Source organism: Candidatus Hydrogenedentota bacterium, from assembly GCA_016791475.1.
Classification (GTDB): Bacteria; Hydrogenedentota; Hydrogenedentia; order Hydrogenedentales; family JAEUWI01; genus JAEUWI01.
This window is the reverse complement of the sequence record JAEUWI010000016.1, coordinates 57,672-115,342: the sequence shown is the minus strand read 5'-3', so window position 1 is coordinate 115,342 and position 57,671 is coordinate 57,672. Positions and strand designations below refer to the sequence as shown.

Genomic DNA, 57,671 nt, shown 5'->3' with positions numbered 1-57,671 from the left:
GGTCACCGTCACATCGAAGTGAAGGCAGTGATCGGCCACATGACGCACGGGCAGATCGCCCATGGTGCCTTTGCCGCTCCGGCTGCACACGCCCATCCAGAGTTCGAAACGCTCGCGATCAGCGGTCTCCAGGGCCTCCGAAAAGACCCGCCCCACCAGCTCCTTCTTGTCCACGCCCAGCAATGTGCAGTAGGCTTCGTTGACGTCTTCGATAAGCAGGCGATCCATGTTGAGCAGGAGCTTCCCGTCCATGCTCAAATCGAAAAGACTGCGATATTTCTTATGTGCGACGACCAAGTCATGGCGCAGGTGGCGCTCCCGCAGCACCCGAATCAGTTTGGCCTCCAGCTCGGCGGGCAGGAAAGGTTTGTTCAGGAAATCCTTTGCGCCCCGCTGAATGACCTCCACATAGGGGAAGTCGCCGGGATAACCCGTCATGACAAGGATATCCACCTCGGGGCAGGCTAAGATCGCCTTCTCAATCAATTCAAGGCCGTGGGTGCCGGGCATCTTCATATCGGTCACGAATACATCGTAGGGCGCGGCCTGAAGCAAGGTCAGCGCTTCGTCCCCCGTATGGGTGGTATCGATGTGGCAGCCGAACGCGTCGCGCACGACACGCTCAATCAAGGTTACGACGCTCTCCTGGTCGTCCGTTATGAGTATGCGGGCCTCCCGAAACCGCTCTGTCTCTGTCGCCAAGTTTCCAATGCTCCGATGCCCGCGCTAGGGGGCGTTCTACGCTGCCGACGGGTTCCCAACGTCGGCTACGTCCAAATCGGGGGTGGGTCAGGGAACCCGAATCACGGTGATATCCGGGGAGGCATCGCCCCGGACGTAACGTACCAATATCGACTTGCCCGAACCCGCCCGCTCCCCGGCGAGGCGCCGGAACGCTTCCACGGACGAAACGGGCATCTGGGCAACTTCCGTTATCCGGTCGCCCGCGGCGAGGCCTGCCTCTTCCGCCGGACTGCCGGCTTTGACCTCGGTCACCAGCAGTCCCCCTTCGGTCTCGGGCAGGTTCAACTGCTTTCGGATTTCCGGCCCAATTTCCTGGAGCTGCATGCCCAGCACGGGAGCTTCCTGTTGCGGCGACTCCGCAGCGCTCTTCCATTCTTCGAGCACGGTCTGTATCTCGATGCTCTCTTCCTTGCGCCAGATTTCGATCATCACGGTGTCGCCCGGGGGAATCGCGGAAATCTTTCGGATCAGCTCCGCGGCGTCCAGGATGGGCTCCCCATTCACCTTGCGGATGACGTCATACACCTGGATACCATCCCGAAAAGCGGGTGTGTCCGGTTGGACCTCCTCCACCACCGCGCCGAACTCGTCGGGTAGTCCGAGCACCTCGGACACACTGCCCTTCGCGTCGTCGATGTGCACCCCCAGGAATCCACGGGTCACTTTGCCGTCCGCAATCAGATCGGGGACGATATTCTTCACCTCGTTGACGGGGATGGCGAATCCAATGGAGTTTGCACCCCAGATGATGGCCATGTTGATGCCGATTACTTCGCCGTCGATATTGCACAGCGGGCCGCCGCTGTTGCCCAGATTGATCGCCGCATCGGTCTGGATCAGGTTCTGGAAGCGGATTCCCTGGGCTTGCAGCCCCCAGAGATTGTTCCGGCCCAGCGCACTGATGTGGCCGAATGAGAGGGAGCCTTCGAAGCCGCGGGGACTCCCCATGGCGATGGCAAATTGTCCCACCTTCAGCGCGCTGGAATCGCCCAGCCGCGCGAGCGTCAGCACTTCGTCGGTTTCAATCTTGATAACCGCCAGATCCGTGTCGGGATCGGTCCCCACCACTTTCGCTTCATAGCGCTTGCCGCTGGACAGGAGCACCTCGATCTTCGCGGCATCGGCTATGACGTGATTGTTGGTGACGATATGCCCTTCCGAATCGTAGATGAAGCCGCTTCCCGTTGCGCGGGGCGTCTCCTCCGGCTGGCCTTCGTCCTGCTCGGGCACCGGCAATCCAAAGAACTGGTGCAGTTCATCCAGACCCTGGTTGCCCGCTTCCACCACCGCGCCCTGCACCTCTATCGAGACGACACAGGGCCGGACCTCCTCATGCAAGCGCACGAAGCTGTCCTCAATCTCGCGCAGGATCGGGCTGCGCGCGCCGGCGGGCATGAGCGCAATGGCAATCACCACCACCCACGAGAGGGGCCGGGCCAATCGGAACATCAGTCGTTCTCCTCAAACATCGGATACGGCCAGGGGCCGGATGACCGCTTCCAGTTCGGAACGGACGACCGCCTGCACCGCGGAATCTTCTATTTTTGCCTCGCCCAGCCGCACGTAAAACGAGTCCCGCACTTGCCGGGCGTCCGTCACCACGTGGGAAGAGACGAAGTCCACTCCGTTCGCGGCGAACACACGGGCGATGTCGTAGAGTAAGCCGGTTCGGTCGCCGGTTTCAATATCGACCACGGTATCGCTGCGCGAGGCGGCGTTGTCGAAACGGATCCGGGTCTTCACCGGCACCCGGGACTGGTGCAGCGCAAAAAGGCGGTTGCGCGACTTTGCGACAAAGTCCTGGACGGAAACGCCATCCAGCAGGACCGACTTGAGCACCTCCCGAAAAGCCTGGATCTGCCGCTCCGTAAGGGGACGCCGGTTCGTAGCGTCGATCACGGTGAAACTGTCCACAACGTAGCCATCGGGCCCGGTAAATACCAGGGCACGCTGCACGTCGATCAATTGGGACGCAAAACATCCCGCGATATTGGCGAAGAGTCCGTGGCAATTCTGCGTGCAGACGACCACTTCGCTGGTGCCCGTTTCCTCATGGGTGAACCAGCGCACGGCCAGGCCGGCGCTTCGGGCCTCTTCGATGCACAACATGTGCTCGACAATTTGCTCTGGAGAAAAGGCGATGAAATAGCGCTCCCCGAGTTGCCGCAGGTGGGAGGTGACCGCGCCCTTCATGGCCTCCGGCGCACCGGCCTCCACCGCCCGCGCCTTGGGCATGGTCCAGTAGTCGTCCCCGACCTGGGCCCGGCCCAGCAGAATCTGCTCGGTCTTCAAATACAGCTTGGCCAGCAGCGCCCCCTTCCATTCGGTCCAGACGTTCGGGCCGACGGCGCTCAAGTCCGCGTAGGAAAGCACAAAAAGTGCGCGCATCCGGTCCGCGGTGCGCATGGTCTGGGCGAAGCTGCTGATGATATCCAGGTCGTCTATGTCGCGGTACATGGCAATGTGGTTCATGACCATGTGATGCTCCACGAGAAATACAATGCGCTCCGTGTCCTCCTCGGACAGCCCCATGCGCGCGCAAATGCTCCGCGCGATCCGCGCGCCTTCCTCCACGTGCTCCTCGCCACCCGCCTTGCCCAGATCGTGAAACAACACGGCAAGCACGAGGACATGGGGCTCGCGCATATGCTCAAGGGTAACCTGGAGCAGCCGCCCCACGGGGCCGGTCATCTCCGGAATCGCCGCGAGGGCCTCGACCGCCCGCAGGGTGTGCTCGTCCACGGGGTAGCTGTGGAAATCCTCATAGCGAATGACGCCGTCCACATCCTTAAACTCGGGGATGTAAGCCCCAAGCAGCCCCGTCTCCGAGGCCTGCCGAAGCGCCATGCCCGCCTGAATCGGGCGGCTGCAGAGCGCGACAAAGAATCGGCGCACGAGGTCGCTCTCGCGAAAGGCGTCGCCGACAAGGTGGAGGTTCTTCTTGACCATCTCGCGGGTGGCGTGGGCCAGAGGCACGCGATGGCGCCCGCACTCCCAGATCGCCTCCATCAGCCGGGGAGGATTCTCCGCAAACCACCGATGATCTTTTCCGCGCATGACCAGTTCGTCGCCCACCACATCCAGGTGGCCCCGCTCGGAGGATGCCTTGCCGCTTTCGGGGGGGGCGACAACGGTTATGCCCACGACGATCTGAAGAAGCTGGCGCAGAGAGCGCGCGGCGGTGTAGTAGTCCTGCATGAATCGGTCGATCGCCTGGCGGGACTCGCCGTAGCCAAAGGCCTTGGCCACATGCTTCTGGAGGTCAAAGTTGAGTTTGTTGTCGGCCTTGCCACTGTGGAAGTGCAGCTCGTTCCGGATGCGCCAGATGAAATCGAGCCCCTCCTGGAAATGGAGGTTGTCTTCCGGCATCAATTCACCCAGCTTCTCCAGATCATCCAGCGTGAGGGCGCCCCGATCAAGCCGGATGATCCAGGTCGCCACGTGAAAATCGCGCAGGCCGCCCACGTTGTCTTTGATGTCCGGCTCGGGATCGTACAGATCGGGCGCGCCCGTGCCGCGACCGGCACGCCGCACCCGCTTGCGGAGGTGCGCAAGAAGTTCAGACTTCTGCCGCTCCTGCACCTTAAGCACGCCCTTCTCCAGCTTGGCGAATAGCCCCGGATCGCCAAAGAGCAAGCGCGCGTGCATGTAGCTCGTGAGCACCTCCAGATCGGATCCCGCCAGGTTGACCGCGTCGCCCACTTCCTGCATCACGTAGCCCATCTTGAAGCCAACATCCCAGAACATGGGCACGAGATACTCGTTTAACTGCTGCACCGACTTATCCAGACGCCCCGCGTAAATCAGGCACAGGTCAATATCGGAACGGGGATTCAACTCGCCCCGGCCATAACCGCCCAGCGCGCACACGGCGATGCGACCCCGAAGCTTGTCCCCCCCCTTCACTTCGCTCAGGCCAAAGCGCACGATACCGCGCACCAGAAAGTCGGCCAGCGCCGTCAACTGGGTGATGATGTTCCGGCCGGAGGCCCCCTCGCGATGCTGCCCGCGGATTCGCTCGAACTCGTCCCGGTAATGGGTCTGAATCGTACGCAGACGCGCGCGCTTGTCGACGGCGTGATAGGCGGCGGGATCGTGCTCGGCCGCGCGGACGAGCTCGGAAAATGATAATGCCGATGTAAAATTCACTGAGGTGGTTGCTCTCTCTCCGTTTCCGACCTGGAAAAGGGCGGACCGGCCAGGGCCAGCGCGCCCCGGTCCAGCCAGCCGCGTTCGCCCGAGGCGATTTCTACCCGCGCCCAGGAGCCATACACTTGATCGATCAGCACCCGGTCCCCCGCCGCCAGTGTGGCGCGTACCGCGTCGGACGCATCGGGACCATAGCGCATGGGGGCTTCCTCCGAGACGACCACGGCGGACTGGATCGGTGGGCCAGGAATGGCCCAACCCGCCACGCAGAGGGTGGTAACAATCCAGAACGCGGCGGACGCGGTGCGGGATGTGGATGATTTTCGAGTTCTAACGATAAGTATACTCCACATCAACCACCAGATTGCCAGAAGACCCTTGCGCAGCGCGGCCTGCGACAGACCCGGCAGACGCGAAGGGCCAAGCCCCGCCAGTGAAAAGCCGTCGGGGCGCGAACGCTTGTTTGCCGTCTCCTGTATGACCCGCTCGAGATTTCGGCGGGCGGGCGAAAACTCGGGGCCGAGGCTCGCTGCCCGCTCGTAATTCAGCACGGCCCTGCCAAGATCGCCCCCATGGTAATAGGCATTGCCCAGATTGAAATAGAGCTCCGGGTTGCCGACGCCCGAATCGGCCAGGGTCTCGTAGGCCGAGATCGCGGTGGCGAAATCTCCCCCCATGTAGGCCGCGTCGCCCCGCGCCCGAAAATCTTCGTAGGCGTCGGCGCCAAAGGATAGCAGCACCACACACAGCATCGTCATGGCTTTGCCCCCGTTTCACGCGACGCGTCCTGCAGGGCCTCCAGTGCTTCCGCCAATCCCTCGATCACCCGTTCAAGATCCTCAAGCGCCAGGGCTTCTTTGCCATAGCGATGGTCACGGCAGGCCTCGATCGCCCGGACGATGGTGGTGACGTCCCCCGGCGCAAGCAGGTCCTCCAGGTCGCTGCGGACTTCCCCGAGGGCCCGCCCCGCGTGTCCGGCCGCCAGCCCCCGATGTAGCGCGCCGTTCAAGAGCCCATTCAGCGCCTCCACCGGCTCCGGATGGGCCGCCAGGGCCTGGAACTGGGCGGAAAGATGCCCCCGGCGGTGGCGGGACCAGCGCCACACCCTGGCCCGCCTCCACCGCCCTTCTTTCAGCATCAGGCACAGCCACACGATGGGAGGCAGAGAAACCAGCACGATCCAGAGCCCTGGGGAGTCTTGTATGATCGTCAAATCAAAGGCTTCGTCCGCCAGGGCGAAGCGACCGTTTTCCATCAACGCCGGTGCGCCGGTTCCGTCGGCACGGCCGCCGACAACCACGAGCGACTCCGCGGGACCTGATGCCTTCACGCTCACCGAAACGGGTGCCGTGCGGATGCTCTTGTACTGCCGGGTCGCCGGTGAGAAGTACGTGAGTGATACAGCGGGCACATTGAAACTGCCGGCCTTGAGAGGCATCAGGGAATAGCTGAATTGCTTGGAAAACTGCCCGGTGGGCGACTCGGGCGTGGGTGCGCGTTCTTCCCTTTGGTCCTCGACGGAGAACCACGGGGCCTCGGGGACCACGGGCGCCTCAAGGGTTCCCGGGTTGCCCGAACCCGCCACAGTCAGCACCAGCGTCACTGGTACACCCTGGATCAATTCGGATACGGGCAGGGCCTGCGCGATGGTGAACTCGCCCACCGCCCCGCGAAACGTCGAGGGAGGAGCCGGCAGTGGCTGCACACGAACCGTGATCGCGGGCGTATGCAGGTCGAGCTCCATGGAAGGATTGCCCGTCGCCGTATGACCCCGTACCGTCCCCTGCCACCGCCAAGGCCCGATCTGAAGTTCGCCGGCGACCGCGGGATAGATTCGCTGGCGGTGACGCGTCACGGCGTAGAGCGCGCCATCGATCACGATATTGTCTTTCTCGGTCACAAGTGAGCCGGCATAAAAGCCCTCCATGGAGGGCAGCTCGATGTTGCCGCTGCGGTACAATTGCTGAACCCTGAGACCGCGCACGCTCAGTTCCCGGTATTCAAGGGTCAGGTTGAGGGCTTCGCCAAGGTAGACCTCGCCCCGATCAATGCTACTGGTAATCTGAACCGCCTGTTCCAGGGTCGCGGGAGTCGACCGGGCGGCCTGCGGGGTATCCGCCGGTGCCGGAAAAGCAACGAACCAAAGTGCGGTGATGCCTATCCATCGGACCAGATTCACCACCAGTCTCCTCTCATCTTTACTTCAAAGCGCCGACCGCGGGCGTTCTTCTGCTCCGCCATGTCCTGCTCTTCCAGCGCACGCAGAATCCCTTCGATCGCGGCCATATCCGGCGGCGGGGCGGCGTCGCCAACACCAACGGTCCCACCCCGCTCCGTGGTCTCCTCCAAAGGCTCCGCTTCAACCTGAAGCTGCCGCGACGGCAATTCGGGGAGCGGGGAAGGCCGCTCTTCCGGCGCTTTCGTATCCCCATCGCCCGCTCCCTCTTCACCCGGCGAACCGGCGCCGCCCCCCTCGGCCCCGCCACGCTCCTGTCCGCTGCCGCCGCTGCCGCCACGCCCGGGCGGATCGTCCGCCCGCGCGATGCTCATAACCACCACCAATTCCCCTTGAGGCAAGGTCAAACCGCGAAACACCGCCCCCTGACCGCGCACGGCCTTCCCCGTGACACGGAGCGCCTCCACCGTGCGGTCGCCCTCCGTCAGGTCGATGTGGCACGCAAATTCAATCTCGCCCAGTTCCGTCACGTCGGACGCGGTAAACCCAAACGCATAACCTCCGCCCAGGTCCGCCACGGTCTCCTGTCCGAAGTGGGCCTCCAGTTCAATGTAGCTCTTCTCGGTGAACTGATTGCCCGGCACCTTCTCCAGCAGTTCTCCAAGTCCCGACAGCGACGCATCCAGATGCCGGGGCGCCCCATCCACCTGGCGCGCCTCAATGGCAAGCACGCGGACCGTTTCCGGCGACGCCGTCTCTGTGGTATCGTCCTGACCAAGGAGGGTCAGCATCGCCAGAAGCAAGTGCATACCTCTCATGGCGCGTCCTGCCCTCGTTCCACGCGCAATACGACCATTGCACCGTCCACCACGTCTACGGTGGCCCCGGGGATCTGCGTCGTCGCGCCCGCCACCTCACTGACCGGCTCGTTGCCATCCTCCGGACCTTCCTTGTCTTCCTCCTCGGGAGACGGCGGGGTCTGAAGCAGAAGTGCAAGCCGGTACCGCGCATAGTCGAGGCTCTTTGCGGCCCGCGCGTTGTCCGGCCAGGCCTCGGTCACGGCGGAGAGCGCCTCCACGGCGCGCTTCAAGTTCTCCACGCGCCCGTCGTAGTCTCTTTTCTCCTCCAGCACTCGGTCCACGTAAAGCAAACATGTCGCCGCGTTGTATGCGGCGCTCTCGGCGAGCCGTTCATCGGCGCCGCATCGCCCGAAGGTCCGGGCGGCGGATTCAAATCGCTCCGTCGCCTCGTCGAGCGCCCGAGACGCCAGAACCTGCTCACCCAGCGCGGCTTCAGCCCCGGCCATGGCGAAAATGAGGTCCACGGCTTCCGGATGCTCCACCCGGGCTTCACGGAAGCTGCGCAAGGCCTCGGCCGGTTGCCCGGTACGCTGGAGCGACGCGCCCCGCGAGAGCGATTCGTCCAACGCCCCCGAGCAGGCCGTCAACAGGCAGAGGGCCGGAAGTATTACGCTACACCAGCGCATGCACGGTCTCCCCGCTGGATTTCGCCTTCGCGGCGCGTCGGACTGCGCGCGGCATCCAGACAAGCCAGAAACCCTCGGCGGCGAAAAAGAACAACGCAAACGCCAGGGGCCAGCGATAGCGGTTCACTTCCCGGGGACGCCCAGCCTCCGACCCCACAATGCCCTCGAGGGCGGCCATCTCCCCCAGTATCACGTCCAGATCATCGCCGCTCAGCGTGCTGCGCACATAGAACCCGCCGCCCGCCAGCGCGATGGAACTCAGCGCGTCTTCGTTTAACGCGGACCAGTGGGTAACTTCGCGCACCGGCGCCGACTGGGCCCGCGCCATCCATTGGGGCAGCACCACTTCCGCACCGCCGGGATCGCCGATCCCCAATACGGCGATCCGGCTGAAGGACGCCAGGCGCCCCGCCACCGCGACGGCCTCGTTCTGCGACGACTCGCCATCGCTGATGAGAAGTATCATGCGATCATCCCGCGCCGCGCCGCTGCCCCGGCCCCGCTCGTCGTTGAAAAGGTCTTCGGCCTCCTCCAGTGCGGAGGCGATATCGGTACCTTCCTCCGTGAGCGTATCGGTGTTCACCGACTGGAGAACGGTCTTGAAATAGGCGTGGTCGCGCGTAAAGGGGCACTGGAGCACGGCCGCACCGGAAAATGCGATCAGTCCGAATCGATCGCCGGAACAGGCCTCCAGGAGCGCGGTGATCTTGGACTGGGCCCGGGCCAGACGGCTCGGTGCGGGATTTACCGCGTTCATGCTCTCGGACGTGTCCAGCAGCACCAGGATCTCCCGGCTGCCCCGTCGCGTTCCAGCATCACTTCCGCCCCAGCGCGGCTGAGCGATGGCAAGCAACAGGCAGGCGGCGCCGGCGATCACCAACAGATTCAGCGGCCTGCGCAATCCTGGGACATGGCCCGTTGCGAGACGCTCCAGCAGCGCATGCTCCGCGAATTGGGCCAGCCGGTCGCCGCGGCGATTCTCGAGCCAGGCCAGGGTCCACCAGAGCGCGGCGAGAAGAGCCATGCCCAAGGCAATTACCAGCGCAAGCGCACCGGGGCTAAGGGTGGTTGCGTTCATGGCAGCACCTCAAACCAGATCCGCCGCGAGAAGACCGCCGTTCCCAGCAGACACGCGCCAAGGAGAACCCAGGGCATGTGCGCTTCCTCGTACTCGTACAGGTCGCCCGCTTCGATCTCGGTCGGTTCGAGTTGATTGATCTCCTTGTAAGCCTGCTCCAACGAAACAAGGTCCGTCGCGCGAAAGTACGCGCCGCCGGTGGCCGAGGCGATGTTGCGCAAGGTCGCTTCATCCACCAGATTTCCCTGACTCCGGGCCTGCGCGGTCACGTTGCCCATGCGCTGCGCGTCCTCCACCGGACCAACCCCGAGCGTATAGATCTTGATCTTGTACTGGCCGGCAATCTGCGCCGCCGTCATGGGGTCCAGTTGAAATCGGTTGTTCACCCCGTCCGTCAGCAGCACAATCACCTTGGACTTGGCCTCGCTCTGACTGAGACGACGCGCCGCCAGGCCAATCGCCGATCCGATGGCGGTGCCGCTCTTGCTCGCATCGCGATCCGAAGCGGGTTCCACCCGGGCAACCTCGTGGGTCAGGATATCGTAGTCCAGGGTCAGGGGACACGCGGTCCAGGCGATACCCGCATAAAGAATAAGTCCCAAACGGTCCACGCCAAAGCGGTCTGACGGGGCGAGGCGTCGGCTTTCGATGAAATTGGCTACCGCGATCCTGGTGATATCGAGGCGGTTGGCCGGGGTCGTGCCGATCATGAAGTCGGAACTGGCCATACTGCTGGACACGTCCACGCAGAGCATGATATCGATCACGTCCGCGTGCTCGGAACGCTGCCGGAAACCGTTCAGGGGACCCGCCAGCGCCACCAGAAGCACGCACAACCCGCCACATCGAAGCAGGGGCGGAAGGAAACGCAGAAGCGAACGGCGCTCCTTGACCATCCAAGCCAGCCGTGCGCCGGTGGACATGCGCAGCGATGACGGGGCCTTCGCGCCCCACTCCGCCACCAGCAACGCCAGCGCCAGGGGAGCCAGCCAGAGCCAGTCGGGTTGCCGCAAGGTGTGAAAGGAAAACCAGTCCGCCATGGCCCTACGCCGCCCCCCGCAGGGCCTGCTCGGCACGCCTGGACGCCTCGTTTTCCAATGCCGCTATCAGGTTTCGAACCGCCCGAAGTTCCCTGGCCTGCCCTTCACGATCAGGAGAATACTGCGCGAACTTGACACGATCAAAGGCCCCGAGCATGTCGCGAATGCTCCCCGAATGGGCCGGGTCGAGCGGAAGCCCCGGCAGCGTCTCCGCCAGAAACTCCGGCGTCGACTGCCCGGCCACGGCCGGATCGAAACTCGTGCCGAGGTAGATGCGAAGCAGTTGGGACAGCGCGACATAAAACGCATCGCAGGAAATCACACCTGACTGAAGCGCCTGCTCCAGAGCGGCGAGTTCGGCTTCCGCCACTTCAACGGGCGTGGGCACAGGACGTGCATTCCAGCGGCGTAAACCGCGTGTTGCGAAGACCACCAGCAGCGCCGCAACGAGAACTATGATCGCTCCCAGGCCGACAGCACGACCCCGACCGCTGGAGCCCAAATGCTCCAAATCGGCCAACGTGTACAACGCCGCCGGCGCGGACACCTCGGCTTTCTCTTCAGGCGTGAGCGTACGGACCACCAACGCAAGAGGCTCCACCACGGCCACTTCGGCACCGTTGGCCATCACGCGGGTCGCGGGCAAGGTGTAACTCATCACGATGCTCGGCGTGAGCGTAAAGGCCTGCACAAGCTGTTTCCGCCCGTCGGGGAGGGATATTTCCGAAGACTCGCCCGTGGTCACCCGCAATCCCGGCAAGGACTCCCCCCACGGCTCCACTGCCAGCACCGCATCGGCCGGCGCGTCCACAATCACGCGATAATGCGCCACGCGGTGAAAGGGAATCTCCGCCGCGTCAAGCTCCGCACGGGCCGACACCGGAACATCCGCCCCGGCGACGAGTAATGCGGCTATGAGAAGGCAGGTGGAGATCATGGGTGCTGTTTCATATTCACTTTCTGTCATTCAGAGACTTGGAAGGTCCAGAAGAGGTCATTCATCACAGAGAACCCTCCGTGAAGTTCCGTGTACTTCCGTGGTCAATCTTCTTTTATTGACCACGGAAGGGCACGGAATTCCACGGAAACAAACATGTTCAATACGCTGCAGGAAGACCCATTCGTGTACATCAAAGGTAACTGGATATTCGCGTGCATTCGCGTTCATTCGCGGTTCAAATCTCCTCCACCTTCTCCATCAAAAAATTTGCGCTAATTTGCGTAAATTTGCGGTTCAGAACTTTCTGGGTTGTGGCCAGCGGCTGCTCCAGGTAATCCATGGTCAACTAAGTCCTCTTCAAAACGTCTTTCACGCCAGCAGCCGCCGCTCGCGCATCCTGAAAAAGCGGTGCAGTGCGTCGATATAGCCCGTGTCCGTCCGCACCTCGATCAAATCCACACGGGTACGTTTGAGCACCGAAGCCCGGTGACCTCTCCGCCGTTCGCCGTCCTCCTCATAGGCCTCCCGAAGATTGCGGCTGCCCGTATCCACCACCGCCTCCACGCCGGTCTCGCAATCCCGTACCGAAATCACGCCCACATTCGGAAGAATAAACTCCCGAGGATCGTCCACCGCCACGGCAATGGTGTCATGCTTGCGCCGGGTGATACGCAGCGCGGGCTCGTACTGCGCCGCCATGAAATCGGACACGATAAACACGATCGCATGGCGCGCCACCACCTGATTGAGGTGGTCCAGCGCCCCGGCCAGATTGGTGCCCGTCCCCCGGGGCTCGAAACACAGCAACTCGCGAATAACGCGAAGCACATGCTTGCGGCCCTTGGCCGGGCGCACGAATAGCTCCACCTCTTCCGTGAATATCAACAGGCCCACCTTGTCGTTGTTCTTAATCGCCGAATAGGCCAGGACCGCGCACAGCTCCGCGCACAACTCGCTCTTGAGGCGCGAACGGCTGCCAAAGCGCCCCGACGCGCTGCCGTCCACCACCAGCATCACCGTCTGCTCCCGCTCTTCCGTCATCACCTTGATATGGGGTTGCCCCGTGCGCGCCGTCACGTTCCAGTCGATGGACCGCACATCGTCGCCGGGGACATACTCGCGGACTTCCTTAAAGACCATCCCCTGCCCCTTGAAGACGCTTTCATACTGACCGGCCAGCAGTTCATTCACGACGCGGCGCGTGCGAATGTGCATCCGCTGTATCTGCTGCATGACTTCGGCGGGTATCATGGGTGCGGGCTCCGGAAAGTGCCCAATTTCAGGGCACTGGTACCGTTTCGAGAATCTTCTTAATCAGGAGCTCCGGCGTGATATTCTCCGCCTCGGCCTCGTAGCTTTCCTTCACGCGATGGCGCAGGACATCCATCGCAATCTGCTTGACGTCGTGAGGAAACACATTCCCCTCGCCCTGAAGAAAGGCCAGCGCCCGCGCCCCCTGCTGGAGAAAAAGCGTGGCGCGGGGAGACGCCCCATACTCGATCAGATGGCTCATCTTGAGCCCAAAGGCCTCTGGTTGCCGCGTTGCATGGACCAGGTCAACGATATAATCCTTCACCTTGGTGTCCACGTAGATCTCATTGACCAGGGCGCGGGCATCCAGCAGTTCCTGCCGGGTTACCACCGCTTCCACTTTCCGCCGGCCCAGCAGATCCACCCGATCCATGATGGTCCGCTCTTCCTCCCGCGAAGGGTAGGTTATTTTCACTTTCAGCATGAACCGGTCGACTTGCGCCTCCGGCAGCGGATAGGTGCCCTCGTGCTCCAGTGGATTCTGCGTTGCAAGCACCATGAAGGGCTCCTGCATCATGTACGTCTCGTCCCCGATGGTCACCTGCCGCTCCTGCATGACCTCCAGCAGGGCGCTCTGCACTTTGGCCGGGGCGCGGTTGATTTCGTCCGCCAGGATAATGTTGCTGAAAATGGGCCCCTTCTTCACCGTAAACTCGCCGGACTTGGGATTGTAAACCTGGGTGCCCACGAGATCCGCCGGGAGCAGATCGGGGGTAAACTGAATCCGCTTGAAGCCGCAGGCGATCGCCTGGGCCAGCGTGGTTACCGCCGTCGTCTTGGCCAGCCCCGGAACCCCCTCAAGCAGAATGTGTCCATTGGAGAGCAAGCCCACCAGCATGCGATCCACCATGTAGTGCTGGCCAACAAGCACTTCCCCCATGGCGCGACGCAAGCGGGAAACCAACTGCGACTCCTGGGCGACACGGCGCCTCACCTGTTCCACCTGGCTTGCCATTACTACTGCTCCACTGCGTGCACTATCAGGTCTCGGGCCGGACGGCCCCAATCGCGATCGGGCGACCGCGCGCCATCGAAGGCGGCGTCTGCCCAATAATCTAGCAGGTAATCTATTGTGAACCCAAGCATTTCCGCGCCAGATTGATTGCGCAATTTTCGTGATTATGTTACCATGCCTTCGGGATTAGCGAGACATTCGAGGCCGGGCCAATAGTCTCCATCATCCGATGCCAAGCCGCATACGTCAAACAGTTAATGAGGTGATGCTTTTGCCATCCGACAAGAACCGAATCACCAAGATTCTGATTGTGGACGACATGCCGGAAAACGCCATGGTGCTCCGCAGCTTTCTCGCGCCCATGGGCTATCACATCGACGCCGTCACGCGGGGCGAAGACGCACTCACCATGGTGGAGAAGAATCCACCCGACGTCATCCTCCTCGATATCATGATGCCAGGCATGAACGGCTTCGAAGTCTGCCGCCGCCTCAAGCAGGATCCGGAAACCCAGCACATCCCCGTGGTGATCATCACCGGCATGTCCGACAAGGAAACCAACATCGAAGCCGTTAAATCCGGCGCCGACGATTTCCTGATCAAGCCTTTCGACCGAATTCTCCTGGAGGCCCGGATCAAGACCTCCTCAAAGACGAAACTGCTCCACGACCGCCTGATCGAGTATAAGCGCGAGTTGGAGCACAAAGTCGTCGAGCGCACCGAGCAGGTCGTGCTCACGCAACAGGTCACCGTCTTCTCCCTGGCCAAGCTGGCCGAATCGCGCGACAACGAAACCGGCGATCACCTCGAACGCATGCGGTCCTACGCCCGCGAACTTTGCGAGGAGGTCGTACGGCTCCCGAAGTACAGCGACACCTATGGACCGGCTTTTGTCGATGAGATCTACAAGTCCACCCCGCTACACGATATCGGCAAAGTCGGCATCCCCGATCGGATTCTCCTGAAGCCGGGCAAACTCACCGACGACGAGTTCGAGATCATGAAGCAGCACAGCATGATCGGCGGAGACACCCTCAAGGCGGCGGATATCGAAGCCGGTCGCGACTCCTTCCTGGCCACCGGCCGGGATATTGCCTATTACCACCATGAAAAATGGAACGGCACGGGCTACCCCTTCAAGCTCTCCGGCGAAGATATCCCCCTCTGCGCGCGCATTGCGGCCCTCGCCGACGTCTATGACGCCCTGTCGTCGCGGCGTCCCTACAAAGAGCCCTTCAGCCACGAGAAATCCAAAGGAATCATTCTCGAGGGCCGCGAAAGCCATTTCGACCCAGACATCGTGGACGCCTTCCTGGCCAAGGAACAGCGCTTCATCGAAATCCGGGAACACTTCCAGGGAGAAGGTCGTCTGGCGCCCATACAGGAACTTGCCAGCGCCCTCGACTGAACCGGCGTGCTCATGGGGCCTCGGCGGCCCCCGCAACGAGCAGACACCGGAGCGCGTCCCGCCGCAGAAACGGCGCCTCCGGACCCAGCCCGCTTTCCACCACCCAGTCCAGGATGGCCGATGCCGTCAACGCCGTTGCGCCTTCCGTACGCAGCACTTCCCAAGCCCCGAGTCCGTCGGACGTCGCGCCGGGCAGCGTGTTGAGCCACCAGTCGATCCACGGCTCCCCCCCTTCCCCCAATCCGGCTTGATTCAGCTTACGGAAACGTATCCGGGAATAAATCTCCTCCCGCCTGTCCGACCAGAGTTCCGGCTCCGCAACCTCGATCACCGCCGCCATGCGCCGACCGGATTCGAGCCCGAGGTACTGGACCCGCAATGTATCCAGTGGCGCCGCCTCCGCGGGGAGCGCGCCCGAAAGTGCTCCACCCACGCGCGGCTCGCGAGCAAGATAGTCGGCGCTGAGCGATAGCGCCGGCCAGACCGCCTGGAGGTAGTCGCGCTGCCCATCGGCGGGAAGGGAGACCATGTGACGCCAGCACGCCGCCAGGAGCCAGGCCGCGCTCGCCGGATCGGCATTCCCCCAGGGCGAAGCCGACGTGCCGTCCCGGTAAATTGCGCGCGGCAGTGAACCCGCGGGGGTGTCCGTACCCCGCTCAGTACGAATTGTTTCAACATGAACCGCGAGGGCCCGTGCGGCGTCATCGTGACGGCCCAGCGCATCCAGAGCGGCGGAGGCCCAGGCCGTATCCACCACATCACAAAGGGTCGCCGCGCCGGAAAGGGCCGGGGCGCGGACGGCGGCTCCCGAGGTCGGATCCAGGCAGAGGCTCAGATTCAATCGGGCCCGGATCGCGGCGGGATCGGTGCGGGTCACGGTTTCCGGTGCGCCCGCCCAGTATCCGCTGAGTTCCGATGGCGACGCGATCAGTTCTTCCACGCTCCGCTTCAGACCTTCGGTGAACGCAGCGCGCAACCCCTCACGCGTGTCTGACGCGCCAAGAAGCACGGCGAACTCCCGGGTAGCCTCCGAGGCCGTCCCGGCCACTTCCGTGACGCCGGTTTCGACGCCCCAGGCCCGCCTGCTCACGGGACGCGGACTGCCCGCTGCGGTCTCCTCGGGTGATGAAGTCGAGTCCCACTCCAGTCCGTGGGCTTCATGAAGGGTTTTCGCGCCAATGTACACCCCCGGACCAAACTCAACATCGGTCCCCCGCGCCATCCAATCCCGTGCCGCATTGACATAATCCCGACCGGCGCGGGCCGGACGAAAGTGCTCCAGAATGCCGGGGCGCGCTTCGAATAGCGAGACACCGCGATTCAGCCTGCGGACTTCCGGCTGAAACGACGCAAACCCGCGCGGGCGCAGGTCCAGTGGCTCAACCGACTGTGCCCAGAAGCAGGGAGTATCGGGGGCGAAGCCGTGCAGTCGCAAGAGCACCAGGACGAGATCGGTGCCGGGAACGACGGCAACGATCTGCTCGGCCGAGCGCTCACCGCCAACCTCGCTGTAACGCGTCACGAGAACGAGGGAATCAGGAGCCAGATACTCCTGCTCGATACGCCACCCATTGGTGTGGAAGCGCTCCGGGCGCTCGAGGCTGCCGATCACCCAATGCGCGCCCGATGCGCCCAGGTGCTGGCCCGCGCCAGGACCCGGCCAGGAAAAGTGGGTGAGGACGCCCGCCCCATCGAGGGCGACTGTAATTCGGCCGTTGCCGGTGACGTGTTGAACGCCCGTATCGCCGTAACTTGAGAGCGCGCCACAGAGCGCGATCAGCCCCGCAAGCCCCGCCCGATTCACGGAACCAGTTCCGCACCGAGCGCAATCCAACCCTCGCCCATGATCTCGCCGCCTTCGGAGCCGGCGTGTAACTGGAGTGTACCCCAATCGGCAAAGGCGTCCACGTGGGGCAAGATATCGGCCTTCACATCGTCCGCGCCGTAGCCCGGCAACATTCCATCCGACGCCGCCCGGATCAGGACATCGCCAATAAGAGCCGTGAAGGGCTTCCAGCGCAAATTGAACGCCGCCACGCCGGCCTCGGGCTCCCGGCGCGCCGTGGCAAGCAAGGCGGGCATTCGCTGCTCGTGGCTGGACAGAAAGGTTGTGCCTTCCCGCTCCGCCAGGGCCCACGCGCGAGCGTCCCCCTGCACGGGAATGAGCCATCCGGGAGTCTCGTCCCAGCGATGCTCCTGACGGGTCGCCGGAACGCGATCAAGGAGGGTCGGTGGCGCGATCACCCGCCCGGCCCAAATGGATTCGACAACGGGAACATCCTCGCGAAAATTCGCGTCGGCAAGGCCCACAGCCCACTCGTCCACCGGTGAAGCCCCCAGATCCAGCGGGCAGTAGGCCGCCCACCAGGCACCCACCAGAGCTCTGATCGTCTGGATCGTCTCGGGATGGAGTCGCGATTCAACCCAGGACAGCCCCGCCAACGCGACGGCGGTCGCGGGCGCGCCCCGATGGGCGTTATAGGTTACCACGGCTTCGGGCCAGCCCGCCGCGTAGCGCAATTTCGCCTCGGGCGCCGCGGGCGCCTTGATGTTGAACAGAACCGGGAGTTGCTCGGCGATGGCGACCTCTGCAATTCCGGGATAGGCGCCATCCCAGGAAAGGCGAAGGGCATCCGTCGGTACGCCCCCTTTCGCCACGGGTTTCCCCTCCGCAACGATCTTGTCGAGATAGGTCTGTGAGGATGCCACCAGGAGGAATCCGCCGTGCCAGGCGCTCGCGTAGTCCCGCCAGAAATCGTCGTCATCCGGTCGGCGCAGGGGCGAACCGAACCAGGCCAGGGTGCGCAGTGCGACACCCGGGCGCAAGGTAAGGCACCAGCCCTCGTCATTGCCGGACAGGAACAGGCTCCGCCCCAGCCAGAGTCGTACGCGGCCGGGCGTGGGCCGGACACCCGTCATGCGTCGCACGCCCAGGGGCACGGCCTGATGCAACGCGGGCGATGCCCGGCGCATGGCCGCGCTCGTGTTGAGGTCATTCCACTGGGCAAACAGCGTGGGAAGATCGGCTATCTCCGCCCGCCACGTGGCGCTCTCGAGCTGGTAACCCGCGTCGGGCGACTGAACCATCCGGCGATCCACGGTCACCAGAACGAGGGCGAGAACCGCGAAGGCCAGGAGCGCCAGGGCGCGGCGCATCCGGATACCTCGGGCGGTGGACATCGTCGTATTTTCTGCGCGCGCGATCTCGGTCATGGGCAGGATCAGTCCGTACCCCAGATGGCGTCTTTGGCGTGGGTCCGGCGCTCTTCCGCGGCGTTGATCTCCCGGGCCATTTCTTCTTTCAACGCCAGGTAGGACTCGCGCGTGGTGGCCGAGGCAATCTGCGCCTCAAAATCGAAGCGCAGGGCCGCAATCTGCGCATCGTACCTGCTGTCGATTTCGGCGAGTGCCGACTTCTCCTCTTCGTTGAGCTTTCGCGTGGGGCCCGAAGCCGCTTCGAGGCGTTCCATGGCGAGTTCATAGGCGGTTTTCATGTTCGATTTCCTTCAGGCGTGCGCCGCGGGGAGTCACAGAGAAAATTCGTCGTCCAGTACGGCGCTGATGAAGCGCTCGACGGAAATGGGGAAATAGCGGTTGTCCGGCGAGATCAGAACGCCGGTCGTGATGTCTTCGCGGCGTTCCAGTTCGTCCAGGCAGGTCGAGAGCAGGTCGTCCACCGCTTCGTTGCCGTGGGCGATCTCCAGATACTCGGATTTGCATTCCATGGGCTTGCGCGGGAATCCCATATACCCGAAAATACGACCGGACAGGGCCATATCCACGTTGTCACTGCCGAAAATGTCTTGGTAGCTCGGCGAATAGTGGGACGGACGGATCAGAAACTGGGGCGACACTTGAACTTTGCCGGTCACCTTGGTGGTCTCGTAACCGGATTCAAAAGACGGTCCCAGGCAGATGTAGGGCAGCTCGTGATAACCACGGACTATTCCGTAGGTCGGCTTGCGTACAATGACCGTGCCTCGGAATATGCGGCGCATTTCTTCGGGCGTGAGACTCATGATGACGATAGATTTCGGTTGGGGCCAGGAGCTTGTAAGTCGGTGTGGCGCGGGTTCATGCGTTATGCCGCCGCAGGCTCCTAGCTTAGCGAATCCGGTCTGGCAGCGCAACTATCCCGCACTCGATCACCCGGAGGGCCGAACCGTCCGGGTGAACCTGATAAACCACCGCCAGACGCTCCCCGGCAGTCAATACATCCCAATAGGGTTTGGGAATGCTCCACTCCGCCGGAAGCACTTTCTCCCCCGACACCGCGACCTCAAGCCCCACGAGGCCCCCGCCTTCCGCCAACGGCGTCGTGTAGACGATGGCCCCCTCACCACGCACCACCGGCTGGAGCGCATAGGGATCCAGACGGGCGCGCCGTACCGCGAGCTGGCTCAGCAGGACGGCGGAAAGGAGAAAGCCTGCAATTACAAACATGGCCTGGCGGCGGCTCATCCGACCGACGGGCCTACCCTGACGCATCCAGGGCGTCTGCCGCCGGGGTGGCGTCACTGGTCGCTCGGCATTTCGATGGTATTTTACGGTCAAAAGCGTACTCCCGGAAGCTGCCCGTGTCTTCGCCGCAGCATAGCGCGTTTCAGGGACATCGCGCCACTGACCGCGCTCGGAACGTTCATTGACGCGTGTGCACCGCGTCGGGGGGTTGACTCGGGAGCGACCTTTGTAGGACCATGCGCCCTTCACCAAGGGCGGGAGCCTGGGAGGAGCAAGAGCATTATGAATATATTTATCGCCGGCGGGGGACGGGTGGGCTTCCATCTGGCGCGATTGCTGAGTTCGGAGCATCAGGACGTCACGGTAATCGAGCAGAACCCGGACATGATAGAGCAGATAGACTATGCATTGGACGTCAGCACCGCCACCGGCGACGGTTCCTCCGTGCTGCTCCTGCAGTCGCTCAACGTGGGCAGCGCCGATCTATTCGTCGCCAGTATGGGCAACGACGAGAAAAACCTCATCGCGGCGGCCACCGCCAAAGGACTGGGAGCCAAAAAGGTCGTGGCACGGGTGGACAATCCCATGTACATGGAGTCCAACATCCTCTATGAGACCGTACTGGGCATCGACTATATTTTGAGCCCGGACGCCCTGGCCGCCTTGGAAATCGCCAACTACATCGAACATCCCGGCATCGTCTCCTCACTCGAATTTGGCCGCGGCCGGGCGCAGATGCTCCAATTGCGGGCCGCCAAATCGCCCACCACAGACGGCAGAACTCTCAAAGACGTCATCAAACCGGGCAGCGGGGTGCTGCTCGGGGTGATCGAGCGCGACGGAGTCTGCATCATCCCCCACGGCGATTCGGTGGTGCTGCCCGGCGATCTGGTGACACTGATCGGCAATCACGAAGCCCTCCGCCAGATTCAGAAGCTCTTTCACGGCGAAGAGATCAAGCCCCAGCGCGTGGCGATCATGGGCGGCGGCACGATCGGACTGCGCCTCGCCCAGGCCCTCGAAGGAAAGATGAAAACCGTGAAGGTCTTCGAGCGCAATGAAGAACGCTCCTCTCGCCTCGCCGAGAAACTGGGCAAGGCCAAAGTGGTCTGTCGAGACGCTACCTCGCGGGTCTCCCTGGAGCAGGAACATGTGGACACCATGGATTTGTTTGTGGCGGCGACGGGCGACGATGAGCGCAACATCATGGCGGCGGTGCTGGCGAAGGAGGTGGGCGCCAAGTCGGTCGCGGCCATTGTCCACCAGCCCGACTTTGCCCCCCTGGTAAAGCGCCTGGGTATTGACCTCGCCGTTACGCCGCGTGCCTCGATCGCCGACCGAATTCTGAAAATGATGTTCCGGGGCGACGTAACGTCCCTGGCGATTCTCGGCGATGGCCAGGTCGAAATCCTTGAACTGGGCATCAAAGAAGGCTCCCCCGCGCTGGGCAGCGAAATCAAAGATCTGCGCATGCCCCGGGGCGCCCTGATCGGCACCATCGTGCGTGGCGACAAGGTCTTGATCCCCAGCGGCAACGACACCTTGCTGGCGGGCGACTCGGTAGTCCTGATTGTGGCAGCGAAAACCCTCGACGCCGTCCGAAAAGTACTGCTGAAACGACCGTGAATCACCGGATCGTAGCCCGCTATCTCGGCCACCTGTCCCTCTTCCTCGGCCTCACCATGTTGCCGTCCATCCTGTGTGCGGCCGTGATGGCGGACTGGGAGTCCCTCGTCGCGCTGGTCGAGTCGGCCTCAGTCTCCGCCCTCGTCGGCCTCGCCCTGGTCGTCACCGGACGCGGTGCCCGGGACCAGATGTTTCAGCGCGAAGGGCTGGCCCTGGTGGGTATCGGCTGGCTGATGGCCGCAGGCCTGAGCGCATGCCCCTTCGTCTTCTCCGGTGTGCTGGGACCCGCCGACGCCTATTTCGAAGCCATGTCGGGCCTCACCACGACGGGCTCCACCGTCCTGCCGGACATCGAGCGCGTGCCGGATGGGATACTCTTCTGGCGCGCTTTCACGCATTGGCTCGGCGGCATGGGAATCGTCGTGCTCTTTATCGCCGTGCTGCCCTACATGGGCGCAGGCGGCAAGCAGATGTTCAAGACGGAATCGCCCGGCCCCGATCCACGGGGGCTGAGTCCGCGAATCCGAGATACCGCCTCCGCCCTCTGGAAAATCTACGTCGGGATGACGGTCGTGCTGACGGTACTCCTGATGGCGGCGGGGATGAACCTCTTCGACGCGCTCACCCACACGTTCAGCACCCTGGCCACGGGGGGCTTCAGCACGCGCAATGCGAGCATCGCGGCCTTCGACAGTATCACCATCGAAATCATCATCATTGTTTTCATGGCCCTGGCCGGCGCAAACTTCGGCATCTACTTCGCCATGCTGAAGGGAGACTGGTGGGCACCCTGGAAAAACACGGAGTTCAAAGCCTACTTCCTCGTCCTCGCCCTCGTGTCCATCATGATCACCGTCAACCTCCTCGGATTTCAGGGGAGCGTCGGGCTGGACGGCCCGGAGCCCCCGCCCGAGTACTCGCCGGCGGATGCGGCCCGCCACGCCACCTTTCTTACCGTCTCTCTGATGACTACCACGGGCTTCGGAACGGAGGACTTCGACTATTGGCCCTACTTCTCCCGCACGCTCCTCCTCGTGATCATGTTCATCGGCGGATGCGCCGGATCCACGGGGGGCGGGATAAAAGTGGTGCGCTTCATCATCCTCTTTAAGATGGCCTACTGGCGCGTGGAGAGCACGTTCCGCCCCAAGACCGTGCGACCGATCCGGGTCAATGGCCAGATTGTCGATGCCCAGATGCAACAGACGGTGTACGCCTTTTTCTTCCTCAACATGGTCATCGTCGCCGCCGGAACGCTCTATATGTCCCTTCTCGGCCTCCCCTTTCAGTCCGCGACGACCGCCGTCATTACGACCCTGAACAATGTCGGACCGGGACTCGAACATCTGGGCGCCATCGAGAGTTTCGCCGTGGTCCCCACCCAGGGAAAACTGTTCCTGTCGATCTGCATGGCCGCGGGACGGCTGGAACTGTTTTGCATCGGCGTGCTCCTCCTGCCCGCCTTCTGGAAACACGCCTGAAAGGGCGCGTCAGTGCTCGTCGGATTTCCCGGCCAGGCGCACGTTGTGGGCATAGCCCGAAAGCTTTTCCCGCAAAATCTTGCGGCCGCGATAAAGGCGCGACATCACCGTGCCGATGGGACAGCCCATAAAATCGGCGATCTCCTTGTACGACTTCTCTTCCAGATCGGCCATGATGACGGCATTCCGGAAATCGTCCGGCAATTCCTCCACCGCCAGGCGGACCTCGTCGTCCAGGAGTTCCATCATGTTGTGGAGGCGATCCTGCTCACCGGTGGGCAGGGCGGCGGGCTCGGCGGCTTCGGTGCCGGTCAGTTCTACCGAGAGGGGGGTGCGGGAGCGCTTGCGGTACTCGTTGATGAAGGTATTCCGGAGAATGGTCAGGAGCCACGCCTTGATGTAGGTCCCTTCCTTGAACTTTTCATGAAATCGAAGCGCCTTAACAAGGGTATTCTGGGTCAAGTCTTCGGCATCGGCGGAATTTCGGGTCAATCGCAGCGCGACGGCGTGGAGCATGTCCATATGCTCCAACACTTGCTCTTCGAATTCTTTTGAGCGCTGCACCAAACGATTTCCACCGGTCAAGGGGGGATTCCCAAGCTCCGCCCTGGCCCGTTCCGGTAAACCCGGCCCACACCCTGGCGGCCCCATCCACCTCGTCGAAAGATAGTATCAAGAAGATTGTTGACGATTCAAAGACCCGAACTCCGACTGAACAGATATGCTCAATACGCCCCGCGCCACCGAGAGCACCTGGAACCGCCCCTGTACCGGGCATGATAGCCGGATCCGGTTTTCACGAGCAAGAACCTACAGGGCCAAATCTTCCATCGCCAGAATTCGACCCCGCAGGCGCGCCCAACCCGCCTGCTCCAAGTTCGGATCCTCGGCCAGAATGGCCTCGGCACGGCGCCGGGTTCGATCCAGCAGGCGGCCATCGGTGGCCCAGACGGCGGCATGGGGATCGTCGAACCCCGCCTGCCGATACCCGGTCACTTCGCCGGGGCCGCGAAGCCGGAGGTCGGCCTCGGCCAGGTCAAAACCGCTACTGGTTTCACAAAAGATGCGGATTCGTTCCCGTCCCTCCGGCGTGGCGGGTTTGCCCATCAGAAAACAATACGACTGTTCGTGGCCGCGCCCGACCCGGCCACGCAACTGGTGGAGCTGGGTCAAGCCGAATTGTGAGGCGTTCTCGATGACCATGGTGGTGGCGTTGGGCACGTCGATGCCCACTTCGATGACCGTGGTACTGAAGAGTACGTCGATCTCCCCGGCGGCAAAGCGCTTCATGATGGCGTCCTTATCGCCTGGGTCCAGGCGCCCGTGAAGAAAACCGGTCCGAACGCCCGCCAGCGGACCCTGGGAGAGATCCGCAAAGTGCTCTTCAACCGCTATACTATCCTGGCGCAGTTCCGAAGCTTCGACCAGAGGGCAAACGACGAAACTCTGGAAACCCCGCTCGGCCTGCCGGGCGAGGTAGGCATAGCAGTCCAGCGCTTTGTTCTCTGTTATATAGCGCGTTTTGACGGGGCTGCGCCCGGGAGGCAGACTCTCGATGACGGAGAGGTCCATGCCGCCATAAAGGGTCATGGCGAGACTGCGGGGTATGGGCGTGGCGGTCATGTGGAGCAAGTCGGGGCTGGCGCCCTTGGCCGCGAGGGCCTCGCGCTGCTGCACCCCGAAGCGGTGTTGCTCGTCGATGATAACGAGCCCGAGTCGTGCGAATTCCGTCTTCTGTTGAAACAGGGCCTGGGTTCCCACTACCAATTGGACCGCGCCGGCGGCGATGCCTCGGCGGACGACACCCGCACCGCGAAGTGAGCCGGTGAGCAGTTCGACCCGCACGTCCAACGGTTCAAAGAGCCTCAGAAAATTCTGGTACTGCTGTTCGGCCAACAATTCGGTCGGCGCCATGAAGGCGACCTGGTAGCCGCCATCGAGGGCGGCGGCCACGGCGTGGGCGGCCACCACCGTTTTCCCACACCCCACATCGCCCTGGATGAGACGCACCATGGGCCTGGGCTCGGCCAGGTCGCGAACAATCTCGGAAATACAGCGGTCCTGCGCGTCGGTTAGCCTGAAGGGAAGTTGGCCGTGCAGGGCCTTAAGGAGTCTGCCGTTAATCGTGTGAGAGATTCCCGACGCGACCCGCCGCTGGCTTCGCTTGCGCAGCACCCCAAGCTGGATGATCAGCAGCGACTCGAAAACCAGCCGGGCCCGGGCGGATTCCGCCGCCTCCAGGGAGGGGGGAAAGTGTACTTCGCGAAGGCAGTCGGTCAGCGCGCCCAGGCCCTCCGCTTCGCGCACGGTGTCGGGCAGGGTCTCGGGCAGGCCGCCGTCGGCCAGGGATAGCACATCTTGAATCCAACCGCGCAGGAGCCGCTGGGTAAGCTTCTCGGTGAGTCGATAAATGGGCACAATCCGCCCCGTGTGCGTGCCGGAACTCCCGTCGTCCTCGATGATTTCATACTCGGGCCCCTTCAGCGCGAGGCCCTGGTATTCCTCGACGACGCCGAAGAATACCCCGGTCACTCCGGGGCGCAGGGTCGAAGTGGCCAGGTAGCCTCGCCCAAAAAAAGTGGCTTTAATCGTCCCCGACTCGTCCTCCAGAGTCACGACGGCCATGGAACCGCCGGCGCGCATGCGGATATTCTTCGCCGACGCGACGCGCGCCTGAATAGTTACCGTCTCCCCTTTTGCGGCACGGGCGATGGGCGTGATCGTTCGCCGGTCCTGGTAGGTGCGTGGAAAATGATACAGCAGATCGCGCAGGGTGACGATACCGATCCCCTGAAGTTGCTCCACGCGTTTGGGCCCCGCGCCGGGCAGGACGGAAATCGGACTGTCGAGGGTTCGGGGAGCAAGGGTCATCGTAGTCGGGCTGCCGTTCGGGAATTATGGGTGTCGAGTGCCCCATGATGGCATGATCAAATTCGCCGGGGCAAGGCGGCGACGGGGATGGACTCGCGCGGGCCCGTCCCCGCGGAGTTCCCTTGCGGGCCGGGCCGGGGCTGTGCTACAACCCAGCGGCGGCACCGGGCCGCTGCTTCGTCTCCCACCCGAGGGTCTCCCATTCATGACTGGCTCCCCCAAAGCGCCCCGCGGCCCGTGGGCTTTTGTGGCTGTCTTCACGCTTTGCACCGTCGGGCTGCTGGGCAGCTACCGCTATGCCATCGACACCGTGGCGAACGACTGGTATTTGTTCGCGGTGGCGCGCCATACCGCCTGGATCTTAGACTTCGTCGGTGACGAAGCCGTGATGGAAAAATACCGGGCGGAGAACCTGAGCCCCTGGGAGTCCTGGCGCGCCCGCGCATTGCCCCGCCCCCGCGACGGTGAAAACGGCCCCCGCGTAAACTTTACATGGAGTCCCGGCGCTTCTTTCACGTTCATCGTAGTACCCTCGTGCGGTGCGATCGAAGTAATGGCCATTTTCTGTGCCGCCGTGATGGCCTTTCCCGCGACGTGGCGACATCGCGCCTGGGGCGTTGCGCTTGGACTGCCGCTGATGTATCTGGTGAACATCGCCCGTCTCGCGTGCCTCGCCTGCCTGGGCGCCCTGGACAAGAGCGGCGAATGGTTCAACTTCGTGCACGAGTACGTGTGGCAGGCGGGCTATGTCATCTTCGTGGTGATCGTCTGGATGGCCTGGGCGGAACTGGGCCGGGAGCGCGGCGCCGGATGAGCCAACCCTTACCCTGGCGTATGCTGATGGCTTTCGGCGCGAAGTTCTGCGTGGCGCTCCTTGTGCTCGCGCCCCTGTGGTGGCTTTCCCTGCCCGGCTATGGCTGGCTGCTGGTGCAGGTCTGCGGCACCGTATTGAAGTGGGGCCTCGGCATGCCGATCCTCGCGGGCCATGTGGAGGTTCACGGTATATTCAACACGGAGAGCCTGCTGATCTTCTTTGTGGGTGAGCGCGAACGGAGCATGAAGTTCGCGCTCCTCATCACCAACCTGCCACCTTTTCTCGCGCTCGTGATCGCAACACCGGCAATGGCGTGGCGTCGGCGAGTGACCAGTGCCCTCGCCGGCGCGGCGATTCTGGTCGCGGGCCACGCTTTCTATGTGGTGATCGCACTGCGATTCGGCGTGGCCCTCGCGGAGAACAGCGAAGCCGCCACCGCGATCTCGCAGTTTTTTTTGACCTTGCCCTTCGGGCTGTGGATCGCGATGGCGTATTGGAAACGAGACGTGTCGTCGGGGTAGATGGGTCGTATGGGTCGTATGGGTCTTATGGGTCGGGTTGACAGCGAGGTCCAGCCATTGTCCATTGTCCATTGTCCATTGTCCATTGTCCATTGTCCATTGTCCATTGTCCATTGTCCATTGTCCATTGTCCATTGTCCATTGTCCATTGTCCATTGTCCATTGTCCATTGTCCATTGTCCATTGTCCATTTGTCTTTCCCCCCCGTTATTTGTCATGATCCGGGGCCGCAATCGGTACCCCCACCATGCTTAGCTCTACAAGTGCGAGTTGCTCGCGAGGTTCCTTCCAATGAACAAAGAACGCCTTACTCCCCTGATCCAGGAAGTCCAGGATCACCTTTTCAATGAACTTATCCCCTTCTGGCTTACCCATGGCACCGACCATGAGTATGGTGGTTTCCTGACGTATCTGGACAAGGACGGCAATCCCACGGGTGAGGGCACGAAAACACTGGTGTGTCAAACCCGGATGATCTACTCCGCCGCCTCGGCCCATCGGGCGAATCTGGGCGACGGCAAGTTCCTGGAGATCGCGCGCCAGGGCGTGGATTTCCTGATCAATCATTTCTGGGACAATGACTACACGGGCTGGTATTGGACGACCACCCGGGAGGGCGCGCCGGATAACCGGAGCAAGTTGACCTATGGCCATTCCTTCGCGATTTATGCGCTGAGCGAGTACGCGATGGCCTCGGGCGACGAGCGCGCGCTGGAGATGGCCGTTGAGACCTACAAATGCCTTACCAGCCGCGCGGCGGATACGGTAAACGGCGGCTTCCTGGAATTCATGGAGGAAGACTGGTCGCCGAAGCAGCCGGGCGTCTACGGCGGTGATCGCAAGTCCTTTGACGTGCACATGCACCTGATGGAAGCCTTCACCAACCTCTATGAGGCCACGGGCGAAGAGAAGTACAAGGAAGACGCCTGCTACGTCATCGACCTGCTCTTCAAATACATGATGCACCAGCCCTCGGGCACGGGCATCGCCCAGTTCTCTCTGGACTGGAAACCGCTGCGCGCCATCATCTTCAAGAACGTGTGGGGCTCGGACCGGGACGTGGATGAAGACGAGGGCCGCCCGATGAACAACACGAGCTTCGGCCACAACGTGGAGTTCGGCTGGCTTCTGAAGCACTCCATCGACATCCTGGGGCTGGACGTGGACGCCTATCGCGAGCCGATGAAGAAGCTCTACGATCACTGCCTGACCTATGGCATCGACTGGGAGCGGGGCGGCGTCTATTGCGAAGGCCCCACGGACGGCCCGGCGCGCGAGCGGAACAAGGAGTTCTGGCAGCAGGCGGAGACCATGGTGGGCATGCTGGACGGCTGCCTGCTCTACGGCGAAGACAAGTACCTCGACGGGTATGAGAACGTGCACCGCTTCGTGATGGACCACGTGATCAACCATAAGGTCGGCGAATGGTATCCCCTTTTCGACGAGAACAACGTCCGGCTCTGGGACTACATGGGGCACGCATGGAAGATCAACTACCACACGGTCCGCGCCATGATTCAGTGCGAGCGACGCCTTTCCCGCCTGATCGCGGAGAACTGAACGATCAACCGCTTCACGCCGAAATCCCCGGGGCCCGGCGTCACGTCCGGGCCCCGTTGCAAGGTTGACAATCACGCCCGAGACGGGCAGAATGCTCCCACGGAAAAAAGCATCTGGTTGAGCGGGATTCGTCTTGGGATTTCAATGGGTTAGGTCCTGTCGCCCGGTGCTTTTCGGCGCTTCGCATTGCCTGTGACCATGCGAGGTGGGCCGCCTTGGCATTTTCTCGATTACCGGGCCTTCGATGCGGATCTACAACCGAAATCTTGCTCTCTTGAAGCCCCTTGCGAGCCTGTTCGCGGGGCTTTTGATTACCCTGACCCTGGCGGGCTGTCCTTTCTCCGGACCGACGGCCGAATTCTCGGCAACGCCAACGGACGGCGAGAACCCCCTGCTGGTGCGGTTCTCCGATCTCTCCCTGGCCGGCAGCGCCGCGATTGAAACCTGGCGCTGGGATTTCGGCGACGGCGCGGACAGCGCCGAAGAGAATCCGGTACACACCTATGCCAGTCACGGCACGTACCGCGTAACGTTGACCGTGTCCACCCTCTTCGGCACGGATACGGAAACGAAGAACGCCTATATTACCGTTCGCGCGGCACCGGTGGCGGCCTTTTCGGCGACGCCCCGCAGCGGCAACACCCCCCTTGCGGTGCAGTTCCAGGACGATTCCGACGGCGGCCCCTTCGCCATTACTTCTCGGCAGTGGAGCTTTGGGGATGGAGAGACGAGTGATGAAGAAGATCCGCGCCACGTTTATCAGCAGCCCGGCGCCTATACCGTCGCACTCACGGTAACGAGCGCGGGCGGATCCGACACCGAATCGCGACAGAGCTATATTCAGGTGGGCTCGCTGCCCTCGGCAAGTTTTCGGGCCACCCCCACTACCGGATCGGCACCGCTGACGGTTCAATTCACCGACACCTCCACACCGGGTGGTTCGGCAATTGAAGCGTGGGCCTGGACCTTCGGCGACGGTGAAACAAGCGCGGAGCAGAATCCCGAACACCGCTACGAAACGCCGGGGGTCTACACGGTTATCCTGAAGGTGCGCAACGCTTCGGGCGAAACCAGCACCACCCGGACGAACCTCATTCGCGCGACGGAAGGGCCGGTGGCGGCGTTCCGCGCATCCCCGACGCAGGGCGCGGCGCCGCTCGTGGCCACGTTCACCGACGAGTCGCAACCGGGCACCTCGCCCATTAAGAGCTGGTTGTGGGATTTCGGGGACGGCACCAGTTCCGCGCAGCGCAACCCCGCCCACGAGTTTTCCGCCCCCGGACAGTACGACATTTCCCTCACCGTGGAGACCGACGCGGGGTCGAATACCATCTCAAAGGAGCGGTACATCACCGCCCTCGCGCCGCCACAAGCCGGATTCAGCGCTACGCCCCTGCGGGGCCCCGCGCCCCTCTCCGTTGAATTCCGGGATGCCTCGACGGCGGGCGCCTCGGCGATCACGACACGCCAGTGGAGCTTCGGCGACGCGGCCTTCAGCGGGGAAACCAATCCCGTACACGTCTACACCACGCCGGGGCGCTATCCCGTCTCCCTGACGGTCCAGTCGTCCGTGGGCAGCAGCACCCTGAATCGTGAATCCTATATCGAAGTCGTGGCGCTGCCCTCGGCCGCCTTTGAAGCCGCGCCGACCTCCGGGGAAAGCCCGCTGACCGTCACCTTCACCGACACCTCCACGCCGGGCACCCAGCCCATCACCGGGTGGCTCTGGGAGTTCGGGGACGGAACCACCAGCACGGACCAGAACCCGACTCGGGTCTATACCGGCACCGGCGACTATTCAGTGACGCTGACCGTTACGACGGCGGAAGGGACAAATACCCTGACCCGCTCCCAGTTCGTCCGCGTATTCGAGCGGGCCGACGCGAATTTTACGGCCGAGCCCATCGCGGGGAAGGCCCCCCTTTCGGTGCAGTTCCGGGACGCATCCGATCCCGGTTCGGTGGGCATCAATAGCCGCTCCTGGGACTTCGGCGATGGCAACACGAGCGCGGTCGAAGATCCGCTCCACGTTTATTCGGCTCCGGGGACCTACACGGTCTCGCTGGTCCTCGCCACTTCGTCGGGCCCCGATTCGGAACGGAAACCCGCCTTTATCCGGGTCGATCCCAGTGTATCCTTCACGCGCACGCCCTCCACAGGCATCGCCCCCGCGGCGGTGGCCTTCGTGGATACGACCGCGGTCGCGCCCCTGACGGCGAGCGCCTGGGCATGGAGCTTCGGCGACGGCGCCACAAGCACGCTGGAGAACCCGAGCCACACCTATACGAAAGCGGGCATCTACGACGTGACCCTGACCGTCACCACGGAGCAGGGCGAGGTCAGCGCCACCCAGTTGGAGTCGGTCCAGTTGCGCCCGAAACCGGCCTTCACCGGTACCCCACTCTCGGCCACGGGCGCGCCGCTGGCGGTTCAGTTTCAAGACGAAACGGATCCCGGCGATCTGAGCATCTCGGGCTGGGACTGGAATTTCGGCGATGGCTCCCACAGTACGGCGCGGAATCCCGAACACACCTTTGCCGCCCCGGGCGTCTACGATGTCTCCCTGACGGTATCGACCCAACTGGGCAACAGCACGACCACCGAGTCGGACTTTGTGGTGGTGCGCCCGGCGGCTTCGTTCAGCGCCAGCCCCACCTCGGGCAAGGATTCCCTGCTGGTGCAATTCACCGACACCACCGTGGCGGGCAGTGTCGAATTGCAGACCTGGGACTGGAATTTCGGAGATGGCGCGACGAGCCGCCTCCAGAGCCCCTCGCATCGCTACGCGGGGCCCGGAACGTACACCGTGGCCTTGACCGTGGGCACGGGCCTGGGGCCGGATTCGGAAACGAAGACCGGGCTCATTGTGATTGCGCCGGAAGTGACTTTCGCCGGCAGTGTGACCAGCGGTGTGGCCCCCCTGGACGTGGCCTTCTCAGACAACACCAATACGGGCATCCTCGAAACCACGGCGCGGAGCTGGAATTTCGGCGAGGGCGACCCGAGCGACGAAGCGTCGCCGCGGCATACCTATGCCAAAGCGGGACGTTACGACGTGGCACTGACCATTACGACGACCCAGGGCGAAACAACCGGGGCGCGTACCGACTATATCGAGGTCCTGCCCGACCTGACGGCGACGGTCGCGGTGACGCCCGGCTCCGGCTCCAGCTCGGCGGTGTTTACGAACGGAACCGATGCGGGCAATCTTACCGGGGTGAGCTGGCTCTGGAACTTCGGCGATGGAAGCACGAGCACGGCGGCGAGCCCCACCCATGTGTTCGCCGAGCCGGGCATCTACGTGGTAACCCTGGCCTTGACGTCGGCCGAAGGCGTGACGACGACGGAAACCATGACCACGATCAATGTTGCGCCCGTGGTAACGCTCAGCGCGGCTCCGACAAATGGCGTGGCCCCCCTGGAGGTTCAATTTTCCGACACGTCGAACGTGGGCAACCTGGACGTCACCGCCGTCCTGTGGGATTTCGGCGATGGAAGCAGCAGCACCGAAGCCAATCCACTTCACACCTACGCGACCGCCGGCACGTATACGGCAACCTTGAGCTTGACGACGGCCCTGGGCGTCGCCGTCAGCGCCGCGCCCGTTACGATTGAAGTGGAGCCGGAGCCCAATTTCTCGGGGATCCCGCGCTCGGGTCCGGCCCCTCTTTCGGTCAGCTTTTCCAATACCTCGGACACGGGCGGGGCCACCATTACGGGAACGGACTGGGACTTTGGCGACGGCGCCACGAGCAGCGCCGCGACGCCTTCCCACACCTACACCGTACCCGGCCTTTATACGGTAACTTTCGTGCTGACAACCACCGGCGGAACGGAGACGACGACCAAGACGGACTACATTGCGGTCAACCCGGTCCCTTCGTTTACGGCGGACGCGACGAGCGGCGGTGCACCCCTGCTGGTGAACTTCACCAACACAACCACCCTCGGCACGGTCGTGCCCACGGGCTACCTCTGGAACTTTGGCGATGGTGCGACGAGCACGGACGAGAACCCAAGCCACACCTACGCCTCGGCGGGCGCCTACGATGTGCGACTCACCATAACGTCGGCCCAGGGTTCGGTGAGCACCACGGTGGCCGACCTGATCATTGTCGAGCCCGAGGTTACCTTGAGCACCTCCACGCCGGGCGGCCCGGCACCGGTTCTTGTCACGCTGACGGACACGAGCGCCGTCGGCAATCTGGATATCACACAGTGGATCTGGGACTTCGAAGACGGTTCCGCGCCGCTGACGACCCTGACGGGATCGGCGAGCCACACGTACATCATTCCCGGCAACTACACGCCCACGCTGACCATCGTGACCCCGAATGGGAGTTTCACGGGCGCGCTGGGCAGTGAAATCGTCATCAACGCCGTACCCGCCTTCAGTGCAAACCTGCGCTCCGGCCCCGGCGCGTTGACGGCGGTGTTTACGGACGACACGGACCCCGGCAATGTGACCACATCCAACCGCACGTGGTCCTGGGGCGATGGAACGGCGGACACGACGACGAACAATCTTACCGCCAGCCACACCTACGCCGCGCCCGGCGCCTACACGGTAACCCTTACCCTCAATACGCTGAATCAGGGAAGCCTGGTGCGCTCGGAGCCGAGCTTCATCCGGGTGAACCCCCTCACCTTTACGGTAAGCGGCGGGCTGACCGGCAGCGCCCCCCACACCATTTCGGTCACCAACACCACCGCGGTCGGAGATTTGGCCATCACGGGAACTCAGTGGGACTATGGCGATGGCACGGGCCAGACCGCAAGCGGGAGCCATACCTACACGACGCCCGGAACGTACAGCATTTCAATGATTGCGGCCACGGCCCAGGGCAACCGCACGACTACGGGCGCGTCGCCGGTGGTGGTGTCGCCGGTCATCGCCCACAGCGCCAACGTGTCGTCGGGACCCGCCGTCGTGGATGTGACCTTCACGGACAACACGAACACGGGCGGCGTGCCCGTGACCAGCCGCACTTGGAACTTCGGCGATGGGACCACCCAGACCGTGGCGGCCCCCACGGCCACGGCGCAGCACCGCTACACGAACACCGGAACCACCGCGGTGGTCCGCGCCGCGACCGTAACGCTGAATACATCCATCGGAAACTTCCTCAGTCCCACGCCGGTCAATGTCACCATTCACCCCATCAGTTTCAGCGGCGATCTGACCAATGTGGACGCGCCGGCGACCATCACCTTCACCGACGTGACCAGCACCGGGGGACTGACCATAACGTCCCGGAGTTGGGATTTCAAAGATGGCGGCACCTCCGTAACCACTACGAATTCCGCAAGCCGAAACTTCACCAAAGCGGGTTCCTACGATGTGGAATTGACGATCACCACGTCCCAGGGCAACACGGCGACATCAAGCCTCGCAACACCCGTACTCGTTCGGCCGGTCCTGAAATACACGACCGGCGACACGACGAGCGGGCCGGTTCCGCTGGATGTGACCTTCAAGGACCTGACGGACACGGGCAATCTGACCGGAATCTCCCGGCGCTGGACCTGGGGCGACGGCAATACGGATACGCTAACGGCATCGACGACGACCCACAGCTATAAGACCACCGGCTGCTACACCGCCACGATGGAGCTCATCAGCAACCAGGGCACCTTCACGAGCAGCGATCAGTCGCTGTTGATCGCGGCCGATTACACACGCAGCCTCCAGGGCTGGACGAATCCAGGCGTGGGCCTGAACGGCATCATGTTTGACATCCTCCCGCAGCGCAACATTCAATTGAATTCCTATACGATCGATTTTTCGAGTCCGGGCTCTTCAAACACGATTCGGCACTACCAGTGCAATTTCCCTTCCGCCGGTTTCGAATCGCGCGCGGATGTCTGGAATCTGGTTGGCACCGTCACGGCGACGTCGGGCAAATCGGTCGTCCTCGACTTCAGCAACCTGGCCCTGCTGACCAATTTGCGGCGGGGATACTACCTCCTGAATCGGAGCATGCCCACCACCGGCGTCGGCATCCTGTACCGGGCTGCGAGCGGCGGAGCCGCGGCCTCCGATGGCAATCTGACCCTCTTTACCAGCAGCGCCAAAGGGCTGGGCACATCCGACTTCAACGGGCCTACCCTGTCCAACAGTTGGTTCACCGGCAAGGTGAACTATTCCTACGACATCGTGTGCGCCAAAGAAGATGGCGGATTCGCGATTCAGCCCCACCCGGTCACCTGGGACATCGACGGAAAAGACGCCGGGCTCGATACCCGGATCACGGTCGAAAATGAACGCGACGCCGTGGGAACCCTCGACGGCGGCTGGGCGGCGATCACCCATCAGAGCGCCTTCGGGCCCGAAAGCGCTGCGCCCCTGCTGGCGCGCACCGACCAGAATATGGCCCTGCTGTGGGAACTGGATCTCGGCAATTTTGCCTTCGACGCCGTGACCGGCGTGGTGGCGCTGAGCGACGGCGATCTGCTGGTTTGGGGGGAGACCTCCCTCGATGGAAAGGAGGGCGAGCTCATGCTGCTGCGCCTCGATGCCGAGGGTGAAACGCGGTGGCTGCAAGTCGTGTCGGGCTGCGCCGCCCGGGATGCCGCGGGCTTCTGCCCCGCCGCGGGAGGCGACTTGCTGGTCCTCTCCGGAATAAACAACAACGAAGGGGAAGTCCCGGTCGTCCACCGACTCGATCCCTTCAGCAATGTCCTCTGGCGCACCGAACTGGACGCGGCGCCGAACCGGGTCAACTGGGGCCTGTACCAGCGCGGGGACGGGCTCACAACCGTCTACGGCGACATCGGCGGCGAGGAGAACGAAGGGGCCATCTGGGAAGTGGACCTGGATGAAAATGGAGCATTCGTCGAGCGGCCCGAATCGCAATAGTCCGCTCCGTCAATTGAAATGCAACGTGCCCCCGATGGTTACCATCGGGGGCACATTGGTGTTCAGGGGCGGGGGCGAATTGTTCGGGATGCCTCAGGGGGCCGCGCGATCCAGACTGAGGTTCTTCAGGGTAATCTCGCAGTCATAAGGACCGGGCACTTCCCAGCCGAGGTTGAAGGACGTCGCGTAGAGCTCTTCGAACCGGGTCTTGGTCATAAAGCCCTTCGCCTGGGTGGCGGCGAGCGCCTCCTTCACCAGCGGGATAAGATCGCATGCGATTTGGTGCCATTGACCGTCGCCCGTGGGCCCCTCAAAGAAGCGGCTGCCCTCCACAGTGCAGATGAACTTGCCGTTTTCCACCGCCGTGTCCAGATCCTGATGACCGGGCGGCACTTCATGGCGCGCGTCAAATAGTGGCACGCCAAACCAGATCATCTCGCCGAAGTCGGGACTGCTGGTATTGCGGTTGTGGAGCGTCCAGTAGGCCGTTACCTGGGCCGTGTGCAGCGCCGGGTCCAGGCGGGATTCCGTGACGGTCTTGCACCGATCAACACGAAAATCGAGGGTGAAGGGGAGCGCGGCGGAGTCGGCCAGCTTGAAATCCCGCGGAAACTGCTGCTCCACGAGAAGATGGGGCCAGAATTGACCCTCTTTGCGCGGTATTCCGCCGAATTCCGCATCCCCGTTCAATCCCAGGACGATTCCTCCGCCGCCGATACCGCCCGGATAGATCTTGATGGACTTCCCGCCATTGCGCAGAATACGGGTTCCGTCGGGCAGGGTCTTTCCTACCGTTCCCTTCAGATTAAACTGGGTGCCCCACTGGGCCAATCGCCACTCGCAGGATGCAGTGCGGTCACCCTGAAGGATGACACCAAGCTCCACGGGCTTGTCTCCGGAATGGGGAGCACTCAAGTGAAAGCCACCGGCAAACCCGCGATCGCGGAAGGCTTCCACGGCGGGGGTGGTGGTGGCGAGCAGACACAATGCGGGAAGTATAAGATTGGAAAGACGACGCATAGAGGGGCTTCCTTGGGTTTTGCAATGAGGGTGAAACAGTGAAAAGTGCGACAACTATCGTCGCACACCCAGGGGGAAGACCGCAAATATGGAAAATATCAGATTTCAATTCCCAAAATGAGACGGAACCGCCGATTCAGGGCACGGAGCCAATCAGCATGCCGCCGTCCACAACCACCGTCTGGCCCGTGATCATGGGGCTTCCGGTCACAAGCGAGAGGATCGCGCCCGCCACGTCCTCCGGCGTGCAGACTTTGTGCAGGGGCGCGCGGTCCTGGCACTGCTTCTTCACCATTTCGTAGGCCGGGCCCAGGCCCTGCTTGAGCCATTCCCCTTCGATGAAGCCGGGCGCGACCGCGTTGACCCGCACCTTGGGTGCGCACACGCGCGCGAGGGCCACGGTCATATTGAGCAGGGCGGCCTTGGAAGCGCAGTAGGGTATGGAACTCCCGAGAGCGGACAGGCCCGCGATACTGGCGACATTGACGATGGCGCCGTTGCCGCTTGCCGACAGCGCCGGCATCGCGGCGCGAACCATCTGGAAGGGGCCAATGAGGTTGACGCCCAGGATACGATCCCAGTCTTCGTCGCGCACCTGATCCAGCGCGTTATGGGGGATGAAGCTGGTGACGCCGGCATTGTTCACCAGCACGTCGATCCGACCGAAGGCCTCGATGGTCTGGGCGACGAGCGCTTTGCAGGCGGTATTCTCGGAGACGTTGGCCTGAACCGCAATGGCGGCGCCTCCGTAGCCCTCGATCTGCTGGACGACGTTTTCCGCTTCATCCTTCGAGGCGCTGTAATTCACGGCAACGGCATACCCCTGCCGGGCCAGTGCGATGGCGGTCGCGCGGCCCACCCCGCGGCTGGCGCCGGTGATGATGGCTGCTTTTGTCGGCTGGCTCATGGGAAATCTCCAGGGGGATGGACAGTTAAACGAGGTTACACCGCCTCCGAATCGCGCAATGCGCGGGCTACGTCCAGTATACCGGTAAGCTGGTGCTCTTCCATACCAAAAGTGCGGGCTGAATCGGTGCAGCGCGACAGAGGCACGAGTTCGGGCATTTCCAGGTGATCGGCCAATTGCGAGGCCAGAGCGACGAGGCGCACGAGATCGGGGAAATCCCGGGCCCGCTCCGGCTGATGGTGAAAGCGGATGCACGCGCCGATGGGCGCGGGCAGGGCCCAGTTTTCGGCGACGATGTAGCCCACTTCCGGGTGCGAAATGCCGAAAGCGTTTTGCTCCGCCTCAACGAGGACCTCGTCGGGCACCTGATGCTGGAGCGCGCCATAGGGCACGGGCGTCACTTCCGCGAAGACGGCGCGCCCGATATCGTGGAGCAGTCCGGCGGCGTACACCCCGGAACCGAAGTTTATCCCACTCGCGCGGGCCAGTATTTTGGCGAGGGAACCGCAGAGCCCCGAGCGTCGCCAGTGGGCGCGGTAGTCGAAATTTGGAGCCGACGCCAATCGGTCCACAACGGCGGCGGCCACGGCCACGGTGTAGACTTCCCGCAGACCGAGCATGGCGGTGGCCGCTTCGATCGAGTCGATCCGGTGCCGGATTCCGTGGACGGGCGCATTGGCCAGGCTGATTATCTTTGCGGAAAGCCCGGGATCGCGCTTCAGGATTTCCGCCACGTCGCTTGCGCCCAGGTCGGGATTCGCCACAGCCTCCTGAACGCGCTGTACCGTTTCCGGCATGGCGGGCAGGGATGAAACGCCCCGCACCAGCGCCATGACGCCGTCGATCGTGAGGGAGGCCGCAACCTCTCGGAGGGTCGAAGTTGAAGGCACGGACGCGGTCACGGACCAGTCTTTGGTGCCCGAGGAATGAACCCCCGGGGCCGGGTAGTATTTGTCGAGGGCGACCTGAATGGCTTCGGGAACGACGAGGAGCGCCTTCACCCGCAGTTTGGTGAGGGCCTCCAAATCTCGAATCACGGAAGCATCAAGGGGAAACGCCATGCCCACCGTAAGCACGGAGCCCATGGTATCCATGGGGACTACCTCATGCTTTCGCGCGAACTCGGCGGGAACCAGTTGGAGCACGGGCGCGGGGATACTGTAGCCCGAAAGGTGGATGCTGGCGATACCGGGCTGGCGCGCGAGAAACTTCAGGAAATCTGCCTGTGTCAGGTGACCCAGCGCGATGAGGGTCGCTACTATCTTGGTCCCCGAGCGCTTCTGCTGCTGAAGCGCTTCTTCCAATTGCTCGGGGGTGATCATTCCTTCCTCGATCAGCCGCTCGCCAATCAGCAGCCGTCCCCCGTCTACAGCGACATGACTCATACATCGATCCCCTGATAGGTTTGGAACTGGTCCCCCGGGGGAAGTGTAGCACTCCGCACCCCGCCGGATCCCAATTTGAACCCGCACCTGCCGGGCTCCATTTCATGGAGGACATCGCGCAACCACCTGAAAGACGGGCGATAGATCATGCCGCCCGAACGCTGGAGCGCCCGATGACGACGCGTCCGGGGCCTGTTGGGAAGGCCCCGCCGTTTGAACCGACGGGAGTACGGTGGTAAACTTCCCGTTTAATCGCCCGGCGCGAGAGGAGTGGGTTGTGGAATACGGAAACGGCATATATTTTGAAGATTTGAACGAAGGCGACAGCGCGACGACGCCGGGCAGAACGATTACCGAAACGGATATTGTTAATTTCGCGGGGATCTCCGGGGACTTTAACCGCATTCATACGGACGAGCAGTTTGCCGCGAGCATGCACTTTGGCCAGCGGATAGCCCACGGGATGCTGGGGCTTTCCGTGAGTTCGGGACTTGTCACGCGTAACCCGGGGGCTCAGCAGCACATGCTGGTGGCCTGGCTGGGTCTTTCCTGGGATTTCAAGCGCCCTATTTTCATCGGCGATACCATCTGTGTCATTCAGACAGTCAAGACCAAGAGAACGACGCACAAACCGGACATGGGCATCATCATTTTCGATATTCAGGTGAAGAACCAGCGGGGAAAGGTGTGTCAGGAGGGGGAGTGGAAGGTGATGTACATGCGCCGGGAAGATAAGCCCGCCGAAGGTTGAGCTGAGTTTTGGCGCGGACAGGCAGCAAGTCCGCCTGGGAGAATGCAGAGGGCGCGCGCGATTCATCCGCAGGGATGCGCGCCCGCAGGGAGAGTCCATGAAGATTGTAGTGTTGGTGAAGCGCGTGCCGGACACGGCCTCGGCGTTTGAAGTGAACGCCACGGGGACGGGTGTATCCACGGATCGCCTGAAGTACATCATGAGCCCCTATGACGAGCACGCGGTGCAGGAAGCGGTGAATATCAAAACCGCCTCGGACTGCGAGGTTGTGGTGATCACGCTGGGCGATGAGGGCGCGAAGGAAATTCTGCTGCCCGCCCTGGCCATGGGCGCGGACCGGGCCGTCTTTGTTACGGGGCCGGGCATCGAGGCGCTGGGCGCGCGGGGCGTGGCGGAGGCGCTGGCCAAGGTCATTTCCGACGAGGCCCCCGATCTCGTGTTCGCGGGCAAGCAGGCTGCGGACGACGACGGCTCCCAAGTCGCGGAGCGCGTTGCCGAGTTGCTGGAATGGCCCCATGCTTCGGTCATCACCCGCTTCTCCCTCGACGGCGGCAATGCAATCGTGGAGCGCGAAGTGGAAGGCGGCAACTTGACTCTGTCCATCCCGCTGCCGGCCATATTCACCGCACAGAAGGGCCTCAACAAGCCCGAGTATCCGAAACTGCCCAACATCATGAAGGCCAAGAAGAAGCCGGTGGATGAGAAGACGCTGGAAAGCCTGGGCCTTTCCACCGCAACGCTCTCGAACCGCGTGACGGTGGAATCGATGGCCCTGCCCCGCCAGGAGCGGCTGGCCAGACTGATCGATGGTGACGCGGCGGTCCAGGTGGCCGAGCTGGTGCGGATCCTCAAAGAAGATGAAAAGGCGTTTTGATCATGAGCGTACTGGTACTTCTTGAACAACGGGGTGAACTGAAGCCCTGCGCATTTGAAGCGGCCTCCGCGGCCTCCGCCGTGGCCAACGCCGCCGGCCTGCCCCTCAACGCCGTGTACATCGGCCAGTCCATCGCGGATCAGGCCGCCGCACTCGCGGGATTCGGCATTAAGACACTCTATGCCTACGAAAACGCCCAACTGACTCACTATTCCAACGACGCCTATGTACCCATCGTGCGCGATCTCGCCCGCGAACTCGGCGCCAAGGTCATCATCGGCTCGGCCACCGCGCTGGGCAAGGAACTTTGCGCGTCCGTCGCTGCGCGCCTCGGCGTTGAACTCGTGCAGGACGCCACCGGTTGCCGCTGGGATGGCGGTCTGAAGGCCACGAAGCCGGTCTACGGGGGCAAGGTCCTCTCGGAAGTCGCCGTCGACGAATCGCCCGCCATGGTCTCTCTGCGACCCAATACCGTGACCGTGGAAAAATCCGGCGCGGATACCCCCGAAGTCATTCACCGGGATATGCCCGCACTCTCCCTCCGCACGGTGATCCAGGCGGCGGCGGAAGCGGCCACGGGCGTGGTGGAACTGACCGAAGCGAAGATCGTGGTTTCCGCCGGGCGCGGCGTGGGCGGCCCTGAGCACCTGCCGGTCGTGGAGAACCTCGCCAAGGCGATGGGCGCCGCCTTCGGCGCAAGCCGCGCCGTGGTGGACGCGGGCTGGATCCATCACAGCCACCAGGTCGGCCAGACCGGCAAGGTCGTGAGCCCGGATGTCTACGTGGCCTGCGGCATCTCCGGCGCTATCCAACATATGGCCGGGATGCGGACCTCCAAGGTCATCGTCGCCATCAACAAAGACCCTCAGGCGAATATTTTCAAGATCTGCGACTACGGTATCGTCGGGGATCTGTTCGAAATCTGCCCGCTGCTGACCGAAGCCGTTCAGAAGGCGCGGGGATAATTTCATTCGACGGATAGGACCGATAGGACGGATGGTGCCAATCGGTCCTATCCGTCTTATCGGTCTTTTGCTATCTGCTCAACAGAATACTGTCTACCGAACAAGGACTCGCCGGACCCCATGAGCGCCCTTATCCTCCTCGTGTTGATTGTCGCCGCCCACGCGGTCTTTGCCCACCGACTCTGGCGGGTCTATCGCTGGGTGAATCTGGGACAGGGAACGCTGGGGCTGGATGCCCTCCCCCGCCGCGTCGCCGATCTCCTATCGAAAGGCTTCGGGCAAAAGCTCGTGCTGCGCACCCCGGCGGGCCTGGGCCACGCCTTTATTTTCTGGGGCTTTTTTGTGCTCACCTTCGGCACCATCGAGGGACTCATCAGCGGACTTTTCCACAACTTCAGCTTCGCCTTTCTCGGCCCCATCTACTGGATCATGAACACCTGCCAGGACTTTTTCGGGCTCCTGGTGTTGATCGCCATTGGCGTCGCCGCCTGGCGGCGGCTGGTGGTGAAGCCGAAGCGCCTGGAGGGACCCACCTCCCACACCATCGACGCGCTCATTATCCTCGGCCTGATCACGGTGCTCATTGTCGCGTTTTACGTGCTTCAGGTCATCCAGCCGCGCCCCGGGTTCATGCCCATCACGGGGATGCTGCGCGCCGCCGTCCTCGGTGACGGCCCTTTGGGCATGGAAGCCTACCCCCTCACCTACGCAACCTTTCACTGGCTCCACAATCTGGTGGTGCTGGGCTTTCTGGCGTACATCCCCTACTCCAAACATCTCCACATCATCACCGCGCTGCCGAACCTCTTCTTCCGCGAGGAGCGGGTGAAGGGGCGCATCCCCAACCTGAACCTGGAAGATGAGAACGCCGAAAAATTCGGCATCACCACAATCAGGGATTTCACGGCGAAGGAACTGCTCGACCTGACGGCGTGTACCGAGTGTGGGCGCTGCCAGGAGGCCTGCCCCGCCTACAACACGGGCAAGCCCCTGAGCCCCAAGAAGGTGGTGCTCGATCTGAAGGCCCACCTCTTCCGCGAGGGCCCGGCGCTGTTGAACGATCCGGCGGCGGAACCGAAGCAGGCCCTCTATGGGGATGTGATCACCGAAGACGTGCTCTGGTCCTGCACCTCCTGCTTCGCCTGCGAAGAGGCCTGCCCCGTGGAAATCCAGCCCATGAGCAAGCTCCTGGGTATCCGCCAGGGCCGCGTGCTCATGGAGGGCGACTTCCCCGAGACGGCCCAGGGCGCCATGCGCAACGTGGAGACCCAGTCCAACCCCTGGGGCCTGCCCCAGAGCGAGCGGGGCAAGTGGGCCGAGGGCCTGGGCGTGAAGACGCTGGCGGAAGACGCGGATGTGGAGTACCTCTTCTTCGTGGGCTGTGCGGGCTCCTATGACCAGCGCTACCAGAAGGTGACGGTGGCCTTCGCGAAGCTCATGCAGGCGGCGGAGGTTAAATTCGGCATCCTGGGCGAGGAGGAGAGCTGCACAGGCGACAGTGCAAAGCGCATCGGCAATGAAATGCTGGCCCAGCAACTGGCCATGCAGAATGTGGAGACGATGAAGGGCTATGGCGTGAAAAAAGTCGTCACGGCGTGCCCCCACTGCTTCAACAGCATCAAGAGCGAATTCCCCCAGTTGGGCGGCGACTTTGAAGTGCTCCACCACACGGAGCTGCTGGCGGACCTGGTGAAGGCCGGCAAACTGAAGCCCAAAGCCCCGGCGGTGAACGCGGCGGTGGCCACCTACCACGATTCGTGCTACCTGGCGCGCTACAACGATGTGATGGACGCGCCCCGCGCCCTCGTGGCGGCGGCCAACCAGGCCACGCCGGTGGAGATGCCCCGAAGCCGCGAGCACGGTTTCTGCTGCGGCGCGGGCGGCGGTCGCATGTGGATGGAAGAGACCATCGGCAAGGCCATCAACACCGAGCGCGCCGGCGAGGCCATCAAGACCGGCGCGGGCACCGTGGCCACCGCCTGCCCCTTCTGCATGACCATGATCACCGATGGCGTAAAGGCCGAAGGCCACCCGGAAGTTGCGGTGAAAGATGTGGCGGAGCTGCTCGCGGAATCGATGGGACTGGCGTGAATCAGATGCGATACCCCGGTGTGGGTGGGCTTGTATTCGCGGCAGACTTTCGTCCCATCATAGCAGGGCTTTCTAGACATTTCGAAACCGTTCGTGAACAACGCAATGACTTTTCTGAATTGCACTGGAGAACAAGTTGAAGAATCTTCCCCTTACCTTCGAGGAATATCAGTCTGCCAAGTACTTTCCCGCGCTTGATGGCTTTCGGGCGGCGTCGTGCCTCTTAATCATCACGTGGCATGCCGATTTTCTGGGCTGGCGCGCGCTGAATGGCTTTTCCGGTGTCCCGTCGTTCTTCGTGCTCAGTGGATTTCTCATTACGACTCTGGCGTTACGTGAGGAGGCCGCAAGGGGCACGCTCAGTATAAAAGCCTTTTATGTGCGGCGGACATTTCGTATTTTTCCTGCCTATTTCTTAGTCCTTTTCCTTTACTGTGTCATCATCTTTGGGCTGGACATGCAGAAGAGCATCGATAGTCGGCCAGCATTAGGCATTGCCCTGCCCTATTATCTCGTATATATGAATGAATACGCCGCTGAGCCTGTTATGGCGCAGCTTTACGGTGACTTCCCCCCATTCTTCCACAGTTGGTCGTTAGGCATCGAAGAGAAATTCTATTTGATTTGGCCACTACTCGGCTTCGCGCTGCTCCACCGCAGCATGACCGGGCGCCTGGCTATTGCTGGCGCGATAGTCGTGGCCTACTACTTTTTTCAGAACTACCCAATTGTGGAAACACTGAAGCTCAGCCACTACTCCAGTATTCTAATTGGCTGCATGCTGGCGGTCCTGATGGAGTGCCGACTTTCCTACAACGCAATTTCACGGTTGGCTTTCGCACCGATCCATATAGCTTCGTTCGTACTGCTGGTCAGCGTACATCTAGCCCAGACTTACGGTGAAAACGACATCTATTTCATGACATACCCCTACATTGTTGGCGTCTTTCTCGTCGGACTCGTGGCTGGCAGAACGCCATGCACTTCCCTTTTCAAGACAAAGTTAATGAGCTATCTTGGCCTACGGACCTACGGCCTCTACCTTGTCCATGTGCTGGCACAGAACGTGGTACAGCTTGCGTTCAAACCTGGCCCCCTTGTGCCTCTGTGGAAGAGTCCGCTGTACTTTCTGACGTGCGTGGCCGTAACGTTGGTTGCAGCGGAAATTCTCCACCGTACAGTAGAACAGCCCTTTATGAATCTGGGACGGCGCATCTCGAACAAGATCATGAATAAAGGTATGGCTCAGCTCTGATCGATGGCCGAGGGGCCGAGTTCGAAGCCCGGCCCCGACTCAAGATCGGATGTTGACGATGGCGGCCCACTCCGCCGTGTTCCGCGGCTCGTAGCGCTCCAGCGCGAAACTGTCGCCTATGACCTTGCGCACCGCCGCCAGCGAATCCAGCGCGCCGACGGCCATGGCCTGCACGCCCACGTTGCCCAGCACGGTTGCTTCGACCGGGCCGGTCACCACGGGGATGCCGCAGGCGTCGGCCGTCATCTGGTTGAGCAGCTTGTTTTGCGTGCCGCCGCCGATGATGTGAAGCACTTCGGTCTTGCGGCCGAGGGTGTCGTCCAGGGCGTTGAGCGTCTGACGGTATTTCAGCGCGAGACTCTCCAGGGCGCAGCGCACGATCTGCCCGCGCGTCTCCGGCACGGGCTGACCGATCTCGCGGCAGATCTGCTGGATGAGGCTGGGCATGTCGTCCGGCGCGAAGAGGCGCGGGTCGTCGAGGTTGATGATGGAGCGGAAGGGCTCGGCCTTTGCGGCGTCTTCCGTTATCGCGGCATAGTCGAGCTTGCTGCCTTCCTGACGCTCCCACGAGCGGCGGCATTCCTGCACGAGCCAGAGGCCAAAGATATTCTTCAGGAAGCGGATCTTCCCCCCCACGCCCCCTTCATTCGTGAAGTCCTGGGCCATGCTCTCGTCGGTGATGCAGGGCTCGTCGAGCTCCGCGCCGAGGAGCGACCAGGTACCGCTGGAGAGGTAGGCCCAGTTCCCCGCGCCTTCCGCCACGGGCACGGCCACCACGGCGGACGCCGTGTCGTGGGTGCCGGGCGCAATGACGGGGGTTTTCGGGTTGATGCCGGTGAGCTCGGCCACGGCGGGCAGAATCGGCCCGAGGTTCGTGCCGGGCATGACGGGGTCGAGGAGGATCTCCCGGGGAATACCCAGGCGCTTAATCAGATCGTCGTTCCACGTGCGTGTGTGGGGATCCATGAGCTGCGTGGTCGAGGCGTTGGTATATTCACACGCTTTCTTGCCGCAGAGCAGGTAGGCCAGCAGATCGCCCATGAGCAGGAGATCCTTCGCGGCGGCGAGCTGCGGCGACTTCGCCTCCACAAGCGCCAGCAATTGAAAACTCGTGTTGAAGGGCAGGAACTGGATGCCCGTGGACTTGTAGATCTCCTCCTTCGGCACCTTCGCATAGGCCGCGTCGAACATGCCTTCCGTGCGCTTGTCACGATAGTGCACCGGATTCGCCAGCACGTGGCCCTCGCTGTCCAGCAGGCCAAAATCCACGCCCCACGTGTCGATGGCAATAGCGTCAAGCTCCGCCGTGTGTTCCCGCGCGCACTTGCTCAGACCCGCGATCATTTCCTCATAGATCCGCGCCAGATCCCACTGGCGGCGGCCCAGCATGATGAGGCCCTCCGTGCGGAAACGGTGGATCTCCTCCAGGGCGATCTTGCCGTCCTTCAAGGTGGCCAACACGGCCCGGCCACTCTCCGCGCCCAAATCAAATGCGAGAAAACGATACACGTCTTTCATCGGAACTTCCTTCGGTAATGGTTGCTCTCTTGGGGCGGGTATCTTAGCACGAAGGCACGCCCAAGGGTTATTGACGCAAACGCAGGCGGGACAGACACTCAGGGACTGACGCACCCACGAGTATGGTGAAGATCTTCGCCAGCCTTGACCCGCCGTGCCCCCAGATACGTGCTCGTGAAGTCTCAGGGTGTGGCTGTCCCGTCGTCTGGGGAGGCGACGGAGGCATGGAGCACACTGCTACCAAACGACATGTCGCCTATCCACGACTCGACGGTGAGAGCGGGCACACTTCGCGCACGACGGGACAGCCACGCCCGGCGACGTCGCGACGTCAATCCGCCGTGTGCCTTGTATTTGCGGGCACTTCGTGACTCTACGCTTATTTGGGCGCGTCAGTCCCTATGACGTCGCTTCGACCTTGACCGTGCCGAGTTCGAGAATGTGTGGCCCGTCGAGTTGGGGCATTGGGGTGAGGTCAAATTCCACACGGTGGGGCTCAAAACCCTCCGCGCGGATCTCAATGGCAAAGGGCTGGGGGAGTTTCGCATTCGACCAAGCCTCCCAGAGGGCCTCGGAAAACAGTATATGGGGATCTTCTTCGGTTTCCCCGGTGAAGTCGGGCACTTCAACACCGAGTGCCTTGAAGGAGGTCTCGGTACACCAACCATAGTCGAATCTCTGATCCAGGGTGCCGTTTTCGTCTGACGTTCCAATCCTGAATTCCCAGGCCTGTTTGGACCGAACGTAATCAAGACCCAAATCGATAAAGTACACTTCCACATAGTCCGCTGGTATTCCGTCCGGCTCGAGGAGATTCCCCCGCACCACGAACCCGGCAAAATGCATTGCACTCATGACACGATCCGCCGAACTCTGGGCGGTTACGGGATCGGCGCGGTGGGCGCAACTTGTGACAAGTAACGCGGCCAGGATAAGCGAAAGTAGCTGTCTCATCTCGCGTCGGCCTCCTGCGTTTCCAGCCAGCTTTCCGCAAATATGAAGTCTGAATCAGGCCTGCGGACCATCGTTACCGTGCCAAGTTGCAGGATGTTCGCGCCACGGGATTCATCGAGCTGCATCGGTGCCTCTGGAAAGACTATTGCGTCCTGGTATCGAGGTGCGGCGAGGACCACCATAGTGACCGGTGGCTCTCCTGCGCGACAACGGGCTTCCGCCGCCTCGAGCAGGGGCCGGGTTGCGTTCCATCCGCCAAACCCGGAACGAAATTCGGACTTGAACGCGGTGGTATCCGCTGTCTTCAACATTGCCGCCAGATCGATTACACCCGCGCGGTTGGCGGTGCCCACATGCGCATTATGTTGCTGCAGCGCTGTCCAATTCTCGTGTCGTGCGTCGAACACGTAAACATCGGCATAGGGGATGGGTTCCCCCGTGTTCGAGTCGGCGACACTGCCGCGAATGATAAGCGGCTTATCAAAGGGCGGCGCGGGAGCGCTGAGATGCACGTGCGCATCGGGCGTATGGGCGCAGGAAAGAGAAAGACAGCCCCATACCGCTATCGTGGTCGTCGCACACCAACGTGTGTTGAGAATCATTCCAGGCCCTCCGAATGCTGTCGCAATTGCCACCCCAATATAACACGACGACGCGGCGCATGAAAACAGACCAGAAAACAGAATTCAGGGCCACTCAGGGACTGACGCACCCAGGAACATGGAGAAGATCGTCGCCAGCCTCGACCTGCCATGCCCCCCGGATGCGTGCTCGTGACTTCTCAGGGTGTGGCTGTCCCGTCGTCTGGGGAGGCGACGGAGGCATGGAGCACACTGCTACCAAACGACATGTCCCCTATCCACGATTCGACGGTGACATCGGGCACACTTCGCGCACGACGGGACAGCCACGCCCGGCGACGTCGCGACGTCAATTCGCCGTGTGCCTTGTGTTTGCGGGCACTTCGCAACTCTACGCTTATTTGGGCGCGTCAGTCCCTACCAGCACTGCTTGCAACGGAACTTCGGCCATTTTTGTCCGATTGCGGGTTGGGCTGAATACCGATACCGTGGCCGAAATCGCTTCCGATGGTACCGTTCCCGTGATGGTCCGCGTCACGCGGTCGCCGGGGGCGATGGGTTGCTCGTCGGTCACGGCATCGATCTTCCAACCCAAGGCCGTGGCGTTTTCGGATAGGGTCAGGTCGCAGCGGTCCCAGGGAATGACTCCGGTGTTTTGTATCTCGACGTTGATGGTGAAGGCCTCGCCCGCGTACGTCTTAATCGGGTCGGCAACGACTTTCGCTGCGAACTGGGGCCGCCCCAGGTGGGGATCGAGCCAACCCTCGAAGCCGGTCATCCATTCATTGTAGGGCATGGTGAGGCTGCGGGTGGCTTCCATCATGTTCCCCGGGAGCTTGCCTTGCACGGTGGCGTATTTTGTGGCGTAGTCCTTCATCTCGGCGTACTTCGCGAGCATGGCCGCGCGGACTTCTTCAGGCAGCGTCCCGCTGTCGATGGCGGGGCCGTGTTGCTTCGCGATCGCGATCATTTCCGTGAACAGCTCCAGTCGGCGGAGCTGGTATTCGAGGAAGGGCGTGAAGAGGGCGGATAGATTCAACCATTCCTCATATCCCGGCGACACGGCCGTTCGCATTCCCCCGAGGCGGGCGTCGTAATCGCGCAGGAGCGCGCGGATGTCCTCGGCGACACGCGAGCGCGACTCGGCGTCCAGTGCGATCCACACGTTGGGGATGAGGTAGCGGGCGTTGATCTCCCACAGGTCCTCGTAGACATCGTTCATCCGAACGAAGGCAACGGCGGCCTCTTTGCCGAAGTTACGAGCGCCCCACTGATAGCGGAAGGAATTGGCCGTGGCGGTGGGCTCCCAGCCGAAGTAGCCCATGGCCTCCCAGGGCAACTCCGTGGTCTGGTACGCCCCGCCGATGTAGAAGCTGCCGCGGTCGCCCAGCAGACGGCGCATGCGCGGCGAGGGCGGCAGCTTGAAGTTGGTGTAGAGGTTGTCGAGCCAGGTGTCGGGCATGTGGCCGATGCGGGACTGATCGCGCGTGAGGGCGGCGGTCGATGCACCGTGGCCCGCGATGAAAAGGTCCTCGGGCATCTGGGCGTCGAGCGCGGGGGTGTATCCATCAAAGTAGGGATAAACGCCAACGGCGCCATTGAAACCCAGGCCCCGCAGCCGCCCGTGGATCTGTAGGTATTGCTCCCACACGGCGACTTTGGTTGTCGAGGCGGCGGTGAAGGCCGTGCAGCGCTCGCAATCGCAGATGCCGCCGTTGTCGTCGCGCACGAGAACCACGCCATCAAGGGGATAGGTCTCCACGAGCTCCTTAAGAAAGGCGTCCAGGTACTCCGCGTATTTCGGATGGGTAAAACAGGGTGTGCCTTTGGGGCGCCCCCAGAATTCTTCCACGGTGCCGGGCTTGAGCGCCTCGGGATACTGCTTCACGAAGGTGGTGGGCACGCAGCCGATGGGCAGCCACACATAGACCCGGCCGCCCCGCTCCTGCAGGTAGCGCATGAGCTTGAGTCCGTGTTCGCGGTGTTGATCGAGCTCGCGGAAGAGCACGCCAGAGGACTCATCGTAGGCCTCGGGGTCGTCGGAGTGCAGCTCGGGCATGTACTTGTAGGAAACCGGCATCTTCCAGTTGCCCCACATGCCCAGGCACCAGAAGGTGTTCATCCCCGAATCGAGGAGGCCATCGAAGACCCGCTCCCACTCAGCGTCGTCGCCGTAGGAGAAGTCCACCTCGAAGGCGCCGCCACCGAAGCCGCCACCACGCACCTCCACGACGGGATTGCGCGCGATGAGCGGGATGCGCTTGTCGTCGCCCAGATGCGCGATGACATCTGAGACGGCCTTATTGAGTCCAAGAAGTGTGTGGGCGCTGATCCGGATACCGCCATCGGAAGCGATGGTGATGGCATAGCCATCGCCCTCAACTCCCCCCAAGCCATGGGACGGGTCCATATCCAGCGTGATGCGATGGACATCCGGCTGTTGGGCCGCATCGAGCTCCGCCTGCGTCGGCGCCCCGAGGGCTTTGGAGAGTCTCGCGGCGACGGCATTCGCTTTATCCGGCGCGTCCACGATCCACACGGGGACTGCTGATTCTAGCGGCATGGGCACGACGACAAGTCCCTCGTCCATGATCTCGACCAGCGCGTCCAGCGCATTCTCACCGTCGCGTGATACCCCCTGAATGCGGCGTTGCCAATGGCGGCCATTCACAATTTCGTCGCCCAGCACGACAACGTCGACGGTTTCACCCGCGATACGCTGCGCGATCTGGGGAAGGGTTCCGGGGAAGTCCTTGAAGCCGTAGAAGGGGTGGCGGTTCTCCAGCAGCGGCAGCGATTGCGCGTCGCCCTTGAGGGGCAGCGTGAATTGCACCGCGTGGTTCATCCACGGGCTGGGGCCGGTCCAAGGGCGTTCGTCGGCGACGATCTCAACCAGACCTCCGTTGTGGATGCGGTAGGTCAGGGCAAGATCGGGGCCGCTGGCTGCTTGCAGGACGAAGTTCAGCTCCGTCATTGCGGGCGTGGACGACTGGGAGGCAAGGTGCGCGGTTATGGAAACGGGATCGGCGCTTTTCACCGCGACTTGAAAAGGGATGTAGCCCGGACCAATATTGCCCGTGTACTGAAAGGGATCCGGCGCGAGCGTGGATGCGGTGATAGTCATGGGCGCGTCGAGCATGGACTCGCCACCGACGGACAGGCCAGTCAGCAGGCCAGTCGACGCGTCGATGTTCGCCTCTACGCCGGGGTAGCGGACGGCGATTTTGCCGTCGGCTATTTCCATTGCGGCGGAGGAATTCAACGCGCCCGATACGATCGCGACCTCCACCCACTCTCCCGGCGGCACGGCGCACCAGAAGACGAGGAGATCTTCGGCGCGCGGCGTGGCGAGGGGCGCGGCGAGGGTGGACTTCCAGTGGGCGCGGCCTTCGCGAAGGGCCTGGGGTAGCACTTCGCCCTTCACTTCGAGGTGGTGGTTGCTCCAGTCGATCATTCCTGGCGATGCGATGCGGCCGGTTGGGATTTCCACGAGGGCGGGGCCGGTAAATTCGGTGGGGTTGTAGAGACGGATGGATGGCTCGGCGTAGGCGGAGAGCACGATGGCGAGAGCGAGCACGAAGGCGAAGTATGCGGGCATGGGATGTCCCCTGGATGGTTCGGAAGACCCGAGTATAGCGAGCGCCGGGGAGAACTGCAAAGAGGGCACCGGCGTAAAATCGTGCCACGCGATCCGCCCTGAAGGGCGGTTCGTGTGCCATGTGGGGCGGGTGCGTGGATGGGTCAGGTCAATACAACGGATCGGTTTGTTGATGGGGTGCGGGATGGGCTGTGCACTTGTGAGCTCCAGCGTCTTTGCCAGGAACACAGGGTTTGTAAGGAGAGCCCGGGCGAACCGGGATGTAGTACTTGCACTCTGCCTCGGGCACACGAACCGGCGTTGCCGGATCGCGTGGCACCCCGGGGTGGGCGTTGGGATGCGGGGTGAATAACCATCGTCAATGTCCCTTCACCCGCCAAGGCGCGTCACCGACCCACAAACTCAGTTGCAAGCCCCTCCGTGTGTGGATGGCACCCGTGGTTGCCTCAAGGTGGAAGGGTGTCTAGAACCGCAGCGGCCTCACGCCATGTTCGCGTATCAAATATTCCCTGGCTTCACCGGCGGCGTAGATGGAGCCGGTGATGAGGAGGGGACATGCGGGGGTGGCGAGCTCCAGGCCGCGGGCGATGGCGGCGGGAAGATCGGGCCGGGTTTCGAATGTGCCTTCGGGCAGCAGGGCGGCGAGTTCTTCCACGGGCGTGGCGCGCTTGCCCTCAAACTGGGTGAGAACGATCTGACGCGCGCGGGGGCGGAGCGCATCGAGCATCGCGTCGCGGTCCTTGTCGGACGATGCCGCGAAGACCAGTACGCAATCCTCAAACAAGTCGGCGAGCTTTCGCGCACCCGCGCCGTTGTGGGCCACGTCGATGAAGACCGGCGGTGTATCCAGCACTTTTTCAACGCGACAGGGCCAGGAAGCACTGGCGAGGCCGGTGGCGATGTGAGAGGCGTTGAGTTTCGGAAACGCGTCCATCAGTTGGGACGCGAGCGCGGCGGCCACGGCGGCGTTTTCGCCTTGATAGCGGCCCGGAAGAGCGAGTGAAACGTCTTCGAGCCGAAGGGCGCTGCTGGAGAAGCGCAGTCGCTGCGCCCAGGGGCTGCCGCTCGTTTCCGCGCGAAAGTCGCGACCCAGTTGGAGGAGGGGTGCGCCTTCCTCCTCCGCGCGGCGCGTAAACACGTCGAAGGCCTCCGGGCGGCGCTCGGCCGTGACCACCGGGATGCCCGGCTTGATGATCCCCGCCTTTTCAAAGGCGATCTTCGCCAGGGTGTCGCCCAGGAAGGCCGTGTGCTCCAGATCGATGTTGGTGATGGCCGTCGCCACGGGCGCGACCACATTGGTGCTGTCGAAGCGCCCGCCCATGCCCACCTCGATGATGGCCACATCCACCTTTTCCTGCGCGAAATAGCGGAAGCCTATGGCGGTGGTCATTTCGAAAAAGGTCGGGACACGATCCATCGCGGCCGAGACATCGCGAAAGAAGGCGATATTCTCTTCCAGCGCCGCTTCCGGTATTGGCTCGCCATCGATGAGAAAGCGCTCGGACACGTCGATCAGGTGGGGACTCGTAAAGCGGCCCGCGCGATAGCCCGCCGACCGCAGCATGGCCGAAATCATGGCGCAGACGCTGCCTTTGCCGTTGGTGCCGCCGACGTGAATAACCGGCACGGCCCGATGCGGATCACCCGCGGCACAAACAAGGGCCTGGATGTTCTCCAGGCCCAGTTTGATACCATGCAATGTCAGGTCGAACAGATACTGCCGCGCGGCGCTGTCCGGCCGCGTCAAGGCGGACGGTGTCATTCCTCCGCCGCATCCTCTTCACCGGCCTGCGCCACGGCAACCGGTTCAGACACGGCGGCAGTCGGGGGCACATAGGAGGCGATATCCTCATCCGCGTGGGGCGCGAGGTAGCGCAGCAGCTTGGCCAGGTGGGCGCGCAGGTCGTGGCGCTTCACGATGTGATCCACGAAGCCATTATCCTGCTGATACTCGGCGCGCTGAAATCCATCGGGCAGCTTGATCTTGAAGGCGCCCTCGATAAGACGGGCGCCGGCGAAGCCGATATAGGCCTTGGGCTCGGCAATCGTGATATCGCCCAGGCTCGCGAAACTGGCGAAAACACCGCCCGAGGTCGGGTCAGTCTGCACCACGATATAGGGCAAGCCCGCTTCGTTGATCTGGCGCACGGCGTCGGCGGTTTTGGCCATCTGCATGAGCGCCAGGATGCCCTCCTGCATGCGCGCGCCGCCGGAGGCCGCGAAAACGATGAGGGGCACCTCGTTCGCGATGGCGTCCTTCACCAGGCGGCAGAATTTCTCGCCCACGGCGGAGCCCATGCTCGCCATGACGAAGGACGAGTCCATACCGCCGATCGCGCAACGCACGCCTTCGATGCGCGCCATGCCGGTTACGAGCGCCTCATTGAGGCCGGAGAGCTCCCGTGCGCGGGAAATGCGCTCGGTATAGGTCTCCTTGCCTACGGCAAACCCGAGTGGATCCGCGGCGGTGATGCCGGTATGGGTCTCTTCAAAAGAGCCGGGATCGGACACCAGCTCGATCCGTTCCCGCGCGCCCATCCGGTAGTGATGGCCGCAGCCGGGACAGATCTGCATGTTCTCTTTGATGTCGGATTTGTACACGGTCTGCTTGCAGCCGTCGCACTTTATCCAGAGGCCGTCGGGCACGCCGGAGCTTTGCTTCTTGTTTTTCCGCCCGAAGGGGGTACGTTCGAAAAACGCCATAGTTGCTGCCTTTTTTCCTAATCTCTAGAGCGCCGCGCCGTCGAATTTGGGCGCATAGTATACAAGGCGGCCGCAGTGATTGCACGGCATGAACTTGTCGCCCGCGAGGATCTCGTTCACGTGTTGCGCGGTGATGGTCATGAAGCATCCCGAGCAGGATTCCCCCTGCAGGGGCACCAGCGCGGGTCCCGTCTTCTTCGCCTTGCGGATGCGCTCATACTTGCTGAGCATGGAGGGGTCGATCTCGGCCACCAGCGGCGCGCGCTGGGCTTCGAGGGCCTTGCGCTCGGAAACGGCCACCGCGAGTTCGCCATCGATCTTCGCGCATTCGGCGTTGATCTCTTCCTGCTCCGCGCCGATGCGCTTCTTGTCTTCCTCCAGGCAGGATTTCGCCTCGTCCAGCTCCATCATGATCGCGATGATCCGCTCTTCCTTGATGGCGATCTGCTTCTTGTGCATTTCCATTTCGTGGAGCAGGGCCTGATACTCTTCGTTCTTTTTCACGGAGAGAAGCTGGTTCTCCTTCTTCTTGATATCCGCCTGCTTCGCGGCGATATCCCCCTCGCATTCGCGCTGTTCGAGGAGCAGCCCCTTGTGCCGGTTCTCGCTGGACTTCAGCTCGTCCTCCAGGCGCTTCTTGTGGATATCGTACTTGCTTTTCTGCTTGGGGATCTCGGTTTCGCGCAAACGGAGCTTCTCTATCTGCAGATCGAGGGATTGTAATTTCAGTAAACTCTTCAAAGCGCTGCGCCTCCGCGTCCAGTTGATTCAATCATTCGTTCCCGGCGCCGACTCTCCGGCGGCGGTCCGGGCATAAAAAAACCGCAGCGCTGGGCTGCGGTAGTAGCTTTCGCTTCCACACCATGGTGACACGGGGCGAAAACGAAACCCCGCGCCTTGTACCGCGGATTCGCGGCAGGCGTGCTGAAACGGGAAGGTACGGAAACCCGGGACAGGATTCCCATGGCCAACGAATGATTTTCCGTCACAATACACATCCCGTGATCATACCCTTTATTCGGGCAACATGCAATCTCGTTTTGGCGCGCGGTGGATGGCGATTTCACCCGTGCGCACCAGCTCGGTAATCTGGTAGGGCCGCAGCATGTCGATGCAGGCGTTGATCTTGCCCTCGGCGCCGGTCACTTCGACCGTCAGGGAAGAGGCGCCCACATCCACGATACTGGCGCGGAATATGGTGGCGATCTCCACCACTTCGCCGCGCTGCTCCTTGCCCGCGTTCACCTTGATGAGCACGAGCTCGCGCTCCACAAAAGAGGAGGTCGTAAGGTCGGTGACTTCGATCACGTCCACCAGCTTGTTCAACTGCTGGATCATCTGGAAGAGCACCTGATCGTCGCCCCGGACCACCACCGTCATCCGGGAGATCTCGGGGTCCATGGTCTCGCCCACGCAGAGGCTGATGATGTTGTAGCCGCGCGCACTGAACAGCCCCGACACGCGGGCGAGCACGCCGAAGTGGTTTTCCACAAGAACACTGATGGTGTGTTTTTTCAATGTTTCCACTTCCATTCCTTCCTCTGTCCCGTGGCCCGCGGGAATTGCGCTCTAGGCATTATACTCGTTCATCGCCCGATCAATACCGCCTTCGAGCCAGGCCAGCGCGGCGTCGCTGCCGCGCTCCAGCATGGATTCCACGGCGGGCCGCTCCTCGGGCTGAAAGGAGGAAAGCACGTGATCGGCCAGATCCCGGCTCTTTCGATCATCCCCCACACCCATGCGCATCCGGTGGAAATCCGGGCTGCCGGTCCGCTCGATGATGGACTTGAGGCCGTTGTGACCGCCCGCGCTACCGCCCGCCCGGAAACGAATCCGGCCAAGGGCCAGGTTGATATCGTCCACCACGACAAGCAGGTCGGACGGGTCGAAGATGGCGTTCCGGCAGACGCTGGCGACGCAATCGCCGCTCCGGTTCATGAAGGTCTGCGGCTTCACCAGCAGGATTTTTTCCGTGCCCAGGCGCGCGGGGGCCAGCAGGCCGCCGTGCTTCTCCTTGTTGTCGAAAGAAACATTCAGGCGTCGGGCCAGTTGGTCGAGCAGCAGGAAGCCGAGGTTGTGCCGGGTGTTCCGGTAACCCGGCCCGGGATTGCCCAGGCCAGCGATGATCTTCATGAGGAAATCCGCCCGGCGCCGGGCTGTACGCCCGGCACCGGTTCAAACCTGTTATTTCTTCTTGCCCTTCTTGCCGTCCGCCGGGGCTTCCGCCACGGCCACCACGCGCGGCGGGTGGATCGTGATGATCGTGCGGTCGGGGTCGGTCACAACTTTGATGTTGTCCGGAACCTTCAGGTCGGCCACGTGGAGCAGGCCGCCGATGCGCAGTTCGCTGATATCCACGTCCAGATGGGCGGGGGTATCCAGCGGCAGGCATTCAATTTCGAGTTCGCGCAGCGGCTGATCCGGCACGCCGCCCTCCACGATGCCGGGGCACTGGCCCACGAGCGCGAGGGGCACCAGGGTGTGAATCGGCTTCGCCAGATCGATGCGGAGCAGGTCGGCGTGGATGATATGCTCCTTCACCGGATGGTGCTGCACCGCCTTGACAAGGACCGGACCGCTGAGCTCGGGCTTGTCCTCGACATTGGCCTGCATGATGGCGTGTTCGCCCTGGCTGCCGTGCAGCGCGCTGACGAAGGCCTTCGCGTTGACCATGACCGAGACGACGCCCTTCTTCTCGCCGTACATCACGGCGGGAATCGAGCCCGTAACGCGGCGGCGACGGGCCGGGCCCTTGCCGCTCTCTTCACGGGTGCTGATGTTGATCGTTTGAAGTTCCATGCTATTTGAGCCTCCGAATCGGCGTCAGGTCTTGAATAGATTGCTGACGGATTCATCCTTGTGAATTCTGCGGATAGCTTCCCCGATCAAGGCCGCAAGGGAGAGCACCTGAACCTTCGGGTTGCTCCGGGCCTTCTCGGACAGGGGAATTGAATCACATACCAGTATTTCCTCGAGTTCCGAATTCTCTATATTGTCCAGCGCAGGCCCGCTGAAAACGGGGTGCGTGGCGCACGCGCGCACCGAGAGCGCGCCATGGGCCTTGATGGCCTTGGCCGCCTTGGCCAGCGTGCCCGCGGTGTCGATCATATCGTCGAAAAGCAGGGCATGCTTCCCGGTGACGTCACCGATAATGTTCATGACTTCGGCAACATTTTCCTTCGGCCGCCGCTTGTCCACGATCGCCAGGGGAACGCCCAGTCGATTCGCAAACTCCCGGGCGCGACCCACACTGCCGGTGTCGGGAGATATCACCATCAAGTCTTCCTGAAGGGCGCGGTGGCTCTTCAGATAATTCACAAACACCACCTCCGCCGAAAGATGATCCAGCGGAATATCGAAAAATCCCTGGATCTGGCCGCAGTGGAGGTCCACCGTCAGCACGCGATTGGCGCCCGCCGCCGTAAGGAGGTTGGCCACCAGCTTCGCCGTGATCGGCACCCGCGCCTTGTCTTTTCGATCCTGTCGGGCATAGCCAAAATAGGGCATGACCGCCGTGATCCGCTCCGCCGACGCGCGCTTCGCGGCGTCGATCATGATGAGCAACTCCATCAGGTGCCGGTTCACCGGC

The 57,671-nt window shown here is 62.5% G+C and carries 45 protein-coding genes (2 of these 45 cut by a window edge); 12 read left to right on the top strand and 33 right to left on the bottom strand.

What is annotated here, in order from left to right; all coding sequences use genetic code 11:
* The 12 genes from JNK74_10880 to JNK74_10825 form a co-directional block, all read right to left on the bottom strand.
* Positions 1-702: the 5' portion of a diguanylate cyclase gene (locus JNK74_10880; GenBank protein ID MBL7646681.1), read on the bottom strand. 567 nt of this gene lie to the left of the window's left edge; only the first 702 of its 1,269 coding nucleotides appear in the window; its start codon is at positions 700-702; the stop codon falls past the left edge of the window.
* Positions 703-789: 87 nt separating this feature from the next.
* Positions 790-2,193, bottom strand: a complete 1,404-nt coding sequence (locus tag JNK74_10875) for a trypsin-like peptidase domain-containing protein (GenBank protein ID MBL7646680.1) — start codon at positions 2,191-2,193, stop codon at positions 790-792.
* A 12-nt stretch (positions 2,194-2,205) separates the two neighbouring features.
* Entirely contained in the window at positions 2,206-4,893 is a 2,688-nt protein-coding gene (gene glnD, locus JNK74_10870; protein ID MBL7646679.1) for a [protein-PII] uridylyltransferase, read from the bottom strand.
* Positions 4,890-5,651: a tetratricopeptide repeat protein gene (locus JNK74_10865; GenBank protein ID MBL7646678.1), complete on the bottom strand. Its 762-nt coding sequence runs from the start codon at positions 5,649-5,651 to the stop codon at positions 4,890-4,892. Before JNK74_10865 ends, glnD begins: the two co-directional genes overlap by 4 nt.
* Positions 5,648-7,072, bottom strand: coding sequence for a BatD family protein (locus JNK74_10860; protein MBL7646677.1), 1,425 nt, complete (start codon positions 7,070-7,072; stop codon positions 5,648-5,650). Before JNK74_10860 ends, JNK74_10865 begins: the two co-directional genes overlap by 4 nt.
* Positions 7,069-7,887 (bottom strand): hypothetical protein, encoded by an 819-nt coding sequence (locus tag JNK74_10855; GenBank protein MBL7646676.1) that lies wholly within the window; start codon positions 7,885-7,887, stop codon positions 7,069-7,071. The genes JNK74_10860 and JNK74_10855 overlap by 4 nt, the downstream gene beginning before the upstream one ends.
* The gene (locus JNK74_10850) at positions 7,884-8,555 is read right to left on the bottom strand and encodes a hypothetical protein (GenBank protein ID MBL7646675.1); all 672 of its coding nucleotides are present in this window, start codon (positions 8,553-8,555) and stop codon (positions 7,884-7,886) included. Before JNK74_10850 ends, JNK74_10855 begins: the two co-directional genes overlap by 4 nt.
* Positions 8,542-9,633 carry a VWA domain-containing protein gene (locus tag JNK74_10845; protein ID MBL7646674.1) on the bottom strand — a complete coding sequence of 364 codons (1,092 nt, stop codon included), beginning with the start codon at positions 9,631-9,633 and terminating at the stop codon, positions 8,542-8,544. The genes JNK74_10850 and JNK74_10845 overlap by 14 nt, the downstream gene beginning before the upstream one ends.
* Entirely contained in the window at positions 9,630-10,673 is a 1,044-nt protein-coding gene (locus JNK74_10840) for a VWA domain-containing protein (GenBank protein ID MBL7646673.1), read from the bottom strand. Before JNK74_10840 ends, JNK74_10845 begins: the two co-directional genes overlap by 4 nt.
* A gap of 4 nt (positions 10,674-10,677) precedes the next feature.
* The gene (locus tag JNK74_10835; protein ID MBL7646672.1) at positions 10,678-11,610 is read right to left on the bottom strand and encodes a hypothetical protein; all 933 of its coding nucleotides are present in this window, start codon (positions 11,608-11,610) and stop codon (positions 10,678-10,680) included.
* Between the two features lie 372 nt (positions 11,611-11,982).
* Positions 11,983-12,864 carry a DUF58 domain-containing protein gene (locus tag JNK74_10830; GenBank protein MBL7646671.1) on the bottom strand — a complete coding sequence of 294 codons (882 nt, stop codon included), beginning with the start codon at positions 12,862-12,864 and terminating at the stop codon, positions 11,983-11,985.
* Between the two features lie 28 nt (positions 12,865-12,892).
* A complete protein-coding gene (locus JNK74_10825; GenBank protein ID MBL7646670.1) occupies positions 12,893-13,879 on the bottom strand; it encodes an AAA family ATPase in 987 nt (328 codons plus the stop codon).
* A gap of 271 nt (positions 13,880-14,150) precedes the next feature.
* Between JNK74_10825 and JNK74_10820 the strand changes: the two genes are divergently transcribed.
* A complete protein-coding gene (locus JNK74_10820; GenBank protein ID MBL7646669.1) occupies positions 14,151-15,287 on the top strand; it encodes a response regulator in 1,137 nt (378 codons plus the stop codon).
* A 10-nt stretch (positions 15,288-15,297) separates the two neighbouring features.
* On the opposite strand, the gene JNK74_10815 is transcribed toward JNK74_10820, so the two are convergent.
* The 5 genes from JNK74_10815 to JNK74_10795 form a co-directional block, all read right to left on the bottom strand.
* On the bottom strand, positions 15,298-17,091 hold the full coding sequence (locus JNK74_10815; GenBank protein ID MBL7646668.1) for a hypothetical protein: 1,794 nt from the start codon (positions 17,089-17,091) through the stop codon (positions 15,298-15,300).
* Entirely contained in the window at positions 17,088-18,467 is a 1,380-nt protein-coding gene (locus JNK74_10810) for a hypothetical protein (GenBank protein ID MBL7646667.1), read from the bottom strand. The genes JNK74_10815 and JNK74_10810 overlap by 4 nt, the downstream gene beginning before the upstream one ends.
* Before the next feature lie 41 nt (positions 18,468-18,508).
* Positions 18,509-18,781, bottom strand: a complete 273-nt coding sequence (locus JNK74_10805) for a hypothetical protein (GenBank protein MBL7646666.1) — start codon at positions 18,779-18,781, stop codon at positions 18,509-18,511.
* 33 nt (positions 18,782-18,814) lie between these two features.
* Positions 18,815-19,306 carry a hypothetical protein gene (locus JNK74_10800; GenBank protein MBL7646665.1) on the bottom strand — a complete coding sequence of 164 codons (492 nt, stop codon included), beginning with the start codon at positions 19,304-19,306 and terminating at the stop codon, positions 18,815-18,817.
* A gap of 85 nt (positions 19,307-19,391) precedes the next feature.
* Complete coding sequence (locus tag JNK74_10795) at positions 19,392-19,730, bottom strand: hypothetical protein (GenBank protein ID MBL7646664.1); 339 nt, start codon at positions 19,728-19,730, stop codon at positions 19,392-19,394.
* 300 nt (positions 19,731-20,030) lie between these two features.
* Between JNK74_10795 and trkA the strand changes: the two genes are divergently transcribed.
* Positions 20,031-21,374: a Trk system potassium transporter TrkA gene (gene trkA / locus JNK74_10790; GenBank protein ID MBL7646663.1), complete on the top strand. Its 1,344-nt coding sequence runs from the start codon at positions 20,031-20,033 to the stop codon at positions 21,372-21,374.
* Positions 21,371-22,855, top strand: a complete 1,485-nt coding sequence (locus JNK74_10785; GenBank protein MBL7646662.1) for a TrkH family potassium uptake protein — start codon at positions 21,371-21,373, stop codon at positions 22,853-22,855. Before trkA ends, JNK74_10785 begins: the two co-directional genes overlap by 4 nt.
* A gap of 9 nt (positions 22,856-22,864) precedes the next feature.
* On the opposite strand, the gene JNK74_10780 is transcribed toward JNK74_10785, so the two are convergent.
* Positions 22,865-23,506, bottom strand: coding sequence for a sigma-70 family RNA polymerase sigma factor (locus JNK74_10780; GenBank protein MBL7646661.1), 642 nt, complete (start codon positions 23,504-23,506; stop codon positions 22,865-22,867).
* Between the two features lie 159 nt (positions 23,507-23,665).
* Positions 23,666-25,726, bottom strand: coding sequence for an ATP-dependent DNA helicase RecG (gene recG / locus JNK74_10775; GenBank protein MBL7646660.1), 2,061 nt, complete (start codon positions 25,724-25,726; stop codon positions 23,666-23,668).
* Between the two features lie 205 nt (positions 25,727-25,931).
* Here recG and JNK74_10770 point away from each other — a divergent pair, with 205 nt between their 5' ends.
* The 4 genes from JNK74_10770 (at position 25,932) to JNK74_10755 (ending at position 35,480) form a co-directional block, all read left to right on the top strand.
* A complete protein-coding gene (locus tag JNK74_10770) occupies positions 25,932-26,540 on the top strand; it encodes a hypothetical protein (protein ID MBL7646659.1) in 609 nt (202 codons plus the stop codon).
* The gene (locus JNK74_10765; GenBank protein MBL7646658.1) at positions 26,537-27,061 is read left to right on the top strand and encodes a hypothetical protein; all 525 of its coding nucleotides are present in this window, start codon (positions 26,537-26,539) and stop codon (positions 27,059-27,061) included. The genes JNK74_10770 and JNK74_10765 overlap by 4 nt, the downstream gene beginning before the upstream one ends.
* Positions 27,062-27,352: 291 nt before the next feature.
* Positions 27,353-28,621, top strand: a complete 1,269-nt coding sequence (locus tag JNK74_10760) for an AGE family epimerase/isomerase (protein ID MBL7646657.1) — start codon at positions 27,353-27,355, stop codon at positions 28,619-28,621.
* Positions 28,622-28,895: 274 nt separating this feature from the next.
* Positions 28,896-35,480 (top strand): PKD domain-containing protein, encoded by a 6,585-nt coding sequence (locus JNK74_10755; protein ID MBL7646656.1) that lies wholly within the window; start codon positions 28,896-28,898, stop codon positions 35,478-35,480.
* Positions 35,481-35,573: 93 nt separating this feature from the next.
* Here the strand turns inward: JNK74_10755 and JNK74_10750 are convergent, their stop codons facing one another.
* From JNK74_10750 to JNK74_10740, 3 genes are all read right to left on the bottom strand, one after another.
* The gene (locus JNK74_10750; GenBank protein ID MBL7646655.1) at positions 35,574-36,500 is read right to left on the bottom strand and encodes a hypothetical protein; all 927 of its coding nucleotides are present in this window, start codon (positions 36,498-36,500) and stop codon (positions 35,574-35,576) included.
* 136 nt (positions 36,501-36,636) lie between these two features.
* Positions 36,637-37,407 (bottom strand): glucose 1-dehydrogenase, encoded by a 771-nt coding sequence (locus JNK74_10745; protein ID MBL7646654.1) that lies wholly within the window; start codon positions 37,405-37,407, stop codon positions 36,637-36,639.
* Between the two features lie 35 nt (positions 37,408-37,442).
* Positions 37,443-38,792: an HDOD domain-containing protein gene (locus JNK74_10740; protein ID MBL7646653.1), complete on the bottom strand. Its 1,350-nt coding sequence runs from the start codon at positions 38,790-38,792 to the stop codon at positions 37,443-37,445.
* Positions 38,793-39,069: 277 nt separating this feature from the next.
* Between JNK74_10740 and JNK74_10735 the strand changes: the two genes are divergently transcribed.
* From JNK74_10735 to JNK74_10715, 5 genes are all read left to right on the top strand, one after another.
* Complete coding sequence (locus tag JNK74_10735; GenBank protein MBL7646652.1) at positions 39,070-39,543, top strand: dehydratase; 474 nt, start codon at positions 39,070-39,072, stop codon at positions 39,541-39,543.
* A gap of 97 nt (positions 39,544-39,640) precedes the next feature.
* Positions 39,641-40,417: an electron transfer flavoprotein subunit beta/FixA family protein gene (locus JNK74_10730; protein ID MBL7646651.1), complete on the top strand. Its 777-nt coding sequence runs from the start codon at positions 39,641-39,643 to the stop codon at positions 40,415-40,417.
* Between the two features lie 2 nt (positions 40,418-40,419).
* Positions 40,420-41,382, top strand: a complete 963-nt coding sequence (locus tag JNK74_10725; GenBank protein MBL7646650.1) for an electron transfer flavoprotein subunit alpha/FixB family protein — start codon at positions 40,420-40,422, stop codon at positions 41,380-41,382.
* A gap of 120 nt (positions 41,383-41,502) precedes the next feature.
* Positions 41,503-43,473, top strand: coding sequence for a 4Fe-4S dicluster domain-containing protein (locus JNK74_10720; GenBank protein MBL7646649.1), 1,971 nt, complete (start codon positions 41,503-41,505; stop codon positions 43,471-43,473).
* Between the two features lie 136 nt (positions 43,474-43,609).
* Positions 43,610-44,728 carry an acyltransferase gene (locus JNK74_10715; GenBank protein MBL7646648.1) on the top strand — a complete coding sequence of 373 codons (1,119 nt, stop codon included), beginning with the start codon at positions 43,610-43,612 and terminating at the stop codon, positions 44,726-44,728.
* A 39-nt stretch (positions 44,729-44,767) separates the two neighbouring features.
* On the opposite strand, the gene JNK74_10710 is transcribed toward JNK74_10715, so the two are convergent.
* The 11 genes from JNK74_10710 to JNK74_10660 all read right to left on the bottom strand — a co-directional run.
* The gene (locus JNK74_10710; protein ID MBL7646647.1) at positions 44,768-46,246 is read right to left on the bottom strand and encodes a rhamnulokinase; all 1,479 of its coding nucleotides are present in this window, start codon (positions 46,244-46,246) and stop codon (positions 44,768-44,770) included.
* Between the two features lie 399 nt (positions 46,247-46,645).
* Entirely contained in the window at positions 46,646-47,200 is a 555-nt protein-coding gene (locus JNK74_10705; protein MBL7646646.1) for a hypothetical protein, read from the bottom strand.
* Positions 47,197-47,802, bottom strand: coding sequence for a hypothetical protein (locus JNK74_10700; protein MBL7646645.1), 606 nt, complete (start codon positions 47,800-47,802; stop codon positions 47,197-47,199). Before JNK74_10700 ends, JNK74_10705 begins: the two co-directional genes overlap by 4 nt.
* Before the next feature lie 376 nt (positions 47,803-48,178).
* Positions 48,179-51,379, bottom strand: coding sequence for a hypothetical protein (locus tag JNK74_10695; GenBank protein ID MBL7646644.1), 3,201 nt, complete (start codon positions 51,377-51,379; stop codon positions 48,179-48,181).
* A gap of 463 nt (positions 51,380-51,842) precedes the next feature.
* Entirely contained in the window at positions 51,843-53,141 is a 1,299-nt protein-coding gene (locus JNK74_10690) for a bifunctional folylpolyglutamate synthase/dihydrofolate synthase (GenBank protein MBL7646643.1), read from the bottom strand.
* Positions 53,138-54,082: an acetyl-CoA carboxylase carboxyltransferase subunit beta gene (locus JNK74_10685; GenBank protein MBL7646642.1), complete on the bottom strand. Its 945-nt coding sequence runs from the start codon at positions 54,080-54,082 to the stop codon at positions 53,138-53,140. Before JNK74_10685 ends, JNK74_10690 begins: the two co-directional genes overlap by 4 nt.
* Positions 54,083-54,106: 24 nt before the next feature.
* Entirely contained in the window at positions 54,107-54,823 is a 717-nt protein-coding gene (locus JNK74_10680; protein MBL7646641.1) for a hypothetical protein, read from the bottom strand.
* A 273-nt stretch (positions 54,824-55,096) separates the two neighbouring features.
* Positions 55,097-55,615 (bottom strand): acetolactate synthase small subunit, encoded by a 519-nt coding sequence (gene ilvN, locus JNK74_10675; protein ID MBL7646640.1) that lies wholly within the window; start codon positions 55,613-55,615, stop codon positions 55,097-55,099.
* A 36-nt stretch (positions 55,616-55,651) separates the two neighbouring features.
* Positions 55,652-56,215 (bottom strand): aminoacyl-tRNA hydrolase, encoded by a 564-nt coding sequence (locus JNK74_10670; protein MBL7646639.1) that lies wholly within the window; start codon positions 56,213-56,215, stop codon positions 55,652-55,654.
* A 51-nt stretch (positions 56,216-56,266) separates the two neighbouring features.
* The gene (locus tag JNK74_10665) at positions 56,267-56,881 is read right to left on the bottom strand and encodes a 50S ribosomal protein L25 (GenBank protein MBL7646638.1); all 615 of its coding nucleotides are present in this window, start codon (positions 56,879-56,881) and stop codon (positions 56,267-56,269) included.
* A 24-nt stretch (positions 56,882-56,905) separates the two neighbouring features.
* Positions 56,906-57,671, bottom strand: the 3' portion of a protein-coding gene (locus JNK74_10660) for a ribose-phosphate pyrophosphokinase (GenBank protein MBL7646637.1). The gene runs 173 nt beyond the window's last position; 766 of the gene's 939 nt are visible here — the last part of the coding sequence; the start codon falls outside the window, past its right edge; the stop codon is at positions 56,906-56,908.

Coding starts and splice junctions, on each gene's coding strand:
- JNK74_10875 (MBL7646680.1), bottom strand. CDS start 2,193: ATGTTCCGATTGGCCCGGCCCCTCTCGTGGGTGGTGGTGATTGCCATT.
- JNK74_10865 (MBL7646678.1), bottom strand. CDS start 5,651: ATGACGATGCTGTGTGTGGTGCTGCTATCCTTTGGCGCCGACGCCTAC.
- JNK74_10855 (MBL7646676.1), bottom strand. CDS start 7,887: ATGAGAGGTATGCACTTGCTTCTGGCGATGCTGACCCTCCTTGGTCAG.
- JNK74_10850 (MBL7646675.1), bottom strand. CDS start 8,555: ATGCGCTGGTGTAGCGTAATACTTCCGGCCCTCTGCCTGTTGACGGCC.
- JNK74_10845 (MBL7646674.1), bottom strand. CDS start 9,633: ATGAACGCAACCACCCTTAGCCCCGGTGCGCTTGCGCTGGTAATTGCC.
- JNK74_10840 (MBL7646673.1), bottom strand. CDS start 10,673: ATGGCGGACTGGTTTTCCTTTCACACCTTGCGGCAACCCGACTGGCTC.
- JNK74_10835 (MBL7646672.1), bottom strand. CDS start 11,610: ATGATCTCCACCTGCCTTCTCATAGCCGCATTACTCGTCGCCGGGGCG.
- JNK74_10830 (MBL7646671.1), bottom strand. CDS start 12,864: ATGATACCCGCCGAAGTCATGCAGCAGATACAGCGGATGCACATTCGC.
- JNK74_10825 (MBL7646670.1), bottom strand. CDS start 13,879: ATGGCAAGCCAGGTGGAACAGGTGAGGCGCCGTGTCGCCCAGGAGTCG.
- JNK74_10810 (MBL7646667.1), bottom strand. CDS start 18,467: ATGTCCACCGCCCGAGGTATCCGGATGCGCCGCGCCCTGGCGCTCCTG.
- JNK74_10805 (MBL7646666.1), bottom strand. CDS start 18,781: ATGAAAACCGCCTATGAACTCGCCATGGAACGCCTCGAAGCGGCTTCG.
- JNK74_10800 (MBL7646665.1), bottom strand. CDS start 19,306: ATGAGTCTCACGCCCGAAGAAATGCGCCGCATATTCCGAGGCACGGTC.
- JNK74_10795 (MBL7646664.1), bottom strand. CDS start 19,730: ATGTTTGTAATTGCAGGCTTTCTCCTTTCCGCCGTCCTGCTGAGCCAG.
- trkA (MBL7646663.1), top strand. CDS start 20,031: ATGAATATATTTATCGCCGGCGGGGGACGGGTGGGCTTCCATCTGGCG.
- JNK74_10780 (MBL7646661.1), bottom strand. CDS start 23,506: ATGGGGCCGCCAGGGTGTGGGCCGGGTTTACCGGAACGGGCCAGGGCG.
- recG (MBL7646660.1), bottom strand. CDS start 25,726: ATGACCCTTGCTCCCCGAACCCTCGACAGTCCGATTTCCGTCCTGCCC.
- JNK74_10770 (MBL7646659.1), top strand. CDS start 25,932: ATGACTGGCTCCCCCAAAGCGCCCCGCGGCCCGTGGGCTTTTGTGGCT.
- JNK74_10765 (MBL7646658.1), top strand. CDS start 26,537: ATGAGCCAACCCTTACCCTGGCGTATGCTGATGGCTTTCGGCGCGAAG.
- JNK74_10760 (MBL7646657.1), top strand. CDS start 27,353: ATGAACAAAGAACGCCTTACTCCCCTGATCCAGGAAGTCCAGGATCAC.
- JNK74_10750 (MBL7646655.1), bottom strand. CDS start 36,500: ATGCGTCGTCTTTCCAATCTTATACTTCCCGCATTGTGTCTGCTCGCC.
- JNK74_10745 (MBL7646654.1), bottom strand. CDS start 37,407: ATGAGCCAGCCGACAAAAGCAGCCATCATCACCGGCGCCAGCCGCGGG.
- JNK74_10740 (MBL7646653.1), bottom strand. CDS start 38,792: ATGAGTCATGTCGCTGTAGACGGGGGACGGCTGCTGATTGGCGAGCGG.
- JNK74_10730 (MBL7646651.1), top strand. CDS start 39,641: ATGAAGATTGTAGTGTTGGTGAAGCGCGTGCCGGACACGGCCTCGGCG.
- JNK74_10725 (MBL7646650.1), top strand. CDS start 40,420: ATGAGCGTACTGGTACTTCTTGAACAACGGGGTGAACTGAAGCCCTGC.
- JNK74_10720 (MBL7646649.1), top strand. CDS start 41,503: ATGAGCGCCCTTATCCTCCTCGTGTTGATTGTCGCCGCCCACGCGGTC.
- JNK74_10710 (MBL7646647.1), bottom strand. CDS start 46,246: ATGAAAGACGTGTATCGTTTTCTCGCATTTGATTTGGGCGCGGAGAGT.
- JNK74_10705 (MBL7646646.1), bottom strand. CDS start 47,200: ATGAGACAGCTACTTTCGCTTATCCTGGCCGCGTTACTTGTCACAAGT.
- JNK74_10700 (MBL7646645.1), bottom strand. CDS start 47,802: ATGATTCTCAACACACGTTGGTGTGCGACGACCACGATAGCGGTATGG.
- JNK74_10695 (MBL7646644.1), bottom strand. CDS start 51,379: ATGCCCGCATACTTCGCCTTCGTGCTCGCTCTCGCCATCGTGCTCTCC.
- JNK74_10690 (MBL7646643.1), bottom strand. CDS start 53,141: ATGACACCGTCCGCCTTGACGCGGCCGGACAGCGCCGCGCGGCAGTAT.
- JNK74_10685 (MBL7646642.1), bottom strand. CDS start 54,082: ATGGCGTTTTTCGAACGTACCCCCTTCGGGCGGAAAAACAAGAAGCAA.
- ilvN (MBL7646640.1), bottom strand. CDS start 55,615: ATGGAAGTGGAAACATTGAAAAAACACACCATCAGTGTTCTTGTGGAA.
- JNK74_10670 (MBL7646639.1), bottom strand. CDS start 56,215: ATGAAGATCATCGCTGGCCTGGGCAATCCCGGGCCGGGTTACCGGAAC.
- JNK74_10665 (MBL7646638.1), bottom strand. CDS start 56,881: ATGGAACTTCAAACGATCAACATCAGCACCCGTGAAGAGAGCGGCAAG.